34 protein-coding genes and 2 pseudogenes are annotated in these 40993 nt (G+C 65.2%); 16 read left to right on the top strand and 20 right to left on the bottom strand.

Annotated features, from left to right (window positions below; translation table 11 throughout):
- Positions 1 to 354 precede the first annotated feature (354 nt).
- Both BO1_RS37315 and BO1_RS54365 read right to left on the bottom strand, forming a co-directional pair.
- Entirely contained in the window at positions 355 to 684 is a 330-nt protein-coding gene (locus tag BO1_RS37315; RefSeq protein ID WP_028221929.1) for a superinfection immunity protein, read from the bottom strand.
- 305 nt (positions 685 to 989) lie between these two features.
- Complete coding sequence (locus BO1_RS54365; protein ID WP_167338425.1) at positions 990 to 1895, bottom strand: LysR family transcriptional regulator; 906 nt, start codon at positions 1893 to 1895, stop codon at positions 990 to 992.
- A gap of 120 nt (positions 1896 to 2015) precedes the next feature.
- Here BO1_RS54365 and BO1_RS37305 point away from each other — a divergent pair, with 120 nt between their 5' ends.
- Genes BO1_RS37305 through BO1_RS37280 form a run of 6 tightly spaced genes read left to right on the top strand, consistent with a single transcriptional unit; the run spans position 2016 to position 8980 of the window.
- A complete protein-coding gene (locus tag BO1_RS37305) occupies positions 2016 to 3458 on the top strand; it encodes an aldehyde dehydrogenase family protein (protein WP_028221928.1) in 1443 nt (480 codons plus the stop codon).
- Between the two features lie 13 nt (positions 3459 to 3471).
- A complete protein-coding gene (locus BO1_RS37300; protein WP_245643997.1) occupies positions 3472 to 4473 on the top strand; it encodes a dipeptidase in 1002 nt (333 codons plus the stop codon).
- A 35-nt stretch (positions 4474 to 4508) separates the two neighbouring features.
- Positions 4509 to 6068: a BCCT family transporter gene (locus tag BO1_RS37295; RefSeq protein ID WP_218002845.1), complete on the top strand. Its 1560-nt coding sequence runs from the start codon at positions 4509 to 4511 to the stop codon at positions 6066 to 6068.
- A 26-nt stretch (positions 6069 to 6094) separates the two neighbouring features.
- Entirely contained in the window at positions 6095 to 7834 is a 1740-nt protein-coding gene (locus BO1_RS37290) for a hypothetical protein (protein ID WP_218002844.1), read from the top strand.
- An 8-nt stretch (positions 7835 to 7842) separates the two neighbouring features.
- On the top strand, positions 7843 to 8553 hold the full coding sequence (locus tag BO1_RS37285) for a DUF3726 domain-containing protein (protein WP_167338424.1): 711 nt from the start codon (positions 7843 to 7845) through the stop codon (positions 8551 to 8553).
- Positions 8540 to 8980, top strand: coding sequence for a RidA family protein (locus BO1_RS37280; protein ID WP_245643996.1), 441 nt, complete (start codon positions 8540 to 8542; stop codon positions 8978 to 8980). The genes BO1_RS37285 and BO1_RS37280 overlap by 14 nt, the downstream gene beginning before the upstream one ends.
- Before the next feature lie 61 nt (positions 8981 to 9041).
- Here BO1_RS37280 and BO1_RS54360 read toward each other — a convergent pair whose 3' ends face one another.
- The 4 genes from BO1_RS54360 to BO1_RS54345 form a co-directional block, all read right to left on the bottom strand.
- Positions 9042 to 10562, bottom strand: coding sequence for an efflux transporter outer membrane subunit (locus BO1_RS54360; protein ID WP_052409737.1), 1521 nt, complete (start codon positions 10560 to 10562; stop codon positions 9042 to 9044).
- The gene (locus BO1_RS54355) at positions 10541 to 11695 is read right to left on the bottom strand and encodes an HlyD family secretion protein (RefSeq protein ID WP_052409736.1); all 1155 of its coding nucleotides are present in this window, start codon (positions 11693 to 11695) and stop codon (positions 10541 to 10543) included. Before BO1_RS54355 ends, BO1_RS54360 begins: the two co-directional genes overlap by 22 nt.
- 63 nt (positions 11696 to 11758) lie before the next feature.
- Positions 11759 to 13375 carry an MFS transporter gene (locus BO1_RS54350; protein WP_245643995.1) on the bottom strand — a complete coding sequence of 539 codons (1617 nt, stop codon included), beginning with the start codon at positions 13373 to 13375 and terminating at the stop codon, positions 11759 to 11761.
- 78 nt (positions 13376 to 13453) lie between these two features.
- Positions 13454 to 14506 carry a LysR family transcriptional regulator gene (locus tag BO1_RS54345; RefSeq protein WP_156992608.1) on the bottom strand — a complete coding sequence of 351 codons (1053 nt, stop codon included), beginning with the start codon at positions 14504 to 14506 and terminating at the stop codon, positions 13454 to 13456.
- 236 nt (positions 14507 to 14742) lie between these two features.
- Here BO1_RS54345 and BO1_RS37255 point away from each other — a divergent pair, with 236 nt between their 5' ends.
- The 5 genes from BO1_RS37255 to BO1_RS54335 all read left to right on the top strand — a co-directional run bounded on the left by BO1_RS37255 (position 14743) and on the right by BO1_RS54335 (position 20277).
- Positions 14743 to 15657 (top strand): dioxygenase family protein, encoded by a 915-nt coding sequence (locus BO1_RS37255; RefSeq protein ID WP_028221922.1) that lies wholly within the window; start codon positions 14743 to 14745, stop codon positions 15655 to 15657.
- 13 nt (positions 15658 to 15670) lie between these two features.
- Positions 15671 to 16420, top strand: a complete 750-nt coding sequence (locus tag BO1_RS37250; protein ID WP_028221921.1) for an SDR family NAD(P)-dependent oxidoreductase — start codon at positions 15671 to 15673, stop codon at positions 16418 to 16420.
- An 18-nt stretch (positions 16421 to 16438) separates the two neighbouring features.
- Entirely contained in the window at positions 16439 to 17320 is an 882-nt protein-coding gene (locus BO1_RS37245; protein ID WP_028221920.1) for a BKACE family enzyme, read from the top strand.
- On the top strand, positions 17317 to 17856 hold the full coding sequence (locus BO1_RS54340) for a gamma carbonic anhydrase family protein (protein ID WP_043288165.1): 540 nt from the start codon (positions 17317 to 17319) through the stop codon (positions 17854 to 17856). The genes BO1_RS37245 and BO1_RS54340 overlap by 4 nt, the downstream gene beginning before the upstream one ends.
- Before the next feature lie 102 nt (positions 17857 to 17958).
- Positions 17959 to 20277: an NADP-dependent malic enzyme gene (locus BO1_RS54335; RefSeq protein ID WP_043288163.1), complete on the top strand. Its 2319-nt coding sequence runs from the start codon at positions 17959 to 17961 to the stop codon at positions 20275 to 20277.
- 62 nt (positions 20278 to 20339) lie between these two features.
- Here BO1_RS54335 and BO1_RS37230 read toward each other — a convergent pair whose 3' ends face one another.
- Both BO1_RS37230 and BO1_RS37225 read right to left on the bottom strand, forming a co-directional pair.
- Positions 20340 to 21299 carry a quinone oxidoreductase family protein gene (locus BO1_RS37230; protein ID WP_028221919.1) on the bottom strand — a complete coding sequence of 320 codons (960 nt, stop codon included), beginning with the start codon at positions 21297 to 21299 and terminating at the stop codon, positions 20340 to 20342.
- 151 nt (positions 21300 to 21450) lie between these two features.
- Complete coding sequence (locus BO1_RS37225) at positions 21451 to 22239, bottom strand: AraC family transcriptional regulator (RefSeq protein ID WP_028221918.1); 789 nt, start codon at positions 22237 to 22239, stop codon at positions 21451 to 21453.
- 591 nt (positions 22240 to 22830) lie between these two features.
- Between BO1_RS37225 and BO1_RS54330 the strand changes: the two genes are divergently transcribed.
- The gene (locus BO1_RS54330; protein WP_043288192.1) at positions 22831 to 24627 is read left to right on the top strand and encodes an FAD-dependent oxidoreductase; all 1797 of its coding nucleotides are present in this window, start codon (positions 22831 to 22833) and stop codon (positions 24625 to 24627) included.
- Between the two features lie 9 nt (positions 24628 to 24636).
- Here the strand turns inward: BO1_RS54330 and BO1_RS37215 are convergent, their stop codons facing one another.
- From BO1_RS37215 to BO1_RS37180, 8 genes are all read right to left on the bottom strand, one after another.
- Complete coding sequence (locus BO1_RS37215; protein WP_028221917.1) at positions 24637 to 25440, bottom strand: SDR family oxidoreductase; 804 nt, start codon at positions 25438 to 25440, stop codon at positions 24637 to 24639.
- Positions 25441 to 25461: 21 nt separating this feature from the next.
- Positions 25462 to 26271: an SDR family NAD(P)-dependent oxidoreductase gene (locus BO1_RS37210; protein ID WP_028221916.1), complete on the bottom strand. Its 810-nt coding sequence runs from the start codon at positions 26269 to 26271 to the stop codon at positions 25462 to 25464.
- A 2-nt stretch (positions 26272 to 26273) separates the two neighbouring features.
- Positions 26274 to 27668: an aspartate aminotransferase family protein gene (locus BO1_RS37205; RefSeq protein WP_028221915.1), complete on the bottom strand. Its 1395-nt coding sequence runs from the start codon at positions 27666 to 27668 to the stop codon at positions 26274 to 26276.
- A 48-nt stretch (positions 27669 to 27716) separates the two neighbouring features.
- Positions 27717 to 28484, bottom strand: coding sequence for an ABC transporter permease (locus tag BO1_RS54325; RefSeq protein ID WP_052409734.1), 768 nt, complete (start codon positions 28482 to 28484; stop codon positions 27717 to 27719).
- A complete protein-coding gene (locus BO1_RS37195; RefSeq protein ID WP_028221914.1) occupies positions 28481 to 29248 on the bottom strand; it encodes an ABC transporter permease in 768 nt (255 codons plus the stop codon). The genes BO1_RS54325 and BO1_RS37195 overlap by 4 nt, the downstream gene beginning before the upstream one ends.
- Positions 29249 to 29386: 138 nt before the next feature.
- Entirely contained in the window at positions 29387 to 30367 is a 981-nt protein-coding gene (locus BO1_RS37190; RefSeq protein ID WP_028221913.1) for an ABC transporter substrate-binding protein, read from the bottom strand.
- A gap of 39 nt (positions 30368 to 30406) precedes the next feature.
- The gene (locus BO1_RS37185; protein WP_218002843.1) at positions 30407 to 31315 is read right to left on the bottom strand and encodes an ABC transporter ATP-binding protein; all 909 of its coding nucleotides are present in this window, start codon (positions 31313 to 31315) and stop codon (positions 30407 to 30409) included.
- Positions 31316 to 31441: 126 nt separating this feature from the next.
- Positions 31442 to 32812, bottom strand: a complete 1371-nt coding sequence (locus BO1_RS37180; protein WP_407670047.1) for an aminotransferase class III-fold pyridoxal phosphate-dependent enzyme — start codon at positions 32810 to 32812, stop codon at positions 31442 to 31444.
- Between the two features lie 149 nt (positions 32813 to 32961).
- Between BO1_RS37180 and BO1_RS37175 the strand changes: the two genes are divergently transcribed.
- The 3 genes from BO1_RS37175 to BO1_RS37165 all read left to right on the top strand — a co-directional run bounded on the left by BO1_RS37175 (position 32962) and on the right by BO1_RS37165 (position 36606).
- Positions 32962 to 33720: an IclR family transcriptional regulator gene (locus BO1_RS37175; RefSeq protein ID WP_028221910.1), complete on the top strand. Its 759-nt coding sequence runs from the start codon at positions 32962 to 32964 to the stop codon at positions 33718 to 33720.
- A gap of 89 nt (positions 33721 to 33809) precedes the next feature.
- Complete coding sequence (locus BO1_RS37170) at positions 33810 to 35255, top strand: NAD-dependent succinate-semialdehyde dehydrogenase (protein WP_043288156.1); 1446 nt, start codon at positions 33810 to 33812, stop codon at positions 35253 to 35255.
- A gap of 157 nt (positions 35256 to 35412) precedes the next feature.
- A complete protein-coding gene (locus BO1_RS37165; protein WP_028221908.1) occupies positions 35413 to 36606 on the top strand; it encodes a porin in 1194 nt (397 codons plus the stop codon).
- Between the two features lie 127 nt (positions 36607 to 36733).
- On the opposite strand, the gene BO1_RS60435 is transcribed toward BO1_RS37165, so the two are convergent.
- Both BO1_RS60435 and BO1_RS54320 read right to left on the bottom strand, forming a co-directional pair.
- Positions 36734 to 36904 carry a hypothetical protein gene (locus BO1_RS60435; protein ID WP_167338423.1) on the bottom strand — a complete coding sequence of 57 codons (171 nt, stop codon included), beginning with the start codon at positions 36902 to 36904 and terminating at the stop codon, positions 36734 to 36736.
- A gap of 270 nt (positions 36905 to 37174) precedes the next feature.
- Positions 37175 to 38185, bottom strand: a pseudogene (locus BO1_RS54320) (LysR family transcriptional regulator); the annotation flags it as partial.
- Positions 38186 to 38520: 335 nt separating this feature from the next.
- Between BO1_RS54320 and BO1_RS61510 the strand changes: the two are divergent.
- Positions 38521 to 38934, top strand: a pseudogene (locus BO1_RS61510) (helix-turn-helix transcriptional regulator); the annotation flags it as partial.
- 55 nt (positions 38935 to 38989) lie between these two features.
- On the opposite strand, the gene BO1_RS37140 reads toward BO1_RS61510, so the two are convergent.
- Both BO1_RS37140 and BO1_RS54310 read right to left on the bottom strand, forming a co-directional pair.
- Positions 38990 to 39937 (bottom strand): 3-keto-5-aminohexanoate cleavage protein, encoded by a 948-nt coding sequence (locus tag BO1_RS37140; protein ID WP_028221907.1) that lies wholly within the window; start codon positions 39935 to 39937, stop codon positions 38990 to 38992.
- A gap of 534 nt (positions 39938 to 40471) precedes the next feature.
- Complete coding sequence (locus BO1_RS54310; RefSeq protein ID WP_043288176.1) at positions 40472 to 40759, bottom strand: DUF4148 domain-containing protein; 288 nt, start codon at positions 40757 to 40759, stop codon at positions 40472 to 40474.
- Between the last annotated feature and the right edge of the window lie 234 nt (positions 40760 to 40993).

Below are 40993 nucleotides of genomic sequence, written 5' to 3'. Positions count from 1 at the left end.
GGCCTTATAACCCGCACAAAAACCCCAATTACAACTTGGGATGGCACTCAAACCTGACGACAGAATCTTGCTGCTCGAACGCCTGAAACCCCTGCATTTGTTCCGCAGCGAAACTCGTCTGCATCCCAAGCCTTTCACAGTGCTCATTAGCTTTGGCCATTGCGGTCCTGCGAGCCCGCGCCCACGCAAGCTGCCCGCCAGTGGCACTAGCCGACACCATCAGCATCCCATGCTGATCCGCCGCAGTGACATCGCTAGCCGACGCACAACCCACCAACATCGCGCAAAGCGCCGCAACCGAACCGATCACCCGAAGCGGCGACACCAGCGCCGCCCCTCGCGCATTACCCACAATCATGAATAGCACCGCTTCACATCACGCTGTCCCGCCAATGATCGAGATTCCATCGCGGTACGCCATTGCGCATGCTGCACGATCTTCTGACTGGTAATCCGGCCCGCCGCACGCCGGATTCTCTTCGCGGCGCCAAGCACCCGTTCCTCGCGCCGGCTGTGCGCCCACGCACGCGCCGCGAACCATCCAACGATGGTCCAGCCCAGCAGCACATTAACCAACGTGATCGCCAAAGCATCGTGATGCCCGCGCGCATCGGCTTCGATTGACGGAATCAGATACAGGCTCATTGCGGCAATGACCGCGGCTCCTTCAAGAATTTCCTTCATGGCACCCTCTCATGTAAGCAGTCCGGCACCGCCGCAAAGCAACGATCGCCGTAACACAATGGGGGGAATTTTAGGCGCTATCTATTGAAGAACAATGCCAATAGAACGAATTCTGCGTTGCGTCCACGTAAACAATCGACGCGTCATCCCAGGATCATCGACAACGCGCCAGAGCGCCATCTGGCCGGCTTTTCACGGGATCGCGGCGGATTCCGCAGACCAGCAATCCCCTGCGTCAGTTCATCCGTGGCGTCGAGTATTAGTTGTCCAGAGATCGTCGGACTTCGCCAGAAGTTCTAATCCTCTCAATCCGCAGACGGCCGCCGCACATACGTCGGCGGCAGCGCCACATCATCGAGCGCCTCACAAAAGCTCTCGCGCAGTGCATGCGCGGCGGGGTTGAGCGAGCGTCCGGTCAGCTCGACGAAGCCCACGGCGCGCTCGATGCGCGGCGCGTCGAGTGGAATGAAGCGCAGTGTCTCGCGATGGCGCTGCTGCGCGAGCCAGGGCAGCACCGTGAGCCCCACACCGCCTTCGACGGCCGAGAGCAGCGTGGTCGTATTGGCGATGAAGATGTCGTCCTGTCCGTCCGCGGCGCGCCGCACCGGCTCGGGCAACGCACGCAGCGTGCCGTTGCCGATCAATCGGTAGCCCGACAAATCCTTCCATTCCACGCGGCGCTGCCTGAACAGCGCATGGCCCGCGTTCACGACCACGCACATCACGTCGGCGAGCAGCGGCGTGAAGCTGAGCTCGGAGTCGTCCTTCGGCTCGCCGGCGATGCCGAAGTCGATCGCACCTGAACGCACCCGGTCGTGGATATAGGCGGCCGTGCCGTCTTCCACATGCAGATGCACACCGGGATGGCGCGCCGAGAACCGGCTGATCGCGCGCGGCAGTATCTCGTGCGCGATCGATGGCACCGAGGCCACGCGCACGCGGCCGCCGCGCACCTGTGCCACATCGATTGCCGAGGCAATGGCGCGCTCGTAATGCTCGACGAGCTTGCGTGCCTCGCCATAGAGCATCGCGCCGAACGGGGTGGGCGAGGCGTGGCTGCCCTTCTCGAAGAGCGCCGCGCCCAGCGCCCCCTCGAGCTCCTTGATCGACAGCGAAAGCGCCGGCTGGCTGCGGAACACGGCCCGCGCGGCGGCCTTGAAGCCGCCGTGCTCGACGACGGCCACGAAATGGCGCAACTGCGCGATTTTCACATCGGGGAGCCGGTCCATAGCTAAATAAGAAGAATAAATATTTCGATCAGAAAAATTGGCTTTGGCTATTTTAGCGTGGTTTCTAGAATCGCTCTCACGTCAATCGCGTTGAGATCGAAGATGAATCCTCAGACCTTTTTGAACTGGATCGACGGCCACTGGCAGGCCGGCGAGACCTTCGTTGAGAACCGCAGCCCCTCCGACACCGACGACCTGATCGGCCGCTACACGCAGGCCACCAGCGTCCAGGCGCAGCAGGCCATCGAAGCCGCGCGCCGTGCGCAACCCCAATGGGCCGCCACGGGCCTCGAGCAGCGCCACGACGTGCTGCGTGCGATCGGCGACGAGCTGATCGCGCGCCGTGACGAGCTTGGCCGGCAGCTTGCACGCGAGGAGGGCAAGACGCTCGCGGAGGGCGTGGGCGAGGTCGCGCGCGCGGGCCAGTTCTTCCATTACTTCGCGGCCGAAGTGCTGCGGCAGCTCGGCGGCAACGCCGATTCGGTGCGCCCCGGCATCGAGATCGATTACCGGCGCGAGCCGCTCGGCGTGGTCGGCATCATCACGCCGTGGAATTTCCCGATGGCGACGGCGTGCTGGAAGATCGCGCCGGCGCTCGCCTTCGGCAATGCGGTGCTGTTCAAGCCCGCCAACCTGACGCCGGCCAGCGCATGGGCGCTCACGGAGATCATCAGCCGCCAGGCGCTGCCCCCCGGGACGTTCAACCTGCTGATGGGGCCGGGCGAGGCGATCGGCCATCTGCTCGCGACCTCGCCGGGCGTCGACGGCATCTCGTTCACGGGCTCGCTCGAAACCGGCCGCCGCCTCGCGGCCACGGCCGCGCCGAACCTCATCAAGTTGCAGATGGAGATGGGCAGCAAGAACGCGCTCGTCGTCCTCGACGACGCCGATCTCGATCTCGCGGTCGAATGTGCGTTTCAAGGGGCTTACTCGGGCGCCGGGCAGAAGTGCACCGCGTCGTCGCGTCTCGTCGTGACGCCGGGCATCCACGCGGCGTTCGTCGAGCGGCTGGCCGAGCGGATGCGCAACGTGCGGGTCGGCCGCGCGCTCGATGAAGGCGTGCAGATGGGCCCGGTCATCGACGGGCGCCAGCTCGAATCGAATCTGCGCTATGTCGCGCTCGGCCAGCGCGAGGGCGCGCGGCTCGTGTGCGGCGGCGAAGCGCTCGCGCATCCCGAGCGCGCATGGTGCATGTCGCCCGCGCTGTTCGACGAGGGCCGCAACGACATGCAGATCAATCGCGACGAGATCTTCGGCCCGATCGCCTGTGTGATCCCCGTGCGCGACTACGAGGAGGCGCTGGCCGTCGCCAACGACACGGCGTTCGGCCTCACGGCCGGCATCATGACGCAATCGCTGCGCCACGCGACGCATTTCCGCCGCCATGCGCAGGCGGGTTGCGTGATGGTCAATTTGCCCACGGCCGGCACCGACTATCACGTGCCGTTTGGCGGCCGCAAGGCGTCGAGCTACGGTCCGCGCGAACAGGGGCCGCACGCGGCCGAGTTCTACACCACGCTGAAGACCGCCTACACGCGCGCATAAAAGGGGGCGGGCAATGACTGAAAAGACTCTGCATGACTCGCTCGTCGTCATCGACGGCACCCAGTACTCGAACTGGGACCGCGGCATCTTCGAGCAGATGCGCGACGGCGGCGTCGCGGCCGTCAACGCGACGATCGTCTATTGGGAGAACGCTCGCGAGACGCTCACGCGCTTGGCCGAGTGGAACGCGCGTTTCGAGCGCCACGCCGATCTCGTGATGCGGGCGCGGACGATGGACGACGTGCTCGCGGCGAAGCAAGCCGGAAAAGTCGCCATTTTATACGGACTGCAGAATTGTTCGCCGATCGAGGACGACATTGGCCTCATCGAGGTGTTTCGCGATCTCGGCGTGCGCACGATGCAGCTCACGTACAACAATCAGAGCCTGCTCGCCACGGGCTGCTATGAGTCCTCCGATGGCGGCGTCACGCGTTTCGGCCGCGCGGCGATCGAGGAAATGAACCGTGTGGGCATGGTGATCGACATGTCGCACAGCGCCGAGCGCTCGACGCTCGAAGCCATCGCGATCTCGTCGCGGCCCATCGTGATCAGCCACGCGAATCCGTCGTTCTTCCACGAGGCGAAGCGCAACAAGTCGGACGCGGTGCTGCGCGCGCTCGGCGAGCGCGGCGGCCTCGTGGGCTTCAGCCTCTATCCGTTTCATCTGAAGAACGGCAGCCGCTGCACGCCCGGCGAGTTCACCGACATGGTCGCGCGCACGGTCGACCTCATCGGCATCGATCACGTGGGCATCGGCAGCGACCTGTGCCAGGGGCAGCCGTACAGCGTGCTCGAATGGATGCGCAACGGCCGCTGGAGCAAGCAGACCGATTACGGCGAAGGCAGCGCCGATAACGCGGCCTGGCCGCAGCCCGTGAGCTGGTTCGGCTCGAACGCCGACTTTCCGAACCTCACGGCGGCGCTCGTGCACGCGGGCTTCGCCGCCAACGAGGTCGCGCAGATCATGGGCGGCAACTGGATGCGCATCCTGCGCGATGCGGAACAGCGCCGCTGACGCGCGCCGAACTACTATTCAAGACTGGAGGAGACATGGAAATGCAGACCTCGCCGGACCTCGCGGCCGCGCGTGACGAACCGGCCGCTCGCCGTGGCCGTATCGACTGGCCCATCTTCATCATCAGCGGCGGATTTTTCGTGCTGTTTCTCGTCGCCGCGCTGGTCAACCTGCCGTGGCTCTCGGCGGCGGTCGACACGGCCTTCGGCTGGGCCACGCGCGGTTTCGGGCTGTACTGGCAGTTGCTGATGCTCGCGACCTTCGTGGTCAGTCTGGGCATTGCGTTCTCGAAGCTCGGCCGCGTGAAGCTGGGCGGCCGCGGCGCGGTGCCGTCGAATTCGACCTTCAACTGGGTCGTGATCATCATGTGCGCGCTGCTGGCCGGCGGTGGCGCGTTCTGGGCCGCCGCGGAGCCGCTCATGCATTTCATGAGCCCGCCGCCGTTCTTCGGCGCCGCGCCGCGCAGCGAGGCGGCGGCTGTCGCGGCGCTCGCGCAATCGTTCCTGCACTGGGGCTTTCTGGCGTGGGCCGTGCTCGGCAGCCTGCTGACCATCGTCTTCATGCATCTGCATTTCGATAAGGGCCTGCCGCTTGCGCCGCGCACGCTGCTGTATCCGCTGTTCGGCCAGCGCGCGCTCCGGGGCCCGATCGCGGCGCTGGCGGACGCCACCTCGATCATCGCCGTCGCGGCGGGCACCATCGGCCCGATTGGCTTCCTCGGCCTGCAGATCGCCTATGTGCTGCAGTCGGTCTGGCACGTGCCCGATACCATCGCGACCCAGGCGCTCGTCATTCTCGCGGTGACCGCCATCTTCACGACGGCCTGCATCGCGGGGCTCGAAGGCCTGCGATTCGTCTGCAAGATCCACGTCTGGCTGATGCTCGGCCTCGCGGCGTACCTCTATGTCTGCGGGCCCACGAGCTTCCTGAGCAGCGTGTTCTTCAAGGCGTTCGCCACGCACCTCGTGGACTTCGTGCAGACGGCGATGTATCGCGGCGACAGCAAGTGGCTCAACGCGTGGACGCTGTTCTACTGGGGCTGGTTCATTGGCTACGCGCCCATCATGGCGATCTATGTCGCGAAGGTATCGCGCGGCCGCACGATCCGCGAGCTCGTGGTGCTGCTCTCGATCGCCGCGCCGCTGATCACGATGCTGTGGTTCACGCTCGTCGGCGGTGCAGGTATCGGCATCGAGCTGGCAACGCCTGGCAAGGTGGTCTCGCACGGCACGCTGCCCGAGGCGCTGCTGCTCGGCGTCGCCCAGGCCATGCCGCTGCGCAACCTGATCTCGGCGCTGTTCCTGTTCCTCAGCTTCTTCTCGGTGGTGACGAATGGCGGCTCGATGGCCTATACGATCGCCATGGCTATGACCGGCGATCGCGGCGGTGAGCCCAGCGCGTGGCTCAAGATCTTCTGGGCCGTCGGCATGGGGCTCGTTGGCGCGGTGCTGATCACGATGGGGGCGGGTGGGATCAGCGCGTTGCAATCGTTCATCGTCATTACCGCTGTGCCAGTTTCGATCCTGATCCTGCCTTCGCTGTGGGACGCGGTGCGGATCGCGCGCAGGATGGCCGTCGAGCAGGGAGTGAAATAATGATTGGCATGGAAGTGGATATTGATATGGATACCGAATCGAACGGCGTGAGTCAGCCAGCCGATTTCGATGAGCGCAGCGCGATGCGCAGCCCCGACGTGACGAATCGCCTCGAACGGCTCGGCGCCATGCACGGCACGCGGCTGAGCTTCGTGCGCGCGCTCGTCAGGCGCATGGCGCGCGACAACTGGCGCATCCGCGTCACGCACATGGACCTCGACGACAATGGCTATGGCACCTGCGTCTATACGATCGAAGCCTATGGCGAGCGCTACAGCCAGGTGATTTTCTCGCAGCATCTCGACGACGCCGAGCGCACCGACCGCGTGATCGCCGAGAAGTGGGACATCACGTCCGCCCTCGTGTGCGGCGTGCCTGAAGCAGCGGATCTCGCGCAACTGCGGGCCAATGTGCCGCTGCAGGAGGCGGGCCGGCTGCGCGCGCACGATCTCGTGCTGTGCCGGGCGAACAAGAGCGTGCGCAACTTCGACTACGTCGTGAACTGCCTCGCGGAAGGGCGGCAGCCGGATCCCGCCGCGTTCGAGCGCGTGGGCTACCTGATCCGCACGACGGCCGTGTACGGCAACGGCAAGTTCGGCATTGCCGATTACACGCGCCTCGTCGATAGCCAGGCGTTTCGCGCGGGGTTTTCGGCGCAGATGTGCGCGGTCTTCGTGTTGCGCGATTTCAGCGTGCGCCTCGTCGAGCACATCGCGGCGCGGCGCAATCCGCGCGCGGCCGTCAAGCTCGCGCGCAGCTACCGGCGCTATCTGGGCGTGGGCAACGCGACCGGGCTGGGGATGGCGCCGTTCCTCGTGCGCCACCCGGCCCAGCTCGACCAGTGGATACGCGGGCGCGAGACGGCGCTGGCGCGTGTGCTGGCGGTCGAGTCCGTCGACGCCGCCACGCTCGCCCGTGCGCGCACGCTGCTCGCGCGCGCCGGGCGCCACATTGCGCAGGTCCATACCGACCATCCGCGCGAGGCCGCGCGCAACGCTCAACTGCTCGCCGAGCTGCCGCGTCTCGAGCGTGCGCTACAGCATGAAGCGGCGGGTCCGCAGCCGTTGCGCTGGGGCGCGTTGCTTGCGTGGGCCGCCGCGCAGCTCTCGTGTGCCGCGCAGGAAGTGCTCGTGGCCGTGCTGCTCGAGCTGTATCCGGAACACGTCGACACGATCGACTGTGGCGCACCGGTCGACGATACGCTGCGGCTCGACCCCGACATGCGCGTGAGCGCGCTGCGCTCGCTCGTGGAGCGCGACTACCGCTGGGCGCTCACGCAGCCCCAGACGCAGCGCGACGACACCCATTTCTTCTGGTACCGCTCCGCCGAGAAAGAGGAGCCCCGCCTTGGCATGCGCGCGGAGGAACCGGGCGCCGCGCGCGAGCTGCCGCTCGACATCGCGCGCCAGATCCTGCGGCTCCATGCGCGGCTGCAGGAGGCGCACGACGATGCGGGCGTGGCTGCGTTCGTGGCCGAGCATCCCGAGTTTCGCGCGATCGTGCGCCGCGTGCAGTCGCTCGCGGGGCGTGTGTATGGGGAGATACGCGAGAACCTGCTCGCACGCGACATGCTGCCGATCGACCTGATGCGCGCGAAGCTGTCGATGTTCGGCGCGAGCAAGTTCGATCCGAAGTCGAACCTGTGGGTGAGGGTCACGCTGTTCCAGGGGGCGCCGACGCTCGACGATCTCGCGCCGGACATGATCGACGACTGGCTGTTTCCGTGCGTGCCGGATGGCAATGAAAGGGGGAGTGCACAAGCATGAAGATGGCGATGAACGAACTGGTCTCGCTGTGCCGCGCCGCGCTGGAGGGCAGTGGGTGGGCGCAGGGCGATTACGAGGATGCGGCGGACGCAGCCGTGTGGTTGCAGGCGCTCGGTCTCAATGGTCTCGCGGCGCTGGACGGCCTGCTTGGCGCCGAGCCCGGCGAGCGGGTGGTGGTCGAAGGCGCCGCGCCTGGCGCGATGCGCGTGCAGCACTGTGCGGGGCTGGCGGGTTGTGCGCTTGCGTTCGAGCTCGCATGGGCCGAGGCGACGCGGGACGGCATGGGCGTGGTGCGCGTTGCGCAGGCACTCGCGCCGCGCCTGGCGCTGTACGGGCTGAAGATGATGAGCGCGCGCGGGAGGCATTTCGATCTGGCGTGGAGCGATGCCAGCGGGCGTCACTATGCGAGCGCCACCGGGCAGACGGCGTGGCCGGCCTATCTGGGCTGTGACACGCGGGCCACTGGGGACGCGGACGAGCTGATCGTGTGCTGCCGCGTGAATGCCGCACTGCGTGCGCCGATCGAAGTGGCTCCAGCGCTCGAGGGCGCCGCCGATCCGGCCGAGCTCGAAGCACGCTACTACGAGGCGATCTGGCGCGGCGTCGACGTGGACGCCGCGCAGACCGCGCGTCTGGCTGAGTGGAAGGGCCGCGTGCTGGTCGCGGCAAGCGAGGCGTCGCGCGAGCACGGTGCGGGAGGCGCAGATGATGGATTCTGAGCAAGTCACGGCGGCGCCGCGTACGGTCGCGGCCGTGCCCACGGGACTGCCGCAAAGCCGCACGGCGATGTTCGAATGGGCGGTGACGGCGAACGGCATGCTGTACACGGCGCAGATTCCCGTCGATGCCGACGGGGCCGTCGTGAGCGGCGGCATCGAAGCCCAGGCGCAGCAGGTGTTCGCGAACCTGTTCCAGACGCTGGCGGCGGCCGGTGCAACGGCGGGCGATGTCGCGCAGGTCTTGATCTACGTGACGGACCGCGTGTGGCTGCCGGCCGTCAACGCGGTCTGGCTGCGTTACTTCGCGGCGCCCTTTCCGAATCGCGCGTCGTGTGTCGTTGCGGGGCTGGCGCGCGAGGAAATGCTGGTCGAACTCGTTGCTTACGCCTGCGTGCCGGCTCGCGCAGGCGCGGCCGTGGCGATCTAGATTCGAAGCAAGGGTGACGGACCGGCCTTTTGCGTGAGCGGTGCACGCCGGTAGCGATCGGTCACGGCTTCGTGTTCGCGTTCGAGGCCAGCGGGGCGCTGTCGTCGTGCCAGCCGCCTCCCAGCGCCTTGTAGAGCGCCACGAGGGCGATATCCGTGTCCCGGTCGGTTTGCGCGAGCTTGTCTTCGGCAACGTATAGCGACCGTTCCGCATCGAGCACCGGCAGGAAGTCGTCCAGACCTTGCAGGTAGAGCCGTTGCGCGATTCCCACGGCGTCGCGATCGGCTGCCACCTCGGCGGCCAGGCGCTCGCGCCTGATTTTCGACTGGCCATAGGAAACCAGTGCGGATTCGACGTCGCGGAGCGCGTCGAGCACCACACGCTGGTATTGCGCCGCGGCGGCGTCGGTGCGTGCCTGTTCTGCATCGATCGTGAAGCGGACCTTGCCCGCGTCGAAAACGAGCCAGCTGATACTGGGGCCGATCGAGAGATAGCGGCTCGGGGCGGTCAGAAACGTCGATGCGTCGAGACTCTCGAGACCCGCTGCGCCGGTGAGGTAGAAGTGCGGGTAGAGATCGGCTTTCGCCACGCCGATGCGCGCATTCGCGGCCGCCAGTTGCCGCTCGGCCTCGCGGATATCGGGGCGGCGCTGGAGCAGATCTGAAGGCAGGCCAACCGGTACGTCGGCAACCGGCGTGGGGATCGCCTGGGGGGCGTCGAGTTCGGTCAGCAACGATTCCGGCGGCACGCCCACCAATGCGCCGATCCGGTAGATGGCGGTGCGCGCGTCGACCACGAACGTCGGAATTTCGGCTTCTGTCGCTTCGACCTGCGCCTGTGCGCGCAGCACGTCGAGGCGCGAAGCGAGGCCCGCGTCGAACTGGGAACGCGTGAGGGCCAGGGTGTCGCGCTGGATCGACAGGTTTTCCTGCGCGACGGCGAGCTGGCGCTGCGCGCCCCGAAGCACCACATAGTCGCGCGCAATCTCGCCGGTCAGCATGAGGGCGGCATCCCCGCGTCCTGCGACGGATGCCTCATAGGCCGCGTTGGCCGCTTCGATGCGTCGCCGCGTGCCGCCGAACACGTCGATTTCCCACGACGCGTCGAAGCCCGCTTGCCAAAGATTGCCGTCGATACCGGGGCCCAGGCCGCCCGGCGGTACGCCAACAGGAACGTTCGCACTGCCATGCGTTCTGGCGTAGGCCGCGCCCGCGTCGACTTCGGGATATTCGGCTGCACCTGCGACGCCGCGCATGGCCCGGGCTTCGCGCACGCGCGCTTCAGCCGAGGCGAGATCCGGGGCGCTTCGCTGTGCCTCGTCGATCAGATGGTTCAGGACCGGATCTCCGAAGTTCGTCCACCACGCCGCTTCAGACGTTGACGGTGCGGACGGTGCGGTGGCCTGCGCGCCAGCCGCTTCACTGTAAGCTGGCGGCAGGCTCGTTTTGGGTGGCACGTAATCCGGTCCGACCGTACACGCGCCGAGCAGGGCGCTTGCACAGAGCAACAGCGCGGCCAACGCATGGGCCTGGTGGCCAGCACGCCACTCGCGCCCGGCAACTAATTTAGCAGGCCTAGCCATCTGGGCGGCTCCCGGGTAAAGATACGGGTCTCGACAGACATCCCCGGGGATATCCAGCGCAGTGCGTCCGCGGAATCGTCGAACACGATTTTCACCGGGACGCGCTGCACGACCTTGACGAAATTGCCGGTGGCATTTTCCGGCGGCAGGAGCGCAAAACGCGAGCCGGTGCCGCGCTGGATGCTCTCCACGTGGGCGCGCAGCTTCAGGTTGGGGAAGGCATCGACGCGAATGGACACGGCCTGGCCCGGCTGCACGTGCGTCAGCTGCGTTTCCTTGTAGTTCGCGATCACGTAGAGCCGCTCGGGCACAACGGAGAGCAGCAGTTGCCCCGGCTGGACAAAATTGCCGGACTCCACGCTCTTTCTGGCCACACTGCCGGCTTCCGGCGCATAGATCTTCGTGTACGAAAGGTTCAGCTGCGCCTGGGCAAGTGCCGCGCGCGCTTGGGCGACGGCCGCCTCGGCGGTGACCGCCTGAGTTCGCGTGAGCTTCGCAGACGCCTCTGCGGCTGTGATGCGCACCTGCGCAGCCACGGTGGTCGCCTGCGTACCCTGCGCCGCCGCCGCGCCTTCATCCACCCGTTCGGACGATACCGCGCGCACGTCCGAAACCGATTGGAGCCTCCGCAGATTGGACTGCGCCAGCTTCGAATTGGCTTGCGCGACCAGCAGTTCGGCGCGCTGCTGCGCAACGCGTGCGTCGGCCACCGGAATCTCGTCGCGCGCTGCCTGGAGCCGGCTTTGCGCGTCGGCGAGATTGGCTTGCGCCTGCTGCAACGCAACCGCGTAATCGCGCGGATCGAGTTCGATCAGTAGCTGCCCCTGCTGCACCGCGCTGTTGTCGTCGACATAGAGCTTCTGCACGTAAGCCGGCACCTTGGGGATGACCGATATGACGTGCGCGTCTACGTAGGCATCGTCGGTTTCCTGCTCGTAAAGTCCCGGCAGGAAAAAATACAATGCGATCGCGGCGAGCACGAGAAAGCCAAGTCCTGCAAACAGCAGCGGGCGCCGGTTCGGCTTTGCCGGGCCGGGCGACGGGGTGTTGGGCGCAGGCGTGGCAGGCGTCGGCGGCGGTGCCGCTCCCGTACGCGTTTCGTTGGGCTTTTCGACGGGCAATCCTTCACTCATCGCGCCTCCCATCCAGTGTTGTTCGCCGCTAGCGGCGGATGTTGTGGCTTCAAGGCAATCGTCCTACTTATTTTGCACGGGAGTGGGCGGAACAATCGGCAGCAGACATAAGGCGACGATCCCCACGACGGCCATGAACGCGAATGCGTCCGCGTAGGCGTAGGCCGCTGCCTGATGGGCGCCTTGCTCCGCGAGCATGCGGACGGAGGCCTGCTGTGCTTCGAGAGGCGTGTAACCGCCGTGCGTCGTCAGCGTGCCGGAGACGGTCGAGAGCCATGTGCGCGTCACGTCATTGTCGTGCCGCACGTGATCGAAAAGCCGTGCGGAGTGCAGGGTCTCGCGATGCGAGATCAGGATCGTCAAGAGCGCGACACCGAGTGAGGCGCCGAACTGGCGAAACGTCATGTACAGGGAAACGCCGTCGAGGAGTTTGTTCTGATCGATTCGTGCGACTGTGCCGCTGCCCACGGCGGGCAGTAGCGGCGAAAGGCAGAAAGCGTAGAGAACCAGTGGCAGGGCGAAGTACCATCCCGGCGTTCCGGTGGTCAGAAGCCGGTTGAAGATCAGCATCGACATGATCAGCATGACGAGTGCGAATGCAATGGCCTTGCGTTGGCCCACGCGTGCGATGAAGCCGACCATGAGCGGCCGTATTGCGGCAGCGGTGAGCGCGTAGACGCACATGATCTGGCCGGTCTGCGTCGCGCTGTACGTCTTCGATGCGACGTTGCGCAGGAATTCCGGCAGGACGAATACGCTGCCGGAAAGAATCATGCCGGTGAACACCCCGAGCAACGCCGACGAAAGCACGTGACGGTCGCGCATGAGCTCGAGCCATAGCAGCGGCGTCCGGTTGGCGGCACTCATTTGCCACGCGATGAACAGAATCAGCGCGCCGGCACAGACAAACCCGAGTATGCGCAGGTGCGCGGAGCCGAACCAGTCATCGATCTCGCCACGGTTGAGTATCACCTGCAGCGCGATCAAGGCAATGGCGAGCAGTACGATCCCGGGCCAGTCCGCGGAGACAAGGCGCTCCGAGCTGGGTTTGGGCTGGTTCGGGAAGTATCGCGCGATCAGCCAGAGTGCGCCGGCGGCGTAGAGCAGGTTGGGCAGGAAAATCAGGCGCCAGTTGGCGTGATCCGTAATGTAGCCGCTCGCAAGCAGGCCCGCTGCGCTCGAGAGATACAGCATCGTCGAAATGCGCATGAGCGATGGGCTGCGCTGCGGCTTCGGCATGAGCACGTACACGGAGGCGCGCCACCACATGACGAGGCCCGCCGCAGCGAGCCCCTGCAGGGCGCGCCAGAACAGCATGATGTCGAGATCCGGTGCGAGCGAGCAGCCTATGGACGTGGCGGCGAACGCCACCACCGTGCCGAGCAGGAAGCGCTTGTAGCCGAAATGCCCGGCCATCCAGATCGATATGGGCACGCCAAGGAATAGCGAGCAGCTGTACACGGTCAGAATCCAGCTCGCCTCGTCGGCGGAAACACCGAGGGTGCCGGTGAGATCCGTGAGGACGAGATTGACGCTGTCGAACGTGTAGAACTCCATGCCGGTCGCAAGCCCCAGACCGATCAGCAGCGCCCGGACGTGTTCGGGCGCGGGCGTGGCCGCCGCGGGCCCGGAGGCCGGCGGCGCCACAGGGGCGCGGGTGGGAATGGCGGCCTGGCTCATGGGCGGGGGTCGCGAAAAAAAGTCAGCATATCCTGGTAGCGCGATTGTGGTCGCGGCGATGTCCGCGGGTCCATGGCTTCAGCTTGCCTGTTGCCCGGCGCGCGTTTGCCGGAAGTGTTCGACGGCCATGTCGACGAAAGCCTTGACCTTGAGCGGGAGAAACTTACGATTTGAATACACGATGCGGAATTCGCGGTCTGGAAGGCTATATTCGGGGAAAAGACGCATGAGCTTGCCGCTCTCGATGTCGTCCTCGACCAGATAGGCGGACAAGGTCGCGATGCCGAGACCCGCAATGGCACATTCGCGCACCATACCGATGTTGTTGGCATAGAACGTTGGCGTAGGGGCGACGGTGATCTGCGTGTCGTCCGGTGCGTTGAACACGATTCCATCGGCGGCATGTTCGGTTCGGAATGCCAGGTAGGGATGCTTCGGCAGTTCCGAGGGATGAGTGGGCGCGCCATGGCGGGCGATGTACTCGGGCGATGCGCAGGTGTAGTAGTCCGTGGAAGTCAGGTGGCGCGAAACCAGCGTCTGGCCCGAGACGTGACGCGCGGCCAGAATGCCGAGGTCGAACTCTTCCTCGATGAGATCGACGGGGCGATCCGCAAGGGTGAGATCGATCGTTACGTCAGGGTACGCGTGCTGGTAGGTGCTCAGGAGAGGAGCCAGCTTGCGCAGGGAAAAGAGTGCAGGAGAAACGATGCGCAAACGTCCAGACTTGCTGACCGCATTCGACGACAGGATCGAATACGTTTCTTCGAGTTCTCCGAGGATCTGGCGGCAGCGCTCGAGATAGAGACGTCCGGCTTCGGTGGGCGACATTTTGCGAGTGGTGCGTTGCAGCAGTCGCGTACCCAGATGCGCCTCCAGGTCGCTGATGATCCGGCTGATGCGCGGCACGCCGATTTCGAGCGACTCGGCTGCATGCGCGTAGCTGTTGACTTCGGCGACCTTGACGAACACTTTCATGGCAGTCAGAACGTCCACGGTATCCCTCACTTTGTATGTGTCAGTAACGGCCGTCACATCGTTGCCGGTATCGGAACTGTAATCGGCGCCGGTTTCCTTGGCGAGACAGATGTTTTCGAATTTCGGACATTCCATTGCCCCGGCGAAACAGGGCAATGAAACTGTTATGCCGCTTGTGCAAACCTGTCCAGACTCAGGCGGGAAGCCAGATCACTGTTGTCCCGAAACTGGCAGAAACTCGGAAGCAATTGTCCGTCGCGTTTGCGTGGACCCGATAGCATGAAAACAAGCGGCGAACTGATCGACCGACGGCGCAAGGAACCGCTCAATGGGCTTGCTGCCGGACCTCTCGAACAGGGTCGCCGGTTGCGGGAACACACCTGGAGACTCACATGACGGATTTAACTCACCTCGACAGCATCGTTGACGACCCCGAGTCGATTACGGACGTCGTGCTGGCGGCCATGAGCAAGACGGACGACGCGCGCTTGAAGCAGATTATCGACGCGCTGGTGCGCCACGCGCACGCATTCTTTCGAGAAGTCCAGCTGACGGATCAGGAGTTCGAAAAGGGGCTTGAGTTCGTCAAGGCCATCGGGCAGGCGACCGTGGACGATCACAACGAGGTCGTGCTGGCCGCGGACGTGCTGGGCTTCTCGACGCTCGTCACCCTGCTCAACACGGCCGATCGCAGCAATCGCACGCCCGGCGCGCTGCTTGGGCCGTTCTACCGGGGCCACTCGCCTGAATACGCGGACGGCGCATCCATCGTGGCCGAAGGCTCGCCCGGCGCACCGCTGTTCGTGCGCGGTCGCGTGGTGGACACGGCCGGTACGCCCGTCGAGGGGGCGCTCGTCGACGTCTGGCAGGCGTCGCCAATCGGGCTCTACGAAAACCAGGATCCGGATCAGCCCGACATGAACCTGCGCGGCAGGTTCCGGACCGATGCGCAAGGCTATTTCAGGCTGCGGTCCGTTCGACCTGCCGGCTATCCGGTGCCGACCCACGGCCCGGTAGGCCGGTTGCTCGAGAAGCAGCATCGTCACCCGTATCGCCCGGCGCATATTCACTTCGTCGTGGTCGCGCAGGGCTATGAAACGTTGATCAGCCAGGTGTTCGCAGATGATTCGGAGTACCTGGGGTCTGACGTTGTCTTCGGCGTGAACCGGGCGCTTGTCGGGAGGTTTTCCGCACACGAGGACGGGAAGGCACCCGCACCCGATGTCAACGGGCCGTATTACACGCTCGAGTATGAATTTGTCGTAGCCGAAGGTACGCCTGTCTGGCCGACGCCCCCCATCAAGTAAAGTGGAGAACAACATGTCCAACCTTCTTGAAGACAAAGTCGCGGTCATTCTTGGCGGTACCGGTGGAATCGGTGTGGCCACCGCGAAGCGGCTCGCGGCGGCGGGCGCCCGTGTCGTGGTCTGCGGTCAGTCGGAGACCGGGAAAGCGCAGCAGGTCGCGGAGTCGCTGCCCGGGCACGGCCATGTGGCGAAATCCGTGTCGATCACCGAGAGCGATACGCTTGCCGCGCTGGCCAGCGACATTCGCGCCCTGTTCGGCCGCGTGGACATCCTCGTCAATGCCGCAGGCTTTACGAAGCCGGTCAGGCACGGCGATCTCGATGCGCTGACCGACGAACTGATCGACGAGATCATGACGGTCAACTGGCGCGCGCAATTCGCGGCGATCCGGGAATTCCGCACCTTGCTCGACGCGTCCGGCGCGGGCCTGGTGGTCAATGTGTCTTCGATCTCCGCCACGACGGGCGTCGGCAGCAATATCGCCTACTGTGCCGCGAAGGCCGGGCTCGATGTCATGGCCGCTTCGCTTGGCCGCGCGCTTGCGCCTCGCATTCGCGTGCTGAACGTGTCGCCAGGGGTCGTGGACACGAGCTTTGTGCCCGGGCGCGGCGCGGACTTCAACGACAAGGTTGCCGCGACCACGCCGCTTGGGCGCATCGGCACGCCGGACGACATCGCCGAAGCAATCGAGGCGTGTGCGACACACCTTAAATTCAGCACGGGTACGACCATCGTTGTCGATGGCGGCCGGCGGCTGGCCTGATCCGAAGCGAGGCTCATGATGCACGCACGCAAGACCATCATCACCTGTGCAGTCACAGGGAATCTGACCCGGCCCGAGCAACACCCGGGACTGCCCATTACGCCCGCCCAAATTGCCACGGCTGCGCTGGAAGCGGCGCAGGCCGGCGCGGCCGTCGCCCACATTCACGTGCGCGATCCGGCGACCGGCCGGCCGTCGATGGACATCGAACTGTATCGCGAGGTGATACGGCTCATCAGGGCGGTCGACCAGGAACTCGTGATCAACCTGACGACCGGACCGGGCGGACGTTTCATCCCCTCGGACGACGATCCCAGAGTCGCGGCGCCAGGAACGACGCTGCTTGCTCCCGAGAAGCGCGTGGAGCACATCGCCGAACTGCGGCCGGATATCTGCAGCCTTGACCTGAATACGATGAATTCGGGTGGCGACGTCGTGATCAATACGCCGAAGAACGTGCGCAAGATGGCTCACGTGATTCGCGAAGCCGGTGTGAAGCCGGAACTGGAGATTTTCGATTCGGGCGACCTGCATCTGGCGCTCGATCTGATCAAGGAGGGCGTGCTCGACGGTCCGGGTCTGTGGACGTTCGTCATGGGCGTCAAATATGGATTCGCGGCCACGCCGGAAACGTTGCTGTACGCGCGCAATTTTCTGCCCCCCGGCGCGGCGTGGTCGGCGTTCGGCATCGGCCGGGCGGAGTTTCCCATCGTCGCACAGGCGTGGCTGGCAGGCGGGCATGTCCGTGTCGGCCTTGAAGACAATATCTACCTCTCGAAGGGGGTGCTCGCCGAAAGCAATGCCGAACTGGTTGCACGAGCACGCGATATCGTGCTGTCGCTCGGTGGGGACATTGCCACCGCGGCGCAGGCGCGCGAACAACTGGGGTTGAAGAAATGAGCGAGGAACAGGGCAGGCAGCAGTTTGGAACGCCATCGGTGCACAAGTCGGCATTCATCGCTCAAGGGGTGGCGCTCATCGGTGACGTGCAGATTGGAGAGCGCGTCTCGATCTGGTTCAACTGCGTACTGAGGGGCGACGTTCAACGCATCGTCGTCGGCTCCCGAACGAATATCCAGGACGGCTCCATTCTGCACGGGACGACAAACGGTGCGCCGACGCTCGTCGGCAGTGACGTGACGGTCGGGCACGGCGCAATCCTCCATGCGTGTACGATCGAGGACCGGGCATTTGTCGGCTTCGGCGCGCGCGTGCTCGATGGCGCAATCGTGCGCACCGGCGGCATGTTGGCCGCCGGCGCCGTCTTGACGCCGGGTAAGGTGGTGGGGACAGGGGAGCTGTGGGCCGGCAATCCGGCGCGGCTGCTTCGCCCGCTCTCGGAGAAGGAGGCAGAGGCGATCCAGCTTTCGGCCGACCGATACGTGGCACTGGCGAAGCGCTACCTGTTCTCGAAGCCGCTGGTCATGCACTTCTAGCGAATTTCGCCTCCTCCGGGGCTCGCGCAGAAAAAAGTGTCGCGACGCAACGGTTGGAGGCGGGAGAGGCAAACTCAACGTCAGCAAAATGGAGGAGGCGAGATGGAAACCAACGATGAACGCACCAGAAAGCTCCGCGAGGCCGCACTCGAGTATCACGAGTTTCCCGTGCCGGGCAAGGTCGCGATTGTGCCGACCAAGCAGATGATCAACCAGCGCGACCTCTCGCTCGCTTACTCGCCGGGCGTTGCGTTCGCGTGCGAGGCGATCGTCGAGAACCCGCTGAACGCCGCGCGCTTCACGGCACGGGGCAACCTGGTCGGTGTATTGTCGAACGGCAGCGCGGTGCTGGGTCTCGGCAATATCGGGGCGCTTGCGTCGAAGCCCGTCATGGAGGGAAAGGCGGTACTCCTGAAGAAGTTTGCTGGCATCGACGTATTCGATGTGGAGATCGACGAGTCGGATCCGCACAAACTTGCCGACGTGATCGCCGCACTCGAGCCTACGTTCGGCGGCCTGATTCTCGAGGACATCAAGGCGCCGGATTGCTTCATCGTGGAGCGCGAGTGCCGCAAGCGCATGAAGATCCCGGTCTTCCACGACGACCAGCACGGCACGGCCATCGTCGTGGCTGCGGCCTTCACGAACGGGCTGAAGGTGGTGGGCAAGGACATCAAGGAAGTGAAGCTCGTCGCCTCGGGTGCGGGCGCCGCGGCGCTGGCGTGTCTGGACCTGCTCGTGGACCTTGGCCTGCCGCTCGAAAACATCATCGTCACGGATCTGGCCGGCGTGGTCTACAAGGGCCGCACCGAGCTGATGGACCCGGACAAGGAGCGCTTCGCACGCGAAACCCAAGCGCGCACGCTGGCTGAAGCGATCGAAGGCGCGGACATTTTCCTCGGCCTTTCGGCCGGCGGCGTGCTCAAGCAGGAGATGGTCAAGCGGATGGCCGCGAAGCCGCTCATCTTCGCGCTGGCGAACCCCACGCCGGAAATCCTGCCCGAGCTTGCACTGGAAGTGCGCCCGGACGCCGTGCTCGCCACCGGCCGCACGGACTACCCGAACCAGGTGAACAATGTTTTGTGCTTTCCATTCGTTTTTCGCGGTGCGCTGGACGTAGGCGCGACCACGATCACGAAAGAGATGGAGATCGCCGCGGCCTTTGCCATTGCGGAGTTGGCGCAGCAGGAGCAAAGCGATGTGGTTGCGGCGGCCTACGGCATCCGGGATCTGCGGTTTGGCCCCGGCTACCTGATTCCGAAGCCATTCGACCCGCGCCTGATCGCCAGGGTCGCGCCCGCCGTGGCGAAGGCGGCCATGGATGCGGGCGTGGCGACGCGCCCGATCGCAGACATGGACGCCTACGCGCAGAGCTTGCAGCAGTTTGCCTGGCATAGCGGCGCGGCGATGAACCCGATCTTTCAGATCGCGCGCGCTGTCGAGCCGGAGAAGAAGCGCATCGTGTTCGCCGAGGGCGAGGAAGAGCGCGTCCTGCGCGCGGTGCAGATCGTGGTCGATGAAAAGCTCGCGAAGCCCATCCTGATCGGCCGCCCGGCGGTGATCGAGCAGCGCATCGCGCGCTATGGCCTGCGTCTCGTCGCGGGCCAGGACTATACGGTGGTCAACACCGACCACGACGAACGCTATCGCGACTTCTGGCAGGACTACGCAAAGCTGATGGCGCGCAAGGGCATCACGCAGCAGATGGCGAAGCTCGAAATGCGCCGCCGCACCACGCTGATCGGTGCGATGCTCGTAAAGCGTGGCGAGGCCGACGGCATGATCTGCGGCACCGTGAGCACGACGCACCGCCACCTGCACTTCATCGACCAGGTGATCGGCAAGCAGGAGGGCTGCAGCGTCTATGGGGCGATGACCGGTCTGGTGCTGCCCAACCGGCAGATCTTCGTGGTCGACACGCACGTGAACGTCGACCCGACGCCCGAGCAGCTTGCCGAAATCACCATCATGGCCGCGGAGGAAGTACGCCGCTTCGGTATCGAGCCGAAGGTCGCGCTGTGCTCGCATTCGAATTTCGGTTCGAGCAACGCGCCTTCAGCGCAGAAGATGCGCGACCTGCTGGAGATCCTCAAGGAGCGCGCTCCGGACCTGCAGGTGGACGGCGAAATGCACGGCGATGTCGCGCTCGATCCGAAGCTGCGCAAGGAAATCCTGCCGGAGTCCACGCTCGAAGGCGAGGCGAACCTGCTCGTGATGCCGAACATCGATGCGGCGAATATCTCGTACAACCTGCTCAAGACGGCGGCGGGCAGCAACGTTGCGATCGGCCCGATGCTGCTTGGCGCGGCCAGGCCCGTGCATGTGCTGACGGCTTCGGCTACGGTGCGCCGTATCGTCAACCTCACGGCTGTGCTCGTTGCCGGTGAGGCCGGCCTTACCCACGCCGCGGTGGGGGCTTGACCGGCTGTTCGGGGCGGATCGACGGATCAGTTGATCCGTCGATCCGCCCCTTCGAAACCCGATTACATATTGATGACGACGCGGCCCGCGGTACCCGCAGCAACGGCGCGATACGCGTCCTGACCATGAGCCAGATCGAAGCGGTGAGCGATGACGGGGGCTCTGAGCTTGCCGCTTTCGAAGCCTTCCACGAGTGCGGTCATGAACGGCGCCGATTCGGCGACGCCCAGCTTCGCGCTATCGGCGCCGAAAAGCTGGGTTTCGTTGTGGTAGAAGTCGATGAGGTCGAAATCCACTCGACGTTTGCCCGTGGCGCTGATCTCGACCACGCGGCCGCGCCGCTTCACCAGATGCAGGGCGGTTTCGAAGGCAACCCCGCCCACGGAGTCGTACACGACGTCGACGCCGCCGGTCAGGTCGCGAACACGGTTGATCGTGTTGTCGTCGAACGGCACGTATGCGTCGATGAGCTCCGCAGCAGGCGAGCCAGCGACCGGCGCGGCAATGTCAATGCCGATGACGCGGCAGCCGCGCGCCTTGGCAATTTGCGTGACGGCGCCGCCGACACCCCCGCCTGCGCCAATGACGGCAATGGTCTCGCCATCTTGCAATTGTGCATAGGTGACGGTCCCGAGCCAGGCGACGACGAAGTTCACCCCAATGGCCGACGCTTCCTCGTGCGAGAGCGCTGTGGGCTTGCGAGACAGCGCGGCAAGCGGCACCTTGAGGTACTGGGCATGCGTGCCGTCGCGTGTAAAGCCGACGTCGCCGCCGGTGCCCCACACAGCCTGGCCCAGCCATTCGGACGGACCATCCACCACGATTCCACTGAAATCCCGCCCGGGGATGCGTGGCCGAATCGTATGGTCGAAATGCCCGGACACGTTCTTGACGTCGCTTGGATTCACCGACGCGCTGCAAACCTGGATGATGGCGCTGCCGCTGTCCCGCTCCGGTGTGGATACGTCAATATACTCCAGAACATCAGGTCTACCAAATGATTTGAATTGCAAGGCTTTCATGTCAACTGCTCCTGGGATTGTCATGGGCTGCAAGCCGCAACCGCTGGCAGCAGTGTAGAGCCCTGTGGCTTCGCCGTTCAGACAATCGCTTTCGAGTTATGGACAGAACGTTGGCGCGTATGCATTGCCGGGTCCGAAATGCGGCAGTGTCCTACAGGGGTTCGGCCAGCGTGTTGTCCCGGCTGAATTCGCTGGGCGAGGTTCCTAGCTCGCGCCGGAACATGTCGCTGAAGCTGCTTGGCCGGTAACCCAGCGAATGCGCAACGGCGCTGACCGAATGTCCCTCGGCCAGCTTCGAGACCGCCATGGCGAGTTGCACCTGGCGTCTCCATTCCGCGAAGCCGAGGCCCAGCGCCTGTGAGAATAGACGGGAGAGCGTTCGCACACTGGCGCCTACCGAAGCGGCGTGCTGCTCAAAGCTGATATCGACCGAGGGGTTCTCGATGACTGCACGGCAGAGGACATCGAGCCTGCGGTCGGATTGGTCGGGCAGCGGAATACGCTGGGAATAGCGGGCCGCGTGCCCTAGCTCCAGGGCTACGACGCGGTAGGCCGCGTCGAGATATTCCTGATCTCTCTCGGCCCCGTGTTCCGCGAGGGTCGTGATCAGTTCCCGGAGAAGGTTATTGATCTCGAAGACCTCGGACCGTCGGCTCAGGTGTTGAACGTCCGCGTCGCGCAGATACAGGTTGCGCATTTCGACGGCGCTCATCATGCGTATGGAGTGCACCGTATCGGGCGGAAGCCAGACCGCGCGTTGAGGCGGAACGACGAGCGCTTCCTGTCCTGTCTCCACCCACATGACTCCCGATACGGCGTACAGCACCTGGGACCAGTCATGGCGGTGAGGATCGATTCGTGCTCCCCGGGGATAGCTTCTTGCCAGCGACTTTCCACGTCCGGTGTCGTCGATGAGGTCGGGAGGAGCGGCTTTTGACATGATGGTCGATCCACGTGATGACGCGATGTGCGCGCAAGCATAGCAAGAGGCGCGGCACCCATCCATTTACGCAGGCAGTTGCATGCCGGACCCCTGCGGGATTCTACCCGCGGCGGCGCTTCCAGTGCTCAGCGGCATGGTCGGCAAAAATAACGCGGGTATTCTTGCCTTAACTTCCCGCCCAAATTCCGGAGTCATTCGACGGAGCAGAGTCCGGACAGCTATGGGTTCGAAGCGGCTCGGTCTCTGATATTTTTGGCGAGCAGCGTAGCGAGATTCGGAGTAGCGGCTGGTTCGTGTTCGTCTCGCGGGGCTGCGCTGTCTTGACATTTACTTTTTGGTAAATAAATAGGCATCCTGCCTATTGAAAATCGATGTGCCGCGTTTGCACGACTTGCGGATTGAAAGTGGCCCTTCTTTTCTCCGCGCAGGGGGTGCGAAGCAACAGGGGGACGGGCGCGCGGATCGACGCGCCGGTCGATCGATCGGGAGTACACTGATTTCCCGCAGCGCGGGACGAGCGCGCCGCGAGGCACATCACAGCCGGTGAGGCACGGAAAAGCGTGAATCGGACGGATTGAGGAGATGAGCATGCATACAGGCGGCGAACATTCACGCTCCGGCGAGCCGGAGCGAGACGCGGAGTCCGCACGCGGCACGAGTCAGCCGTCGGGACGCTACGCGACCGACGACGAGGCGCCATTCTCACCGCTCGAGACGCGCACGGACCAGGCGCATCCGCGTCTTGCGGACGAGGAGATCGAGCGGGCCAGACGTTTCGGCGACGAGGTCCGCTGGCAGGCGGGAGAAACGATCTATAAGGCGGGGCAGTTTTCGACCGGGGTGCTGGTGTTGCTTCGCGGCATTGCGCAGGTCACGAGGCATGAAGGGCTGGGACCGAATAATGTAACCACGATCAGGCAGGGGCCGGGGCACTTCCTCGGCGAGGCTGCCCAGCTCTCCGGCCGGCCATCGCTGGTGGACGCGCACGCGCTGACTGATGTCGTCGCGGTGCAGCTCGCGCCCGAGCAATTGCGCGCATTGATCGTGGCGGAGGCAGAGCTGGGCGAACGCGTCCTGCGCGCACTCGTCCTTCGCCGGGCTGGGTTGATCGAGCAAGGGTGCGGTCCGGTGCTCGTCGGCCGGCCCGGCGAGGCGCGACTCGTGGCGCTGGAGGGCTTCCTGCGCCGCAACGACCATCCGCATACCGTCATCGACGCGCATTCGGACCCGGATGCCGTGGCGCTGCTCGAACGGATCGCACCGTCTGCCGATGACCTGCCGGTCGTCGTTTGTCCCGACGGCACCGTGCTGCGCGCGCCCACCGAGAACCGGCTCGCGGCCACGCTCGGCTGGTTGCCGAGTTTCGAGCGGGCGCGCGACTATGACGTCGTCATCGTCGGCGCGGGGCCGGCGGGCCTGGCGGCTGCTGTGTACGCGGCATCCGAAGGGCTGACGGTGGCCGTATTCGACGCACGCGCGCCGGGCGGCCAGGCCGGCGCCAGCGCGCGTATCGAGAATTTCCTCGGCTTTCCCATGGGGATCTCGGGGCAGGCGCTGGCCGGGCGTGCGTTCGTCCAGGCGCAGAAGTTCGGCGCCCACCTTTTCATTCCGTGCCGCGTTTCGTCGTTGCGCTGCGCGGACGAAGTCGTTTCGCTGGAGCTGGAGGGCGGCCACCGCGTGAGTGCGCGCACAGTCGTCGTGGCAAGCGGCGCGTCCTATCGCCGGCCGGCGATCGACGGCCTTGCCGGGTTCGAGGGGCGGGGCGTCTATTACTGGGCGTCGCCAATCGAGGCGAAGCTCTGCGCGGGACAAGACGTCGTGCTTGTTGGCGGCGGCAACTCGGCCGGACAGGCGGCGGCCTATCTCGCCACGCATGCGCGGCGCGTGCATGTGCTGGTTCGGGGGGCCGGGCTCGAGGCAACGATGTCGCAGTATCTGATCAAGCGCCTTGCGGCGTCGCCGAATATCGAAGTGTGGGCACGTACGCGGGTTGAGCGGCTGGAGGGAGAGGAATACGGGCTTACGGCGGTCCATTGCATGTCGCCGCAAGGGCCATGCAGCATTCGCACACGGCATCTTTTCCTGTTCACCGGGGCGGATGCCAACACACAGTGGCTGCGGGGCTGCGACGTGGCGCTAGACGACAAGGGTTTTGTGCTGACCGGGCAGGGTGACCCGGGTCACCCGCAATCCGCCGTGCTGTCGTTGGAGACGAGCCTGCCGCGCGTGTTTGCAATCGGCGACGTGCGTTCCTCCTCGATCAAGCGTGTGGCGGCTGCGGTGGGAGAAGGGGCTGCCGTGGTGGCCCAGATTCATTCCGTGCTTTCGGAGGCTTCCGCTTGGTACCCACCCAAGGCAAGCGGCATCGCGGGCAGAGAGGATTGATGCCGCGTACTAGGCCTCTGCAAACACGGGGCTTTCGGGCAGCATGGACCCGCCGTCGACCACGATCGTCTGGCCCGTGATATAGGCCGATTCGTCGCTGGCGAGGAACAGCATGGCGTTGGCGATCTCCTCGGGCCGGCCGAGCCGCTTCAGCGGTATGTGGCGTGCGATCGCTTCCTCGCCAAAGCGTTGCTTCAGGGCGGTCATGGCAGGCGTGTCGATGTAACCGGGCTCGACGCCATTGACCGTGATGCCCGCCGCGGCGAGTTCGAGCGCTGCCGCACGAATGAAGCCGTTCACGCCAGCCTTGCTCGCCGCATAGTGCGAAGTTGCGGGCATGACCACGCGCGGCCCGGTGATCGACGATGTCACGAGCAGCCGGCCGCCGCCCCGTGCCTTCATATGTGGCACGGCCGCCTGCGCGAGGTAGAAGCACGCTTTCAGGTTCACGGCGAGCACACGCTCGAGCGCGTCGAGCGGCATCGAATCGAGCGGGTCGCGCGAGAACGCCGCTGCGTTGTGGACCACGATGTCGAGTCCGCCATGCAGGGCCGCGACGCGGTCCACGGCTGCACGCACCGCCTGGGCGTCGGCCACGTCCAGCTTCATGAACGAGACCCTCACGCGGCTTGCGCCGGGCTCTGCGTCCACCTGCCGGCTCAGTTGCGCGGCAACGTCTTCGCCCTGCTCGGCGGAGCGCGCCGCAATCACGACCGTCGCGCCCTGTCTCGCGAATACCTCCGCAATGGCGCGCCCGATGCCCTGGGCGCCGCCGGTCACGAGCGCGATCTTTCCAGTCAATCTGCCAGTCACTCTGTTCTCTCCTGCGTGGGGTCAGACGGCCAGCCGTCCGCCGTCTACGGCGTATTCGGCGCCGGTCGTGAAAGAGCTCTCGTCTGAAGCGGCGAAGAGCACGGTATAAGCGATCTCGGCCGCGCTGCCGATACGCTTGAGCGGCACGCGCGCACCGAACGCGGCGCGCGTGGCCTCCACATCGCGCGTGCCGAAGGTGCCGAGCTCCGCCCATTCCTCGATTTCCCGGCGCACCATGGGGGTATCGGTGACAGCGGGCAGCACCGCATTCACGCGGATCGGCGTGTCGCGCTCGGCGAACTCGATCGCGGCGCACCGGCTCAACTGCCGGACCGCGGCCTTCGACGTGCCGTAGGCGATGTTGTCCGGAATGCCTTGCACGCCCAGCACGGAAGCCAGGTTCACGATGGCCGCAGTCGTTGCGCGGCCTTTCGCGCGCGCGGCGAGCGCCGGCGCCGCGTGCTTGATGCCGAGGAACACGCCCTCGACATTGACGCGCATGACGTTGCGGAACTGCGCGAGCGAGGTGTCCTCGATCGACTTCACGAGCGCGACGCCCGCGTTGTTGACGAGAATGTCGAGGCCCCCCAGCTCGGCCTGAATCCAGGCGATGGCGCGCTGCCAGCTTGGCTCGTCCGTCACGTCTAGCCCACACGCAGTTGCGCGGCCGCCGGAGCGGACGATTTGCGCGGCCACCTCGTTCGCGCGCGCGAGGTCGAGGTCGCTCACCACGACGTGCGCGCCTTCGCGCGCGAAGAGCTCGACGATGGCCTCGCCGATGCCCTGGCCGGCGCCCGTCACGAGCGCGATCTTGTTGTCGAGACGGCCCATCGTCAGCCTCCCACGAGCTCGGCCAGGCACTCGGAGAATGCGCGGTTGTGCTGGTCCACGTCGCCCGGCGCGAGTTGAGGGCAGGCGAGCATCATGTTGTGGAACGGCGTGATGAGCACGCCCCGGTTCAGCAGGTACAGATGGATGAACGCCTCGAGCGGCCCGTTGCGTCCGGCCTTCGCTTCGCTGCCGTTGCGCGGCGGCTGCGGCATGAACATGTATTCGGCGCGGGCGCCAACTTGCGTGAGGTGCCAGGGCAGCGCGTGCTTTGCAATATCCGCTTCGACGCTGCGCGCAATGCGCGTCGCCATTTCGATCATGTGCGCGTAGTTCTCGTCGGTCATCACGTGTTCGAGCGTGGCGCGCAGGCCCGCGATCGTGAGCTGGTTGCCCACCAGCGTGCCGCCGAACCCCGAGTGGTTGTTGCGCTTCTCGCCGCCGGCCCACACCGGCGGCTTGGCTGCCCAGACGCGTTGCGCGACGGCTTCGGTCACGCCGTACACGGCGGAAGGAATGCCGCCCGCGATGGCCTTGCCGAGCACGAAGATATCGGGCTCGAGCCCCCAGGCGTGCGTGCAGCCGCCGGGGCCAGTCGAGATCGTATGGGTCTCGTCGATCAGCAGCAGCGTGCCGTGGCGCCGCGTGATCTCGCGCAGCGCAGCGTGGTAGCCAGGCGCGACGGGCACCATGCCGATGTTGGTCATCATCGGCTCGGTGATCACGCAGGCCACGTCGCCATGCGAGAGCTCGCGCTCGAGCGCCTCGATGTCGTTGAACTCGACGAGGCGCACGAGACGCTCGTGATCCATGCCGTTGGCGGTGACATTGGTGCGAGTCCGCATGCGGCCTTGCGCATCGAATTCGACCTGCGTCTCGTCCACGGAGCCGTGGTAATTGCCGTTGAAGACGAGGATCTTGTCGCGCCCCGTCACGAGGCGCGCGAGCCGCAGCGCGAAGCGGTTGGCATCCGAAGCGGAAGTCGCGAGCTGCCAGTAGGGCAAGCCGAAGCGTCGGCTCAATGCTTCGCCAACCCATACGCCATCCTCGGACGGCAGCATGGCGGTCACGCCGCGGTGCGCCTGGCGGGCGATGGCGTCGGCGATGGCCGGATGCGAGTGGCCGAACATCGAGCCGGTGTCGCCAAGGCAGAGGTCGACGAACTCATTGCCGTCGACGTCGCGCAGATGCGCGCCTTGCGCGTCGCGCATGTAGACCGGATGCGCGCCCGGCCACAGCTGCATCCAGTGCAGCGGCGTGCCGTACAGATACACCTCGCGGCCGCGCGCATAGAGTTCGGCCGAGCGCGGATGCCGCGCCGCAAAGCGTTGCTGCTCCCGTTCGAGCAATGCGTCGAGGCGGGACGAATCGATAACAGAATCAGGAATACTAATCGACATGAAAATCTCTCTTGCTGTGATGAGTAGAGCAGCGAAATCCTGGCAGGCCTAGCGGCCTAGCGCAACGCGCTGATGATGCCAGGCGAGCAGCCGCCGCTCGATGCGGTAAAAAACGGTTTCGATGCACAGCGCCGCGACCGCGATCACGAGAATCGTCGCGAGCCCCGCGGCGATCTCGAACTGCTGCTGGGCTTCGACGATGAAATTGCCGATGCCGTTGGTCGAGAGCAGCATTTCGGCGCTGACGCTGATGAGCAGCGAGAGCGCGACGCTGATGCGGATGCCGCTCACGATCTGCGGCAGGGCGGCGGGCAGGTCGATGCGCCACATGATCTCGCTGCGCGAGAGGCCGATCGAGCGCGCCACGTTCACGAGCAGGGGATGGGTGGCGCGGGTGGCGTCGATGGCGTTGATGAGGATGGGAAACGCGGCGCCATAGAACACGACCAGAATCTTGGCCGCGTTGCCGGTGCCCGCGAACAGCATCACGACCGGCACGATGGCGAGCGGCGGCAACGGTCGCACGAGGTCGATCAGCGGCTCGAAGAATGCGCCGAGCGCGCGCAGGCGGCCAAGGCAAATGCCGAGCGGCAACATCGTCACGAGCGCGAGCGCAAAGCCCGCGCCGGCCCGCACGAGGGTGACGCCCAGCGCCTGGGTGAGATCGCCCGCGTGCCGGTAGAGCGCGCCGACCACGTCGAAGAGACCGGGAAAGTTCGGCGAGCCGATCCAGCGCGCCGAGATTTCCCAGGCGGCGCCCAGCACCGCGAGCAGCACGATGCCGGGCCAGTTGATCCGTCGAGTGAGACGCTTCATGCTTGCACCATTTTCGTGAACTGATCGTGCCACCGGACCATGCTGGCGCGCAGGCGCAACACCGCCTGGTTGAACAGCAATCCGTTGACGCCCGCAACCACAAGGAGTGCGAACGTGTCGGTCGTATGCATCGTGAACGCGCTGTCGTACAGCATGAAGCCGATGCCGTTGCTGCCGGCCAGCATCTCCGCCGCGATGGTGGCGATCAGGCAGTCCGCGACCGCGAGGCGCGCGCCGGTCAGCATGGCCGGCATCGCGGCGGGAATGCGCACCTGCCACATGATTTCCCAGCCCGAGTAGCCGAGCGTCTGCGCGCTGCGCAGCTGCACCGGCTCGCTGGTCGCGAGCGCGGCCGCCGCGCTCACATAGACGGTCCAGACGCCCGAGAAGCAGACGATGAAGAGAAAGAGCTTCAGGCCGAGCCCGAGCGCGAAGATCGAGAGCGGCACGATCGCCGCGGGCGGCAGCGAGCGCATGATATTGACGAGGGGGCGCAGCGCGTCTTCAACGAGGCGGTAGCGCGCCGATAGCACGGCGGTGCCGAAGCCGAGCGCGACGGCGGCAACGAGGCCAATGGCCGTGCGCATCAGCGTGAGCGGCTCGTTCTGCCAGAACTCGGCGGAGCGCAGCTGGCCGACGAGCGCCTCGAACGCGGTGCCCACGCCGGGCATGTATTCCTTCGGGACATGTCCGGTCCACACGACCAGTTGCCAGACCGCGCAACCGGCTGCGAACCCGATACATGGCTTGATCCACTGTTTCATTGCGTCACCTTCATAGCGTCACCTGCGGTGCTTGCGTGAGCGTTGCCGCGCGCCGCTGCCGGCCTGGGTGTGGCTGGACTGGCCCGCATGCGGCATGCGCGGCGCACAGCCTCGCGGCTGCTTGCGCCCGGTTCAAGGTTATTTCGCGGCGCCGGCTGCCACGAGCGTGGCGGGGTCGAGCGGCGCGTGCAGCAGGCCGTAGTGCACCATCGCGTCGGTGAGCGGGCGCAGCGAGGCGGCGTCGGGCGTGAGAGAGCCCCAGTCGAAATAGTGCGTGACCTGTTGCGCGAGATCCGGCGCGAGCTTGAACTCGCTCACGAGCCATTGCTGATAGAGGGCGGGGTTGGCGCGGAAGTCGGCGCTCGCGCGATCGAGGACGCGGTTAAAGCGCTGCAGCACGTCCGCATGGCTCTTGACCCAGTCCTCGCGCGCGAACAGCACGTCGAGCGCGATACGCTGGTTCGGAGGGAGATTCGCGATGACACCCGAGCCGAGCGTGACGGCCTGGACATTCGGCGACATCTTCGCCGACGCATAGAAGGGCTCGGAAATGCAGGCCGCGTCCGCGTTGCCGACCTGCAGCATGCTGGCCATCTGCGGCATCGGCACGATGATCTTCTTCACCGAGTCATAGGGCACGCCCGCTTGCGCGAGGTGCTCCTTCACGAGCAGCTCGCACACGGCGCCCGTTGCGTTGATCGCGACGGTCTTGCCGCGCAGGTCGGCCACGCTGTGAATGTTCGACGCTTTGCTGGCGATCAGCCACGTGTCCTGCTTGCCGGGTGCGCCGTACTCGTAGTCGAGCGTGTCGATAATCACGAACGGCTGGTTGCGTGCGCGCGCGAACAGCACGGGAATGATGCCCGAGTAGCCGATATCGACCGAGCCGCTCGCGAGCGCCGACGACACCGCCGGCCCCGAGCCCAGCGTGACGATCTCGGGCTTGAGGCCCTCCTGAGCGAAGTAGCCTTTGCTTTGCGCGTAGTAGATCCGGATCATCGAATCGGCGCGAATCTCGCCGATCCGGATGGTCGTGGGCGCGTCCGCGGCGAGGGCCTGCCCGGCCGCCGCCACGAACGCGGCGCCCACTAGCGCACGCTTGATCAAGCGCTTGAACATGGTTGTCTCCTGTCTGTCTTTATGAAATGAAGAATGCGTTCAGTGCGGCGTGCGCATGGACTGGATCAGCGTGACGACCTGATGGCGCAGGTCGAGGAACTCGCGTTCCTCGCGGGTTTCCAGCTGCGTGCGCGGCCGCGCCAGCGAAACCTTGATCTGCTGCGCGACCACCGTCGGGCGCTTCGAGAGCACGACGATGCGGTCGGCCATGTAGACGGCTTCGTCGACGTCGTGGGTCACGAGCACGCAGGTTTGCTTGTAGCGGCGCGCGAGGTCGAGCAGCAGGTCCTGGATGTCGGCGCGCGTTTGCGCGTCGACGGCGGCGAGCGGCTCGTCGAGCAGCAGCAGTTGCGAGCGCGCCGCGAGGCCGCGTGCGATTGCGATGCGCTGCTGCATGCCGCCCGAGACCTGCCACGGATAGTGGCGCTCGAAGCCTTTCAGGCCCACATTCGCGAGCAGCTCGTGCGCATACGCGAGCTTGTCGGCGCGGCTCATGTCGTGAACCCGCTTCATGCCGAACACGACGTTCTGCAGGTTGTTCTTCCAGGGCAGCAGCGAGCGGCTGTAATCCTGGAACACGACCGATACTCCGGCGGGCGGCCCGTCGACGGGCTTGCCGCCGAACTCGACCACGCCGCTGTCCACGCGATACAGGCCCGCGAGGCACATCAGCAGCGTGGTCTTGCCGCAGCCGGACGGCCCGACGATCGAGAGGAACTCGCCTTCGAGCGCCTCGAAGCTCAGGTCGCCGATGATCGGGTTGCGCATGGCGCCTTCGCCGAGCGCCTTGGCAATGTGCTGCACCTTCAAGAGGGCGCCGGGCGTGCCGGCGCTGCGGTTTTCGGGGCCGCTTGTCGCCGCGCCCGGGTTCGCCGCGCTCCGTGCGGGGTTCGCGCCCGCGGGAGGCATGGCCGCCGCTTCGCGCCGCATATTCAAATCAGCTTGCACGTCTATTCTCCTGCCCGCTTGCCGGGCATTCAGTCGACCCGCTACGTCGTCTGTCTGCCACGCCAATCGGGATCCAGTCATGGGATTCAGTCGTGTATCGATCTTCAGTCGTATGTCGGTCGGGCTTCAGTCCGCGGCGATCGCTTCAAAGGCCGCATGCAAGCCGTTCATGCAACGCTCGACGTGTTCTTTCTCGAACGTGAGCGGAGGCGAGAGAATGATTTTGTTGCCGGCGATGCGCACGAGGAGCCCTTGGGCGCATAGCGTGGCGTAGAGCTTCTTCGAGGCCGGATGGGTTGGCGGCAAGGGTGCTTTCGTCGCCTTGTCGAGCACGAGCTCGATGCCGAGCATCAGGCCCTTGCCGCGCACTTCGCCCACCTGCTTATAGTCGAGCAATTCCCTCAGGCGTGCGAGGAAATATTCGCCCTGGCGAGCGGCGTTGCCCGGCAGGTCCTCGCGCTCGACGATGTCGAGGTTCGCGAGCGCCGCAGCGCAGGCGAGCGGATGGCCGGAGTATGTGTAGCCGTGCATGATGGTTGCGAGCGGATGGTCGGTGTCCCATGCGCGCGCGACGCGTTCGTTGACGACGGTGGCGCCGAGCGGCACGTAAGCCGAATTGATGCCCTTGGCGAAGTTCATGATGTCGGGCGCGACGCCCCATGCCCGCGCGCCGAACATCGAACCGGTGCGCCCGAAGCCGGTGACGACTTCGTCGGCGATCAACAGGACGTCGTGGCGGTCGCACAGTTCGCGCAGGCGGGGCCAGTAGCGCGCGGGCGGCACGATCAGCCCGCCCGCGCCCTGCACGGGCTCCGCGACGAAGGCGGCCACGGTGTCCGCGCCTTGATGCAGGATCTCGCGCTCGAGGTCGTCGATGCAGAGATCGACGAGCCGCTCGGGGTCGTCGGTCCACGGATTGCGGTACAGATACGGCGCCTCGGCCTGGAAAAAGCCCGGCAGCATCGGCTCGTACGCGCGTCGCCACATGATGTTACCGCCCGCCGACATGCCGCCGAAGTGCAGCCCGTGATAGCCGTGCTTGAGCGAGAAGATCTTGGTCTTCTCGGGCTTGCCGCTGAGCTTCCAGTACTGGCGTGCGAGCTTGAACGCGGTTTCGTTCGCGTCCGAGCCACCCGAGCCGTACATCACGCGAGCCATCTTTTCCGGCGCGAGCATCTTGATGAGGCGCGCCGAAAGGGCGATGGAAGGCGGGTTCGAAAGATTGGAGAAGGTGCCGTAATAGGCGATCTGATCGAGCTGGTCGACGATGGCCTGCTTGATCTCGGGGCGGCCATGACCCACGTTCACGCACCAGAGGCCCGCGGTGCAGTCGAGATAGCGCTTGCCGTCGATGTCTTGCACGAACACGCCTTCGCCCTGCGTGATGATCGTGGGCAGGGCGGCCTCGGTGGCGGCGGGCGCTGCCATCGGGTGCCAGATATAGCGGGCGTTGTCGGCCGCGATGGCGCTGCGGTCCACGGACTGGTTGCTGAACACGTTGCTTGTCTCCGATGAGGATGTTGATCGTTACGTCGCTTCTGTGCTGTGTTGCACGCTGTTTTGTGTTGATATAATATAAACAGTGTTGACACATCGTTAAAACAGTATGGTAAGCTGCTGTTTGTGTGTCAAGCCGGAACCCATTCATGAAAACCCTTGCAAAGTCTCTCGACGTGCTCCAGCAGTTCGTCAACGCAGGCTCCGATCTCGGAGTGACCGAAATCGCGCAACGCACCGGCATTGACAAGGTGATCGTGCACCGCATCCTCAAAACGTATGCGGAATACGACTTCGTTGCGCAGAACCCCACGACGCGGCGCTATCGCCTGAGCAATGCGATCCTCGCGCTGGCGGCCGCGCAGCAGAACAGCTTTCCGCCGCTCGAGGCCGCAAGGCCGCATTTGCTGCAGCTGTGGAAGAGCACTTCGGAAACGATTCATTTCACGGTGGGCCGCAGCGACGAGATGGTCGTGCTGCAGGTCTACGAGAGCCCGCTGCCCAACCGCGTCGCGGCGGATCTGGGCGAGCACGTGCCGATGTACTGCACGGCGGCGGGCAAGGCATGGCTCGCGCGTTTGCCCGAAGCCGCGCTCGACGACTACCTCGCGCGCGTGAAGCTCGTGGCGCGCACGCCGAACACGCTGATCGAGCGCGACGCGCTCCTGGCCGAGCTCGAACGCACGCGCGAGCGCGGCTATGCGCAGGATATGGAGGAGTACGAACCGCACCTGCATGCGCTGGCGGCACCCATCGTGAACAGCCGTGGAGAAACGCTCGCGTGCGTCGCGCTGGCGGCGCCAGCCGCGCGCATGACAAAGCGCGTGATGACGCGCCTCGCACCCGTGCTGACCGAGCGCGCGGCAGCCATCTCGGCGGAGCTTGCCCATGTGACCTCGATCGTCTGATCTCATTTCCCTCTAGCCGCCAGGCACGCACGCGAACGCGATGAACGTTTGCGGCGTGCCTGTTGGCATTCATCCTCAAGGAGAGACAGTTGGAGACTTGCACCTACCCTCAATCGCGCCAGCACATTGCCGGGCAGTGGCGCGACGGCACGGGCGCGCTCGCGTGCACCGTGGTAAATCCGGCCACCGAAACGACTTTGGCGTCGTTTCAGGCCGCGTCCGATGACGACATCGCGCAGGCCGTCGCGGCGAGCGCCGCGGCATTCCCGGCATGGGCCGCACGCAGCGCGTTCGAGCGCGGACAGATCATGCGCGCCGCGGCCCAGCGCCTGCGCGAGTCGGCGCAAGAGAGCGCCATGCGACTCACGCTCGAGCAGGGCAAGCCGCTCGCCGAGGCCGCGCGCGAAATCGCCCAGGCGGCCGACGTCATCGACTGGTTCGCCGAGGAAGGCCGCCGTGCCTACGGCCGCGTGATTCCCGCGCGCGCGCCAAACCTCCAGCAGTGGGTCGTGCAGAAACCCGTGGGCCCGGTGGCCGCGCTCACGCCCTGGAACTTCCCGGTCATGCTGTCCGCGTGCAAGCTCGCCGCCGCGCTCGCGGCTGGCTGCACGGTGGTGCTGAAGCCCGCCGAGGAAACTCCCGCCGCCGTCATGGCGCTCGTCGATGCGTTCGTCGCAAGCGGCACGCCGCCCGGCGTCGTGCAGATGCTGATTGGCGACCCCGGCCATATCTCCAGCACGCTGATTGCGTCGGCGGCCGTCCGCAAGGTCAGCTTCACCGGCTCGATCAACGTCGGACGACTGCTTGGCGAGCAGGCGGGGCGGCATCTCACGCGCGTGACGCTCGAGCTGGGCGGCCACGCGCCCGTGATCGTCTGCGAAGACGCGGACCTCGAAAGCGCACTCGACACGCTCGCGGGCTTCAAATTCCGCAACGCCGGGCAGATCTGCGCGAATCCTTCGCGCTTCTATGTGCACCAATCGCTGTATCCGCGCTTCGTGGAGGGATTTGCCGCGCGCGCCCGTGCCGTGAAAATCGGCGACGGACTCGCGCCGGACACACAAATGGGCCCGCTCGCGAGCCGGCGGCGCGTCGAGCAAATGGCGGCGCTCGTCGACGACGCGCACGGCGCGGGCGCGCGCATCGTGTGCGGCGGCGAACGCCTGCCTCAAGCGGGCTTCTTTTTCCAGCCCACGGTGCTCGCGGACGTGCCCGAAACGGCGCGCGTGATGAACGAAGAGCCGTTTGGCCCGGTCGTGCCGATTGCCTCGTTCGACTCGCTCGACGATGTGATCGAACGCGCGAATCGCTTGCCGGTTGGACTCGCCGCTTACGCGTTTACGACATCGATTCGGAATGCTGATCGTCTGGCGGATGCGCTCGAAGCCGGCGCCGTGGGCATCAACAGCGTGGCCGTGCTGCAGCCTGAGACACCCTTCGGTGGCGTCAAGGACAGCGGCTTCGGCAAGGAAAACGGCATCGAAGGCTTGCAGGACTATCTGTGCGCAAAGTTCGTTAGCCGGAGCTTTGCGTAGCCCCTGGCGCACCGTTGCACTGCGTTGCGCGTCTCATCGTAAACCCATAAGTACGCCGGATTAACTTGACACGCATTTTTCGTCTCCCAATACTGAATCAATATTAGAAACAGTGTTGATATTATATAAACAAGCGAAGACGCTCAGGAGACGGTTGATGAAGAGAGTGTGTAGTGGTCTGGCGTGCCTTATGGCTTCGGCTGGCATGGCGCATGCGCAAAGCGTGACGCTGGCGGGCGACATTACGACAGGGATTGCCTACGTCAGCAACGAAGGAACGAACTACAACTGGAACCCGTATGCGGCGAATCCGGGTTTGGGTCACGCGTACCGCTTCCTCGACAACAACTCGACGGGCAGCCGCTTCGTGCTGACCGGCACCGAGCCGCTGGGCGACGGCACGGCCGCGACGTTCAAGCTTGCCGACGGATTCAAGCCGTCCAACGGCGCGTTCGCGCCGGGTGCGGGCGGGCGCCTGTTCGGCATTCAGGCGACGGTGGGCCTCAAGAGCGACACGCTGGGCCAGGTCACGCTCGGACGCCAGTACGATCCCATGCAATATCTCGTCGCGATCTACGCATCGGACAACGACTGGGCCGGCACGATCGGCGGCCACATCGGCGACTCGGACAATTTCGATGGATCGTTTCGCGTCAATAATTCGATCGAGTACATGAGTCCCGTTTGGGCGGGGCTGCAGTTTGGCGGCCTGTATGGCTTCAGCAATTCGGCCGGCGGATTCGCCGACAACCGCATCTGGTCCACGGCGCTCAGCTACACGAACGGGCCGCTCGGGCTCGCTGTGGGCTACATGCGGCTCGATACGCCAGATAGCATGACGAATCAGACCGGTGCAATCGGGGCATTGAACGGTGTGCCGTCCACCGACGACTACTCGAACGCGTTCACCACGAACCCATTCGGCGCGGGCGTGGCGAAGCAGCAGATCATTGGTGCGGGCGGTGCGTACTCGTTCGGCAAGGCCACGTTGGGCGCGACGTTCTCGGATGTGCAGTTCAACTATCTGGATGCGACGAAGCTGGAGTTGCGCAACTATGAGTTGAATTTCAAATACGCGATTACGCCGGTCCTGACAGTTGGCACTGCATACATTCTGACGACTGGAGATTTCGACGCGAAGCCCGGCACGCCGGGCAAGACGCCCAGGTGGAATCAGCTCAATCTCGGCATGGATTACAGCCTGTCCAAGCGAACGATGCTGTACCTCGTCGGGGCGTACCAGCGGGCGAACGGTGACGCCCGATATGCGTCTCTTCAGCCATCGCTGTTGCCGCTTTCATCGTCCCGCGAGCAGGCCGTGATTACGGCGGGGATCGATCACCGGTTTTGACGCGTCAACGCGAGCCGTGAGATGACAAAAAGAAGCGGACCGCCGCACGCGGCGGCGTCCAGGGTGAAGGTGGCGCTGGCGGCGGTTTGTGGGACGAGCGGGCCGCTGGCGCTTCGATCACAGGCGGTCAATGTACGTGGAAAACGCCGCCGATGCCGATGCTGACCGGCGGTGCCGCGTAATAGCCCGGCGCATAGCCGGCGTAGTAGCCCGGCGCGGGCGCGTAGCCATAAGGCGGCGCGACGATGCAACCACACAGGCCGCTAATCAGAGAGAGGGTGATGAGGGTCCGAATCATCGACGTGCGTCCGACCAAAGTGAGGGAGTAAAAAACCGGGCTACGCCAGTGGCGGTGCACAGTTATCCGACAAGACGATCGAAGTTTAGTGCACGAATTTCAGGATTGGGTTTCGCGCATCTTTACACGTGTAACACGGTGTGACCGCTGATACATGTTGCCCCGTTGACCGACCCGCTGCTGCGCCACGCGGCAAACGTATCGGCAGCTTTGGCGAGGGGGCTATAGGTGCCTGCCCGATTCTGTACGGCGATCCGCGCGTGGTGGGCGTGACGCTGGCGCCGCTTGCGGGACCTCGGCGTCGAGCCAGCAATGGGTCGCTGCGGCGATCAGCCCGCACAGCCAGCGCACGCCCTCGGCGCACTCGCCCGATTCGTTCCACGTCATCCGGTACACGATGTCGGGCGGCTGCGCGGGCAGCGCGACAACGGCAAGCGGCAGCAGCTTCGCGTAGTGCCGCGCGAGCCGGCAGGTGGTGGTCAGGATCAGGTCGGAGCGCACGAGCGCGTGCGCGTCGAGTTCGAAGTGCGGCAGCGTGACGACGATGCGCCGCTGCAAGCCGACGCGTTCGAGCTGCCGGTCGATCGCGCCGGACGCTTCGAGCCACGACGGGGTTGGGCAGAGCTGCGGCGCCTGCGCGAAATCGGCGGCCGTGATCGTGCCACGCCTGGCGATGGGATGCGTGGCGCGCATCAGGCACACGACGCGGTCGTCGAACAGGTCGTCTTGCCGGAACCGCGAGAGACGGGCGGTGCGGTTGTCGATCACGATGTCGAGTTCGCCGTCGGCGAGCGCGCGCTCGTCGTCGAAGCCATCGCCGAGCGGATGGAACACGAGCTGCGCATTCGGCGCCTGTTGGCGGAACAGCGCGATGAGCTTTGGCACGAACAGTACGTTCAGGTAGTCGGGGCAACCAATCCGGTAGGTGCGCACCGACGTGCGTGCATCAAACCTCGGCTGCTGGATGCGGATGAAATCGATCACGCGCAGCGCGTTGCGCAGCGGCTCGATGAGCCGCGCGCCGAATTCGGTCGGCACCATCCCGTAGCGGCTGCGCACGAGCAGCGGATCGCCGAGCAGCGTGCGCAGCCGTTTCAGTGCGGTGCTGGTCGCCGGCTGGGACATGTTCAGGCGCACGGCCGCGCGCGACACGGTGCGCTCGGTCAGCAGCACGAGCAGGATGCGCATCAGCCGCGCCTCGAGTATTTCGAGCGCGTGTGCCGTGTCGAACCCATCGGATGCGTCGGCGGGGGAGGCGTCCGGTTTCAATGCGTCCCGCACGTCGATGCGCCTCCTGGCGACGCGATGTTCGTGCGGTATGTGGACTCCAGTTGCACGCCGGTGTCTCCTTCCATGCGAACCGGCCGCGTGTGCACGCAGCGCTATGCTCGGGCCTGTGGGTGTTATGTACAGTATTTGTCAACCAGTATGAAGCGGTGGCGCGGCAACGGGAAATTAAATATTTGGTTGGTGGTTATTTGAGAAATGAATGGCGCGATAACGGTGGCGGCGAGGGTTGCACCGACCTCACCCCTCGTGATCGACCACCACGCACTCGAGTCGCGAGGCATTGGCCGCACATTCGAGGGCGGCCTGAAGCTCGGTCATGCCAGGTGAAGACGAGTCTCGCGACGCTGGTCCTCGTGCAGGCGTTGCGCGCCTACATGGCCAGCGGCGAGTATGCGGGGGGCTGGCTCAGGGCGTTGTCGGACGCCAGGGTCGGGTCGGCGCTCTCAATGATGCACGGCTCGCCTGAACAACGCTGGACGATTGAGTCGCTGAGCTCAAGCGTCGGGATGTCACGCACGGCATTTGCGTCGCGGTTCCGCACCATGGTGGGCAGCGCGCCGCTCGCTTACCTGCATCAATGGCGGATGGCGATTGCAATGACAGCGCTTAAGGACTCCGAAGAACTGCTCGTGTCGATTGCCGGACGCATTGGGTACCTGTCGGACACGGCATTCAGCATTGCGTTCAAGCGCGCAACCGGCATCAGTCCGGGCCGCTATCGGATGGAGCAGCGTCGCTGAGGGGCGTCGCGAGCTGCTCGCTCGTCTCCCGCGCGGCGCTGGCCGCGCGGACCGTTCAATTGCGCGGCGGCTTGCCAACCAGCGCCCGGTACTCATTGGCCGAGGCCGGCTTGCGTCCGTGCAGGGCGGCGATGTCGCGCGCCATGGTGAACATCTCCAGATTGTCCTTGAGGCGCTCGTCGCTGTTCGGATACTTCCACGGCGTGTCTTCGGTGCCGATGCGGATATGCAGGCCCATCATCGTGGCGAGCGTCGTCATGTAGAGCGTCGCGCGGCCGGCTGCACAGACGCTGATCACCGAAGTTGGATCGATCTGGCGGATCTGGTCGACCATCAGGAACAGGTGTTTCGTCATGTCCTGGGCGTTGCTGACCCAGGTGCCGGATACGAGCGTGCGGCCGACGTTGAACGGCAGGCCGTAGAGGATCAGCCAGTTATAGGGCTTCTTGAGGATGCCGGTGTCGATGAGCTTGCGTTTGGCGAGCTCGATCTCGCCGGAGCTGTGGACGGCCAGTTCCGGCTTGACGCCGGCGGCCTCGAGCTCCGTGATGGCGGGCACCATGAACGCTTCCGGATGGCCCGGCGCGCACGGTGCGACTTCGCATTGACCTGCACGCGCGGGGCTCACGCATTCATCGAAGGACGAGCCGTTGAGGACGTTCAGATTCGGCACGAAGTCGTTGCCAAAGCGCGCGCGCAGCGGCTCGAGCACCGCGGCGTAGGCCTCGGTGGGCGGGATATCACGATCGAGCCGGCGGCCCTTCTCGTCGGTCATGAATGAGAAGTCGATGTGCACGCCGCAGGCACCGGCTTCGATGACGCTGGATGCCGCGTCTACGTACTCGGCGAGCGAGGTGGTGCTCTCGAAGCGCCCCGATACGGCGGCATTGATCGCGATCTTCTCCGACACGTCCCATTTGGGTTGCAGCTCGGCGCCGGCAATGAACTGGTACTCCTCCATTTCGCGTTTGGCGGCTTCCCAGAGTGAAAGTTTTTCGACCATGATGATCCTCGATACAAGTGGTAAAAAAAGGTTCGCAACGTTGCGAACCGGCGGCAATCAGACCGGGCAGGTCTGCCTGGGCGCTGCCGTTACGCGACGCGTTTGCCCTTCGCAAGAGACTTCTGGTCAACCGACGAAACGGATGAGATCGGCATCGCTCTCGCAATCGCATCAATCGGGAATGATTCCACGAAAGATCGATTGATATCGAATGATGTGTTGTGGAATTAATTTAGTCAAGGGGATGAGGGTATGCCCTGGCATGGCGCGGCGCCGATCGGCTAGTGCTGGAATGGGACGAGGGGATTTCCGCGCCGTTGCGGCGGAGAAGTCACGAAGAGATGGGCGTTTCTGGCGGGTGCCGCACCAATCAGATTGCGCAGAATCTGACTGGGAGGCCGGGCGACGCTTGGGTAGTGGACTAGCGGCCGGCTTCGTGCGCGGGGAGGGTGGCGCGCCGCGCGGGGCGGCGGCCTTGTACGGCGTGTGGTTAGCGCGTGGTTGGCGAGACGGGAATTCGCCTTGAAACCGGGATCAGAGTCCCGGGGCCGGCTCCAGTCTGGCGGCGGTCTTGATCGTGCCGCTGGCGCTTGCGTCGGCGGTCCGTTGCGCGGCGTCCTCGGCCGCGACCTTCGCCCGTGCGGCCTCGAAGTTCTCAGGATAGTGGACCGAGTCGCGCGGGTTATAGCCCGCAGCTTCCAGTTTTGCCAGTTCGGCGTAGCGCTGGGCGTGGGTCACGGGCTGTGCCGATTGTGCCTGCGAGGCGAGCGGCGCGGCGATGAGGACGGCAAGCGCGAGCGCCGGGGCAAACGACTTCTTCATGATTCTCTCCGATTCAAACTTGAACGATTCGTGCAACGACCACGCGGTCGTGCAGCTTTGAGCGGAGTCTAGTAGGGAGTTCAACCTGGGGTAACCCCGTAATGCGCCAACGAAGCGTTGCTGTGTGGTCAACAATAGGCGTGCTGTGGGGCGCGTGGCGCGCCATGGGTTTTATGTGCGTTGGCCTTAACTTGTTTTCGCGGCGGGCCGCAGGCGTTGGCCTTTCCTTGTTTT

The organism is Paraburkholderia oxyphila NBRC 105797 (genome assembly GCF_000685075.1).
Lineage (GTDB): Bacteria > Pseudomonadota > Gammaproteobacteria > Burkholderiales > Burkholderiaceae > Paraburkholderia > Paraburkholderia oxyphila.
Note: the sequence above shows the minus strand (reverse complement) of the source record. Positions and strands in the feature narration are given on the sequence as shown.

Coding starts and splice junctions, on each gene's coding strand:
- BO1_RS54350 (WP_245643995.1), bottom strand. CDS start 13,375: ATGAGCCAGGCCGCCATTCCCACCCGCGCCCCTGTGGCGCCGCCGGCC.
- BO1_RS37140 (WP_028221907.1), bottom strand. CDS start 39,937: ATGGTCGAAAAACTTTCACTCTGGGAAGCCGCCAAACGCGAAATGGAG.
- BO1_RS37225 (WP_028221918.1), bottom strand. CDS start 22,239: ATGTCAAAAGCCGCTCCTCCCGACCTCATCGACGACACCGGACGTGGA.
- BO1_RS37210 (WP_028221916.1), bottom strand. CDS start 26,271: ATGGGCCGTCTCGACAACAAGATCGCGCTCGTGACGGGCGCCGGCCAG.
- BO1_RS37190 (WP_028221913.1), bottom strand. CDS start 30,367: ATGTTCAAGCGCTTGATCAAGCGTGCGCTAGTGGGCGCCGCGTTCGTG.
- BO1_RS54360 (WP_052409737.1), bottom strand. CDS start 10,562: ATGGCTAGGCCTGCTAAATTAGTTGCCGGGCGCGAGTGGCGTGCTGGC.
- BO1_RS37195 (WP_028221914.1), bottom strand. CDS start 29,248: ATGAAACAGTGGATCAAGCCATGTATCGGGTTCGCAGCCGGTTGCGCG.
- BO1_RS37230 (WP_028221919.1), bottom strand. CDS start 21,299: ATGAAAGCCTTGCAATTCAAATCATTTGGTAGACCTGATGTTCTGGAG.
- BO1_RS37305 (WP_028221928.1), top strand. CDS start 2,016: ATGAATCCTCAGACCTTTTTGAACTGGATCGACGGCCACTGGCAGGCC.
- BO1_RS37290 (WP_218002844.1), top strand. CDS start 6,095: ATGGATACCGAATCGAACGGCGTGAGTCAGCCAGCCGATTTCGATGAG.
- BO1_RS37295 (WP_218002845.1), top strand. CDS start 4,509: ATGGAAATGCAGACCTCGCCGGACCTCGCGGCCGCGCGTGACGAACCG.
- BO1_RS60435 (WP_167338423.1), bottom strand. CDS start 36,904: ATGATTCGGACCCTCATCACCCTCTCTCTGATTAGCGGCCTGTGTGGT.
- BO1_RS37165 (WP_028221908.1), top strand. CDS start 35,413: ATGAAGAGAGTGTGTAGTGGTCTGGCGTGCCTTATGGCTTCGGCTGGC.
- BO1_RS54330 (WP_043288192.1), top strand. CDS start 22,831: ATGCATACAGGCGGCGAACATTCACGCTCCGGCGAGCCGGAGCGAGAC.
- BO1_RS37280 (WP_245643996.1), top strand. CDS start 8,540: ATGATGGATTCTGAGCAAGTCACGGCGGCGCCGCGTACGGTCGCGGCC.
- BO1_RS37315 (WP_028221929.1), bottom strand. CDS start 684: ATGAAGGAAATTCTTGAAGGAGCCGCGGTCATTGCCGCAATGAGCCTG.
- BO1_RS37300 (WP_245643997.1), top strand. CDS start 3,472: ATGACTGAAAAGACTCTGCATGACTCGCTCGTCGTCATCGACGGCACC.
- BO1_RS37205 (WP_028221915.1), bottom strand. CDS start 27,668: ATGTCGATTAGTATTCCTGATTCTGTTATCGATTCGTCCCGCCTCGAC.
- BO1_RS54340 (WP_043288165.1), top strand. CDS start 17,317: ATGAGCGAGGAACAGGGCAGGCAGCAGTTTGGAACGCCATCGGTGCAC.
- BO1_RS54325 (WP_052409734.1), bottom strand. CDS start 28,484: ATGAAGCGTCTCACTCGACGGATCAACTGGCCCGGCATCGTGCTGCTC.
- BO1_RS37175 (WP_028221910.1), top strand. CDS start 32,962: ATGAAAACCCTTGCAAAGTCTCTCGACGTGCTCCAGCAGTTCGTCAAC.
- BO1_RS54310 (WP_043288176.1), bottom strand. CDS start 40,759: ATGAAGAAGTCGTTTGCCCCGGCGCTCGCGCTTGCCGTCCTCATCGCC.
- BO1_RS37250 (WP_028221921.1), top strand. CDS start 15,671: ATGTCCAACCTTCTTGAAGACAAAGTCGCGGTCATTCTTGGCGGTACC.
- BO1_RS37255 (WP_028221922.1), top strand. CDS start 14,743: ATGACGGATTTAACTCACCTCGACAGCATCGTTGACGACCCCGAGTCG.
- BO1_RS54355 (WP_052409736.1), bottom strand. CDS start 11,695: ATGAGTGAAGGATTGCCCGTCGAAAAGCCCAACGAAACGCGTACGGGA.
- BO1_RS54335 (WP_043288163.1), top strand. CDS start 17,959: ATGGAAACCAACGATGAACGCACCAGAAAGCTCCGCGAGGCCGCACTC.
- BO1_RS37245 (WP_028221920.1), top strand. CDS start 16,439: ATGCACGCACGCAAGACCATCATCACCTGTGCAGTCACAGGGAATCTG.
- BO1_RS37285 (WP_167338424.1), top strand. CDS start 7,843: ATGAACGAACTGGTCTCGCTGTGCCGCGCCGCGCTGGAGGGCAGTGGG.